We start from the raw sequence: 57,296 nt of genomic DNA on the forward strand, positions 1-57,296 counted from the left end.
CAGGACTTTATCATGCCATTGCCTCATATGAGTATGGTACAAGGGGAACAAAATGTAACGTTTTTAAAGAAACGTTTTGAAGCGCTGTCAAACAATCCCCTATTCCAAGGGATGGAATTTTCCGATGATCCGGAAAAACTGATGGAATGGATTCCGCTTATTATGCAAGGCCGCGCATCGAATGAACCTATAGCGGCAACAAAAATCGACTCTGGAACTGATGTCAACTTTGGCGCTTTAACGCGCATGTTGTTTGACCACTTAGAGAGTAAAAATGTCGATATAAACTACAAACATAGTGTTAATGATATTAAACGTACTAGTGACGGCTTGTGGGAATTGAAAGTGCGGAATCTCGATAGCGGTACTGTCGAACGCCATACTGCAAAATTCGTCTTTATCGGAGGCGGGGGAGGAAGCCTGCATTTACTGCAAAAATCCGGTATTCCTGAAGGAAAACATATTGGAGGATTCCCGGTAAGCGGAATATTTATGGTGTGTAATAATCCGGATGTTGTAGCGCAGCATCATGCAAAAGTATACGGCAAAGCTAAGGTTGGTGCTCCTCCAATGTCTGTTCCGCATCTTGACACACGATTTATCGACAATAAAAAATCGTTGCTATTTGGACCGTTTGCCGGCTTCTCACCAAAGTTTTTAAAAACCGGTTCAATGTTTGATTTGGTAACTTCCATAAAACCGGATAATCTCTTAACTATGTTGTCTGCAGGTGCAAAAAACATGTCATTGACAAAATACCTGATCGAGCAAGTTATGTTATCGAAAGAAAAGCGCATGGAAGAGATACGTGAGTTTATCCCGAACGCCAAAAGCGAGGATTGGGATTTAGTAGTAGCGGGCCAACGTGTGCAAATTATCAAAGATACTGAAGCTGGCAAAGGAACGCTTCAATTTGGTACGGAAGTTGTTAGTGCCGCTGATGGTTCGATAGCAGCATTGCTCGGCGCTTCTCCGGGTGCTTCTACCGCCGTTCACGTCATGCTTGAAGTAATAACAAAATGCTTCCCGGAACATATGAAAGAGTGGGAACCGAAAATTAAAGAAATGATTCCTTCTTATGGCGTGTCACTAATGGAAAACCCAGAGCTTCTGCACGAAATTCATACTTCAACAGCGCAGACACTTGGTCTAAGCGAAAAAAAGCCGGTCTGTAGTTAATTCTTTGGATGTAGAAACAAAGGAGGTCCATGTGGCAAATTCTTGAGCCACATGGACTTTTATTATGGAGGAAACTCAGGATTTTCAGGTTGTTTTTTACCTATTAATCGAACTGATGTTGAATGTTGAACGGGCAACATAGGATCAAGCTCGAAAGACAGCATAATCCTCACTTTTTTGTGTCCAACTTATTGACTAAAATCCAACCATTCCAAATTATATGGAGTGTTGAAGCGCACAGTTAAGAATATAGGGAGTGGCGGTGGAGATCCGCTTTCATGTTTTTAGCCCTAACGTCTCTGATTTCAGTACATACTTAAAAAATATTTAAAGGGCGCCATCTTTGTGTGGAAAGGGTATAATAAATTGGCAGAAGTAGACATTAAAAAGGGGCTGCCTTGTGTTGATATAGAAAGTAGATAACTAAAAATATCATAGAATTCCTACGATTTTTGTTTTATGTAAAAGAAAAAACTAGGATACAAAAAGACAAAGGAAAAAAGGGGATACCATGACAAAGAGAAAAGACATAATAGAAACAGGATGGAACTTAGACAACAGTTATGCCCGTCTGCCGAAAGCACTTTTTACCAGCCATAGTCCAACCCCTGTACGCTCACCGAAGTTGATTATTCTCAATGATCCGTTGGCAACATCCCTGGGGTTGAACGCCGAGGCGCTGCAAAGCGAAGATGGCGTAGCGGTGTTTGCTGGCAACCGGATTCCTGAAGGTGCTTTGCCGCTTGCTCAAGCTTATGCGGGGCATCAATTTGGGAATTTTACAAGATTAGGGGACGGCCGGGCTCTGCTGCTTAGCGAGCAGATCACTCCTTTGGGTGAACGGTTTGATATTCAGCTCAAGGGTTCAGGTAGAACGCCATACTCCCGCGGGGGAGATGGTCGGGCGGCACTTGGACCGATGCTGCGCGAATACATCATCAGCGAAGCAATGCATGCGCTTGGTATTCCTACCACCCGTAGTCTAGCAGTGGTAACAACTGGTGAGTCAATAATCCGCGAAACCGATCTGCCTGGTGCAATTCTGACCCGCGTGGCCGCCAGTCATCTGCGCGTTGGCACCTTTCAATACGTTGCAAAATGGGGCACAGCCCAAGAACTCCGGGTCCTGGCTGACTATACACTTAAGCGCCATTTTCCAGGCGTTGGAGCTGACGAGAATCGATATCTTTCGCTGCTTCAGGAAGTGATCAAGCGTCAGGCGCTGCTGATTGCCAAATGGCAGCTGGTTGGCTTTATTCACGGGGTGATGAACACCGACAACATGACCATTAGCGGAGAAACCATCGATTATGGTCCTTGCGCCTTTATGGATGAGTATGACCCGGCAACGGTATTCAGTTCCATCGACATTCATGGCCGCTATGCCTATGGCAATCAGCCGTATATTGGCGGATGGAATCTCGCGCGATTTGCTGAAACCCTATTGCCGCTGCTGCATGCCGATCAGGAGCAGGCTGTCAAACTGGCCCAGGATGCGATTTCAGAATTTATGGAATTGTATCACCATAACTGGCTCGCGGGAATGAGAGCAAAACTGGGAATATTTAATGAAGAGATGCAGGATAAATCCCTTATTGAAGATCTCCTCAGTATGATGCAGAAGTATCGTGCGGATTATACCAATACCTTCCGTGCATTAACTTTTGATACAACGGAGGATACGGTTCTGTTTGGGACCCCAGAATTTGCTCAGTGGCATGAGCTGTGGCAGGCGAGACTAGGCAGGCAGGAGGAATCGAAAGCCTCCTCGCATCAGTTGATGCGGAACAGCAATCCTGCGCTAATCCCTCGGAACCACCGGGTAGAAGCGGCACTAGAAGCCGCAGTGAAACAAGGAGACTACAGCGTGATGGAACGGCTTCTTGGTGTTCTTTCAAGCCCCTACGCGCACTCCCACGAACAGGTTGATTATTGCACACTGCCTGCGCCATCAACCCGTCCTTACCGAACCTTTTGCGGTACCTGAGAAGCATTAGGGATGGTTCTTTCTGCTTTTTTCAATCAACTTGACGCCTTGTCATGGTTTACTATTAGTACAAGATAATGCTACCCCTTTACTTGAGGTAGCATTATTAATAATTGTGCGTATAACCAAATTATGACCAGCAGGACGTTCTTAAAGAAGAACTGATTTTAGACAGTTTCAGATAAAAAAGAAAAAACCTTGATTTATCAAGGTTTCTCCCATTCACAGCTTCTTTTAGCATTTCGTAAAAGAATTATCTCTTTGAAAAACTAAATTTCCACCTAAATAAGTTTCTTTAACTAGAACTGTATCAATCTTGTCCATACTCATTTCAAGTATATCCTGGTCAAGCACAATAAAGTCAGCATGATAGCCTACAGCAAGCTGTCCAACATAAGGAATTCGTGTGATCTCCTGCGCTGCTTTTGTGTAAAGCATGATGGCGGTTGGTACATCTACCCTTTGTTCTTGTCCAGTATCCGCACCATCATATGCCAAGCGTGTGACAGCAGACTTGATTCCAACAAATGGATTTACGGGATCAGCCCAAGCGGTCGCAGGTGCATCGGAAGAAAACGCTACTTTTATCCCTGCTTGCAGCATGGATTGAATAGGATAGGTTTGCTTTGTACGCTCAGATCCGAGGTTATTATGGTAGCTCTCAATTTCTGCAAACAAAAAGATTGGTTGGGTAACAAAGGCAATACCCGTTTCAGCAGCACGCTGGATGGCCTGAGGTGTAGGCATTGCCGCATGCTCAATCCGAATGGAAGGTGCATCTGCAAGCCAGCCTTTTTTGCCATAGAAAGTATCAATGATTAAGTCAATCGCCTGCTCGCCCATCGCGTGGACAACCAATTGAATCTGGTTCTGTTCGGCTGCTTTTGCAGCAGCTAATAACTCTTCCTTAGTTGTCGTTTGAATACCGTAATTTTCTTCTTCCCCTAAGAATGGCGGATTGACCCATGCTGTTTTTCCAGAGACGCTTCCGTCTGAGAATAACTTGATACCGCCAATGTGAATTTGATTTTCACTTTTGATTTTATCTGGTCCTAATATAGGCTGCTCCTTCAAATCCTCCCACAGATAATATAGAACAGTACGTTGTTTTAGCCCTTTTTTGCCAGCGGTTTTATACATTTCTAAGTAATCAGTTGACCCAGTTCTACTCGAAAGGTCTGTAATGGCTGTGATTCCATGTGACAGCAGGAAAGGGCTTAATTCGGCAAGTGATGTAGCATCTTCTTCAAGAGATTTAGCTGGCATAATACGACGGACGAGATCTGTTGCATTTTCACGTAATACTCCTGTTGGTTCACCATTTGAATCCCGATCAATCTTTCCGCCTTGTGGATCTGGTGTATCCTTCGTAATGCCTGCTAGTTCCAATGCTTTACTGTTTACAACCGCAATATGGGTACATGTCCGGGTAATGAAAATTGGAATGTCTGATGTGGCTTTATCTAAGTCCCAGCGTGTTGGCGCTCTTCTTTCTGACAATTTCCCTTCATCATACCCCCAGCCTGCAATCCAATTACCCATTTCATTGGATTTACATACATTCCGAATTTGTTCAATTAAATCTGCTATTGAATTAACAAGTGGAGGGGTGCAGGCGATTTGGGTGGATGCATTTGCAAGCCACAAAGGGTGTAAATGGGCATCGATAAGACCTGGAAGCACTCTATGGCCTTTAAGATCAACACAATCTCCTTCTATATTTTCTAAATCTGATTGCTCACCAATCCACACTATCTTGCCATCACGCACGATCATGGTGCTTGCATAGGGTTGTTCCAGATTTGAAGTGAAAATTTTCCCGTTGATAAAAGTTTGCACAGATTGTTTACGAATCGTCATTTGATTTTCCCTCCTCTGTATAAGTTTAGGAAAATAGGGAATGAGTTAGACTGACTTTTTTAACAGTATTCCAATCATTTCATTATCTTGCTTTTGAAAAGTATTTTATGAAAGTGGTGGGGGACTGACTTTTTTCCAAACCCTAGATAACTCCTATTGAAGTAATCTAGGGTTTAAAAGTTTATATCAAAGATTCGAATTTCTTCGTCAATCTTAGTCGAACCGCCGTATACGGAACTGTGCGTAAGGTGGTGTGGGGGACATCAATCTTGCTTTGGAAAGTGAAAAGCATATAAGAAGTACAGAAAATCGTCAAAAGGAAGGGACGACTCGCCCTCTTGTTCACCATTTTCAGAAACGCTTGTTCTGATGGAGTTTCCCCATATTTGCAGGCTGTCGTTATTTGGATTGTAAAAATAAACGCGAATGCAGCCGCTAGGGTCATGGCATACTCTTTGAATAAGTACTGCATGGGCTCCAAGAACTTGACCAGACTGGTTGTAAATGGTGATGCCGGCAGGCTGGGGGAGCCATTCATTGACATTTGGATTCTCCGAAGGGTGATAGTGCCGATAGAATCGGGCTGTAAAGTCGGGGTCACTATAGATATCTGAAAACTCGGTCCATATTCCTTTTATATGAAAAGCCGGGTTGATCCATTTATGGGGATCCTGCCCGCGTCCTCTCACTGATTTCAGCATTTCCAAATATATAGAATCAAGGTGCGGAATCAAGAGTAGTGATATGGTATCAATATTGACTTCATCGTCAAGCGGGGTATGAGGAAGCGTATCGGAAGAAATGGATTTCCCTTCAAAATCAATGGTGAATTTACCGTGTTCTAGAAAGTGATTATACATTTTGAGTAGCATGACCGGCTTCTTTTGTGACCAATAGCTAAGTGCTCTTGTTGATTGGCATGTTGGGTTAAATCCTTGGCCAATACCTAGTGGCTGCCCTAAAACGCTGATCATTCCTGAAACTGCAAGAGAACGAAGGGCAGCTGTATCTGATATTTTATGAACGGCTGAAATTCTATTCTTAATCTTATCATGAATGGGAACCTTTATAAGTTTCTCGATTTCATTGATGAATTCAATCGTAAATACATCTCGCTGCAGAAGGCGCATCATACCATAAATACTTTCCCTTGTATGAACAGTAACGGCTGAAGAGATTAGAGAAGAAACTAAATGCAGATTCAAATGCAAGTTTTCCCTAGCGATTTCGTCCACGGCCAGCAGGTTCTGCAGCAAGTCTGGCTTTTCTTTATTTATATAGTTTAAAAATAATGCATGGAACGGTGAAACAAGTCCGGTATGATGCATGGATGTACGCAGCTGATTAGCTTCCCGAATTAGTAATAAATCATCACTAGCTTTCAAGTTATTTTCATAACTTTCCCCAGCAGCGGCAGCTATATCTGATGGAGAATAAACCGCATTTTCGTAATGCATCAAGCCTGAATCCGCCTCTTCCAGACCGCCGGCTAATCTTTTTGCACTAGCAATCAATTTCAGGATTTTGTTTGTTACAATTGGCCTTTGGACAGCGAGATTATCTACTTCCTGATATAGACTTTGAAAAACAAGTGGAGAAAAACAATGGTCTGAGATAAATCCTAGAATCTCTGACGCCTCTTTGTCGTTGTAAAGCTGCTTTACTCGATTTTCTTCCGTTCCCTTCATGAGCAGCAGATCTAGGTTCAAAGCCATAACTCTCGTCAAAAATTCAGTTGCTTCATACGCCGACATTTCTGGATGTACATAATCACCTCTGGCAATGGCGAGAATTCTCAGATTGCTCAATGCCTCGGCTGCTGCCATGATGCCGCCAGCATGAAAAGTGCCTCTAACAAGAACAGGATTGAGCTTGCGAACATTCTCCCATGGCTTCCCCGCAAAGACCCCAGTTTCATCAAAGAGATGTGCATATTTAAAAAGTTTTTCCAATCCATTCGCTTCCTTGAGAAGGGCAGCAGTTTCTTCAAGAACTGCTTGCTGAAATAAACTTTTATTTGGTGTGGAAGCTCGCTGTAACTGATTAAAGGCTCTTTGAAACGAATCCTCTAAAGTAAATAGAAAAAGTCCCATATGTCCATTCTCCCTTCTAGCGTCATATTGGTCAAATGGGTTGCTGGTTTACCTAACCACATCAAGGTTTACCTGCCTGAGTTAGTGGACGAAAATTGAGCGATGAGAAGAAAAACAAATGCTTCGTTCAGATCGAGAAGTGATGGCGGTTTAGCTGGTAAAGGTGTTCTTCAACTTCAACAGTTGAACCGAAGCGAGTTGTAGGAGTATGCTCGTTTAGTTTATTTTTTGAATATTCTTAAGGTTCTATATTGTTTAATTAATGTAACATTAAATGGGAGATATTTCAAATGATAATTCATCCTTTTCACTCTGTTGGGCAGACTCCTAGGAGTTTGGTCTATATAGAACGAACTAAAGAGTTATAGTTTAAGACATAGCCGATCGATGGCCGTCTGCGGCTGTTTGTTCACTTCGTGAATGAACTCCTTGACACGCGTTCGGATCGCTTCAACAGATGCGTAAAACACATTCTAGACAATATATGTTTAGAAAAACCTAAAGAGGACCACGAAATTACATTCCGGGTCCTCAGGATCTTTTGGTCTATAAATAATTTAGATAAGTACTGGGACTGCTTCTTCATCCCACACATAATTCTTGCCCCAGCTGTCTTTTGCCAGTGCTTCCACTTTTTCAACAAGGCTGTCCTCAACCATGTAGGTGTCTCCCTGTTGGTATGGGTTATAATGAAAAGCGTACATTCTGGATAAAAGCTCATGAAACGGCAGGGACGATTCACCTTCAAGTTCACCAAAACCTGAAACGCTTGGCTTGATGTCTTGGCCCCAGTTTTGACCGCTGTCATTGTTAGGATTGTAAAAATAAATCCGGCAATCCCCGTTTTGGTCTTTTTCAATCCTTTGAATCGATACAGCGTGAAGACCGAGCAGATCTCCATGTACGTCTGTCGTAAAAATGCCAATTGGATTTGGATAAATCAATTCATACCCTTCATTATAGTCCGGATGGTGGGTGGCATAGAACAGTCTGGCGAAAGTCGGATAATTTGTGACATTCAGTGTGGATGGATCGATAGCATTTATAAAGCCATTCGGAATCCACTTACCGTAAAATTCCGGGTTTACCCACTTATGGCCATCCTCTGCGAAAAGAAGGGTTCGTTTCATCATTTCGAAATAAATTTTATCGAGATGAGGGACAAGAACATTTGAGACCGGATCCAAATCCGGATGGATTTCTTCGGCAACTCCTCCGGAAAGGAGGAATGAATGGATTGTCTCTCCTTCAAATGCCATTTCAATATCATTGTTATGCGCGGCATGGGCAATGTATTCAAGCAACTGGTCGATTCCATACTGGGACCAGAGGGATATCGCTCTTGCAGATTGACAAGTTGGATTGAGACCTTGTCCAACCCCAAGCGGCTGACCTAGAACACTTATAACTCCGGCAACGAGCACACCATTTGGGCTAATGCCTCCCTGTTTATATTCATTCTTTAAAAGTGTTTGTTTCACCTGAGCGTGGAGAGGAAGCTCAAACAGGCGTCGAATGGCAGGCGCGACCGTATCTTGTGTCATCACCCCACGGTCAAGCATCCTTGAAAGGCCGTATATTGCTTGGCGTGTTTCAGGGAAAATGGCAAGCTGGATGATGTCGTGAATCAGTTCTTTATTGGCATGGAAACTTGTAGTCCCAATTTCCGATAAACCAAGAGAAGCTGGAATCAAGTCAGGGTTCTTTCGGTTAAGAAATCGTAGCAGCACGGCATGATAAGGGGAAACAAGCCCAGTATCTTTCATAGCGTCTGCGAATGCCTTAGCTTCAGCCTCAAGCTTTGAAGCGGATTTCTTCCGTCCTCTCTTTTTAGACTCTTCGACAGTGTTAGATTCTGCTGCACGTTCTTCATCATAGGCAGCCTCTAGCATGATTCCGTAGTCCCTTTGATTGGAAGCCTTCTTGCTTAGCTGTGTTGGAGCATTGGCAGAACGTGAGTACTTTTCAAGAGCTTTCGCAGTTTTTTCATCAATTCCATTTTTAATTAATTGTTCAGACATGCTGATCATGTTTAAAATTCTTCCGACCATGATCGGACGCTGAACCGTTAGGCGATCGATCTCTTGGACAATTTTATCCGCGATCTCTCTAAAGGAAAGCTCCTGGCCAAGGTAGCGGAACAAACGCTGCCCCCGTAAAATATGGTCTTCAAATTGAATACTGCCTTCCTCGGTTTTCGGCGGCAACAAAAGGTCGAGATTAAGAGCCAGGACTTCATTTAAAAAAGCTTCTGCCTCATTCGCCTTCAAGCTCTCATGAATGTAATCTCCTTTTGCGATTGCAAGCATTCTCATTTCACTTAACAATTCAATAATGGAGTTGGCTCCTCCTTTAAGCTTCAGTGAACCGCCGACTAGAGGCGGCTGCATTTTAGTCGGGTCTTCCCATGGACCTCCATAGAAGACACCGGCTTTTTCAAACCGATGTGCATTTCCGTAGATTATCGCCAGTCCGTCATCCGAACCAGCAAGCTCGATTGCCAGTTGGAAGACTTCCGTTTGGTACATGCATTTAGCGAATGGTTTTGCCTGCTCAAGTCTGCCTAGAGCAGTTTCAAATTTATCTTTTAAAACTCCTGTATAATTACTCATCCTTCTCTTCGCTCCTTAAAGGTAGAAATTATATTTTACATATTTTTTCATGAGGGTTCTCATTTTCTCGCTATCATCCCCAAAGAAGAAAATCGTACCGTAATGGTTCCCGAATCCTACACGTTCTGCTACTTTGGATGTGACAGGAATGAACATATCATGTTTGGTAAAATAAGGATCTTGTTTGAGCTCCTCAGGTATATTCAGCTTGTCGATGATTTTTACATTCGGATATACCATCAGACTGCCGGCATGTCCTTTTGCTGAGACCACTTCTTCAGGGAAGAAGGCTTCCAGTTCTTCTTCGGTTGTATCCGGGTCACTACAAAGCACTTGAGCCTGAAACGCGCTAAAGCCATAGGCCTTTTCAATTAACTCAAAAATATGGCCGCCAGGAACGCGAGCAGCCACTTCGCCGAAATGCAAGGATCCATCTGAGGCAAGGAAATATTCAGGATGAATGATGCCGTATTTAATATCGAAAGCATCCACAAGCTTCTCAATCTCTGCCTTGATCTGTGGCCGCCACTTTTCAAGTGAAGGAGAAGCAGGCACGAAGTTGGTGTGGCCAAGCTGTATGTATTCGGTAATATTCAGGAATCTTAGTTTGCCGTCATGGATAAATGCCTCGCAGGAGAATTCCTGACCCTCGAGGTGGCTTTCCATTAGAAGCGGAAGTTCCGAATCAGGAATTAGGTCAATCTCGTGTGGATCCCGAATCATCCGATGACCGACCGTACCTGCTTTATCAAATGGTTTAACATGGATAGGGTCATTGCTCTCTCCTTCTAGCTTAAGCAATGTCTCATTGACTCTCTTTAAGAAACGATGGATATCTTCCTTGGTGTACGCCTCTTCAAAGACTCCCACCCGGATGCCCGCCATTTGTGCTCTACGCTTCATCAATCCTTTGTCTCTTAATAGAAGAGAGTGTTTGAAAATTCGCGGGTTATTTCTAAGCTTTGCATTTAAAATGCCAGCCCATTCAACGGTTTCTTCATATATCGGTACAGTAATTTTTGTATTAAGATCCTTCAATTTTTCGTAGAGTTCATCTGCTCTCTCATTTAAACCCTCAAAGTTCCACGGGATAAACTGGATACTGTGGGTGTCTGCAAAATCCTGAAATTCAGGTGGACCAACAACTACATATGGTCGATCCATTTTGTCAATCGCTTCTATTGCAGGAAGGCTCCAGCCCAACAATGCTGTTATTTTCCCCTTATTCTCTACCATGCCCATAACTATCCCTACCTTTTGAAGTATGTAATATGAATTGTAATCTCCTATATTCTATCAAAAAACTATTTTGCAAAAAATATAAAATTTTCTCTATATTTCGACAGAAAACCTATTTTTCATCCTAAAATATAGAATAAAAGGGTTAATATAGGTGGTGAAATTCATGCTGATTCGACAAAAAAACCCTGTTTAAAAGTTTTATTCCAGGATATAGAATAGATGATGTAATTATTATACATATCCTAAATGAATTTTTGACATCTATGCCGAGCTCATAAGTTGTTTTTATATGGATTATTTTTTCTTTTTATCCAAAATATAAAACTTTTAAATTATTCATCTTTAAACAAAGGGGAGCAAAAGTGATGGGCGACTGGTATACTAGGTTAATTGATTATTTTCCAGAAATAGAAATGAAATCTAAAAAGCATTTTGAAAGCCTTTTTCATGAAAAAGAAGGAATCTATCAATTAGAGGAAGGCCGAGATCACGTACTTGTATATTTCGAACAGCCTGATTATATCTTCATTGATTATATTCTAGTATCCGGGAGCAGTCGCGGAAAAGGAACAGGCAGTATGATTCTGGATCGGCTGAAACAAAAGGGGAAAGCAATTATACTGGAGGTTGAGCCAATTACTTTTAATGATGCCAATTCGGAAAAAAGAGTACGATTTTATGAAAAGAATGGTTTCCTCAAGATGAATTCCATTCAGTATGAAAGGATACATATGGTCACAAATGAGTTGAATAAAATGGATGTTTTTGCTTGGGCGCCAGTCCACAGAACGGAACTATGGGTGTATGACCGAATGCAGGACATATATGGTGAGGTACATGCTTTTAAAGCTATGGAACTGTATGGGTGCAATCCTCAGCCGGTATCAGATGTCCTCTGTCTGAGAGAGTTAGCGTTTAGTAAGCTTGGCTGATGTTATACAAGTCTCTAGAGTCAGCAGGGGGGATCTATATTCTTCCAGGTGAAAAGCGCAGACTTCCCCTGTTGTTGAGAAACCAATGAATTTCAGCATGTACTTCTACTGGTAATGTACGATGGATCAATCTGCGGGAGCAGTACAGAAATATTTCCAGTCTATTAAATCATTGTCGATGAGCTTCAGGAACGGGGAATCGAATTGAAAAGCCTGAAAGAGAACATTGATATGGTGGGGATTCATTATGAAAGTAAGAGGTAGAATAGTTATATTGCTTCTTTCCTGCGTATTAGCTTTATCGGCATGCGGAACAAAACAAGAAGTAACAACAGGATAGGATAGTAAAGCAAAAACAGATGAAACGAAAACAGCGGAAAAGGGAACTACTCAAACAACAACTCAAAACAAGCCTAAAGAGGATGGTACTAATACTAATCAATCAACACAGAAACCGCAGTCCGATACCAACACTACTACTAATCCACCAGCACAGCAGCCAAAGTCCAATTCTTCCGATTACAGTACATATAACGGAACTTGGACTGACTCTGATGATTATTGCGGAAATGGTTACTATCTTACGCTTCAATTTACTGACAAAAACAAAGCTAACGTTGGTTTAGCAGCTGCTATGTATGGAACTAAAGCACAAAAATGTGGGAATACAAAACCGGATAATATAGAAGATGCTGTTGTTACATTTGATCAAACTGGTGTAGGAACGTATACCTTCGTTGATGGAAGAGATGGTGAAACACAAATCCAAGCAACAATAAAGCTTGCCAATAACAAAGTAACGTTAACGACAAAGCATCTCAATCATCCGCAATCCAGCGATACTCTTTTTGGGGATAATCGCACTACGGAATTACCGTATCATAATAAAAAATAGCAAAATGTAACAAAAAGGCTAATCGATTGAGGTTAGCTTTTTCTATTGCGGTCGGCCGTTATTCTTTCGCTGATCCGCTGCTAACGAAGGGCGAGGGGGGCAACCCTATCACAAGAGGAAGGGGGGCATTGTGAGCGCAATACGCCTGATGATAGACGAACATGAATGCCAAATCCTCAATCAATTGCTTTCTTGCGTTTTGCATAAACGACCATCTCCTTTAGTAGTCAGTTTAGCCATTTACACAAAACTTTTTACATTCTCGATGACTGTGCCATGTGAGGTACTAAGTCTATAGGAACAACGTAAAAAAGACGGTGGGATAAGCCCGTCGTCTTGCTTATTCAAATCCAATTTCTGTTTTATCGTCTGATGTGAAGTATCTTATGGCTGTTTCGTCGTATCCTTGCAAACCACTATTCGCAACGGCGTCTTTTAATTTTGTTCTCGTTCTATAACCGAAATTCTTCCGTAGGCCTTCGTCTGCATTTGACAATGCTGTTTTGTCAACGAAAACATATACGACATACAAGTTATTCTCTTTTTTTAATTCAATCGCTGTAACAGTACCGCCGAAATACTCTTTAATTTCTTTCGTTCTACGTTCAAAACTTTTCATCATTCGTGTTTGTTCATCTTCTGGTTGTTCTGTCTTCGCCGTTGTTTGTTGTGCTTTCGGCTTCTCCTCTTGAACCGCTTCTTTTTCGCCGCAAGCCGCTAACATTACAACCGATAAACCAACTGCTAATACTGATTTCCTCATCAGTTTAATCCTCCCAATATAAATTCCTAAATATTAGTATACTATGGAATTTCTTACTGAATAAATAAAAAAAGACGTCCATTAGGACACCTTCAATCCAAATTCATACTCGATAGGAACAAAGCGATAAATAATATACTCCATCCAATGATATTTCGTTTTGTTTCCGCTTCCATTCTCCGTCATCTCCTATGGTTGGATTTTAATCTACTATATACTCTGTATAGAGTGGATTATTCGCCACGTCCTTTTTCAATAAATTTCAAAGCATATTCAAATTCTTGCTCTAGATACTGTTTCAAATTTCTTTCATGTTCAACACGAGCTTTCTCATTCATCTGAGGCATAGGACGGTCCTCGCTCCAATAATAATCTTTGGCTTGAGATTTTGCTTGTGTGTTATCACCGATGAAAAATAATAAAACAATAGCCACTGCTGGCAATATTAGTTCTTTCAGCCATTCCTTTTTCAAAATAAACAACTCCTACGATGGATTATTCGCTTTCCCATGGACGATACTTCTTCCTAAGTTCCGTCATTTCCTCTTTTTTTTCGACTAAATCTTCACGAAGGAATAAACTAATCGCTCCAGATTTCTTAATTGGCGTGATCTTCCCGCTTTTTATCATGGTACTCATTCTTGCTCTTGAAATGCCCAACAGTTCCTGTGCTTCTGGAGTGGTTAATACTTCATCACGAATGAATTGTCTTTTATCAAAAGCTTGTAACATATAAAAATCACTCCCAGTTTATATTTTTCTTTAATATGTTCAAATTCCTGTCGATTTTGGAAACCAAGATGTGCAGGTTCTTATTTTCCAGAGTTGAAAAATCTTCTCCTTTTTCCTTGCTAAAGTTAATAGTTTGATTGATTAAGCGAAGGCACGACTTGATTTACGCCAAGTCCATTTGAATTGCTTCCTTTGAGAGAATGTCGATTTTTTCTTGGTTCACTGAAATGCCTCCTTTGTAATTTCCTAAGGAGGTAATGTGTTTACCGCCTTAGTTCTTCAAGGTAGTAACGTGATTACTACCTCCATCCACGCAAACGCTGCTCAATCTGTTCTGCACTCACAACATCGAAAAGCTTAATTTTCGTCAGTAATGAGGATGACCGTATTTCCTCGATTGCTTCCGCAACATATCTTACATCTTTCAGTAAACCCAACTCGATATACAGTTCCAGTGTTCGCATAGCAAGATATTCATTCGCATTTTCTCCATGAAACAACTGGGAAAGCGTATCAACAGCGCTATCAACAGTCAATTTATCCATATTATCACTCCTTAAACTTTTATCTCTCCAAGCAATTGAAAGTGCTCATGTAACCATTCACTTTTTTCAAAGAAATAGTGTCTCGTACCTCTGTCAGAGATGAAGTAAAGGCATCCTGTTTCTTCTTCTTGCGCCACATCGTATACCTTGCCCGCAGTAGCCGCTTTTCCTATTACTAAGTTCAATCTTAAATCTTTTAAATGGACGTCTTTTAAACAAACCATAATCATGTTATTGACCTCCGTTTTCCCTTACCCAATGATAAGATAAGCCATTTTTAGTGTATAGATTTAATTCCTTTATAATGAAGAAATTCCTCTAATGATGTTGCGACAATATTCTTAAGTAAAAACCACACTTTATTTGCTTTTTGCAATAAAAAGCATTGTCGTTATTTATCGAAAGATATTTATGTAGCTCCTCCTTAAAAAACGAATCTGAACTTTTGGCTTTTCGTCAAAATAACCGAATGAAGACATGAAAAAAGCACTTCGCTAATTCTGGATTCCAGAATTAGCGAAGTGCTTAAGTCAAATTATGACCGTAATCAACATGTTTTTTAATGGAGCTAAGGAGAATCGAACTCCTGATTCCACAATGCCATTGTGGTGTATTCCCGCTATACTATAGCCCCAAGATATGATTTCCTGACGAGACGCTGCCAGCAAAGCGCTCTCCCAGATGAGCTAATGCCCCGAAATATGACTCTATTTGTATTATAAAGAATTTTAAGGAAATGTAAACCCTTTTATATAAGTTTTCATGACCTTCATTTAAAAAATCGCCTTAGAATGTTCACGGATTAGAATAATAAAGTCATTTCATTTTTCTTGAACTAACAGATAATCAAGTAAAAGACAGGCGTTGACATACAACCAAAAGGTTTCGTATAATGAAAACGAAACCTTTTGGTTACATATTGAATCAATCCGGAGGTACAACATGCAAAACAATAACCAAGCTACAGTGTCAGATATCAAAAAAATTATTGTCTTTAATGCTCCAATCCAAAAAGTATGGGATGCAGTCTCCACTTCAGAGGGCATCGCCGCATGGTTCATGCCGAATGATTTTCAGCCGGAGACAGGTTATGAATTCCACTTGCAATCACCATTCGGCCCTTCGCCTTGTAAAGTGCTGGAACTTGATCCTCCTAATCGTCTTTCTTTTTCTTGGGATGTATCAGGCTGGGTTGTTTCGTTTGAATTGAAGGAGCTGGACGGAAAAACAGAGTTTACGCTTATCCATTCCGGTTGGAAGGAAGCTGACGAGATTGTTCCAAAAGCGGGACAAAAGAATTCCGAAGTTCGCGACAGAATGAATATGGGCTGGGAGATGCTTGTTAAGGAAAATCTCCGAAAGGCAGTCGAGGGCTAATGTCCACAGCGCCAAAGCATGACGTGTTTCAAGCAATAGCCGATCCTACCCGGCGGCAGCTGCTTCGGCTGCTTGCGGAAAATGAGCTGCCGATTACGGAGATAAGCAGTCATTTTCCGATGAGCCGTACGGCTGTTTCTAAGCATCTTGGCATTTTGTCAGAGGCAGAGCTTGTGAGCGGGCGGAAGGTTGGGCGGGAGAAGCGGTACAAACTCAATCCGGCGCCATTGGCCGAGTTGAAGCAATGGCTTTCCTTTTATGAGCAATTTTGGGATAACAAGCTCGCTATGCTGAAGCATTATGTGGAGAACGAGGAGATAGGTGATTTGAAACTCGCGGAATTGAAACGTGATGAGCGGGAACCGGAATAACAGCTTCATGCTGATGAAAAATTGCAGAATGGCTTTTCAAGCATGTAATAAAAAACAGGCGGAGTGTCCGACACTCCGCCTGTTTTTTATTGAAATTACAGCTTTTTTACTCAAACTTAAATCCTTGCTTCTCCAGCATCGCTCTTACTTCAGGATAGTACACGCGATTATAAATACCGGAGACAGTTTGCGACCAAGTTCGCTCTTCTTTACCGCCAGTACGTTCTTTCATATACGCAGATACTTGTGCATCATATTCTTTTACTAAGTCTGTTAAATTCGTGTTGTACGCTTCTTTATGATAAACGGCCTCCTGCGGGAAACGCGGTTTTAATGCAGACGGATCTGCTGGGTGCCCCACTACAAGGCCGCATACAGGGAATACATATTCAGGAATGTTCAGAAGTTCAATTAATTCTTGTGGGCGTTTTCTTGCTCCGCCAATCGGCACGATGCCAAGTCCCATCGCTTCTGCAGCTGCGATTGCGTTGCCCATCGCAAGACCGACATCTGTTGCGCCGACAAGCATGGATTCTACGCTGTCTGTAATGACTAGTTTTTCATTGTTTAATTCTGCGGCAATTTTGGCACGGTAGAAATCTGCGCAGAATAAAAGGAACACGGGTGCCTGTGCAATCCAAGGCTGGCCGCCGGCAAGCTCGGCGATTTTCGCTTTTTTCTCAGGGTTTTGCACGCTGATGATCGTCACTTGCTGACCGTTGATGGAAGACGGCGCTGCTTGTGCGGCTGTTACGATTTGGTTGAGCTGCTCCTCGGTTACCGGTTCGTTCGTGTAGCTGCGGATGGAGCGGTGGTTCGTTAATGTTTGCATTACTTTGTTCATGTTTATCTATCCTTTCTGGCTGTATGGTTTATAGACTTATATACGTTTTGCGTTTAACGGCTCAATGAGAACGCCTTGTGCGAATTTCACGAATTTCATGAAATGAGGGGTTTTGTTATGAGCTTCAATTGCAGCTTCGTCTGCCCATTCTTCTAGCATCACAAAACGGTTGCGTTGTTCCACGTCTTCATATAGGCGATAGCTAATATTGCCTTCTTCAGCTTGCGTAGCTGCGGTAAGAACTTTCGCTTTTTCTAAAAATTCTTCGCAATGCTCAGGGTTGATTGTCATATAAACTTGGAGAGTGATCATGTTCGTTGCCTCCATATTTAAGTTTTTGTTTTAAAGTTCTAAGGTTATCGAACATTGATACTTTAACATAAGATAAAAGTTTTCGCAAAGAATATGATTCGATATTTTCTGGAAGGTTATGTAAAGTTTTATAAGGGAATAGCTGCCAATTCGTTATATAATAGATCTAATCAACGGATAAAGGGGATTGGCCATGAAGAAAGATACGTGTGTTGTACAGGAGCTCGAGGAGTTGAAGGAAAAAGTCGTGCGTCTGGAAAAGCTGCTTGAGAAGGAGAAACGCGCGGGTTCTATTCTTGTATTATGATATACCGAATCTTGATTATCTTGTCATCTTTTTCATGTAAAGATGCAGGAAGCACATATATATTTTTTAGGAAAAGTTAGCTCTAAGTGAAAATACGAAAAACGCAGAACATTGATACATAAACAGGTTTATGATACATTTTTTATATGAGAACACCATATCAACCGCCTATTTCAGAAATTAAATTAACATCCGTTTTGCATGCATTAAGCGATCCGACGCGTTTGCGCATCGCGAAGTGCTTGACTAAAACGAAGGAACAGCATTGCGCTTCTTATTTAAACTTGAACGTTTCTAAATCTACTTTGTCCCATCATATCAAGGTGCTGCGGGAAGCAGGCGTGATTCAAGTGCGCATAGAAGGAACGCAGCATTTTTATTCTCTGCGGACGGAGGATCTGGAAGCATTGTTTCCGGGGCTCATGCCGTCGATTTTGCAGGCGGAAGAGCATATGATGTAACTTAAAAATACCCCTTCTAATAGACGTGTGTCTGCTTAGGAGGGGTATTTTTATAGGCTCTTTTTTTAATGTCTTCAAGAGAGACGTTGATTTTTTCTGGCACCGTGCATAAATCACAGCTTCCTAAAAACAATAACAGTAGAAAAATTCATCACGTTTTAAAGGAGCGTACTCAATATGAACATAGACGGAAACGATAAAGCGATCATTGAGCAGGCATTAAAAGCGGCGGCCGCCAACACGACGGATTATCAGGAAATTTGTCAATATGAGAGCGTGCTTGAAAAGCTGGGAACTAAGTCTGTCGGGGCGAACGCAAAAGAAGACGGCTTCCGTTACGATTATGATGACTCTTCGGATGTATAACATAAAAGAGCTGCGGCTTTCTTAGAGAAGCGAAGGGGAAAAAACATACCTTATAAGAAGGGAAATTCATGCATATTCAGGTTGAATATAGAAATTTCGATAATAAAATTATCATAAAAAATTTCTTTCCCTTTATCTTCCAAGTGCTATATAATCAATAGTGGGAACAGCGATGCATCGGCTTCTTCAGACTCCCAAACGTGAGAAAAGGGGAGAAGAAGTATGGAAAAGAAGGTTTTAATCTTAGCAGGAGATGCAGTGGAAGCGTTAGAAGTGTATTATCCGTACTATCGTTTGCTTGAGGAAGGCTATGAGGCGACGCTGGCGGCGCCAAAGCAGAAGAAGCTTCACACGGTTGTTCACGACTTTGAGGATTGGGATACATACACGGAGAAGCCGGGATACGGCATTGAAGCGACTGCTTCGTTTGCGGATGTGGATCCAACAGAATATGCGGGGCTCATTATTCCAGGCGGACGCGCGCCGGAGTATATTCGCATGAACGAGCATGTGCCGGCGATTGTTCGTCATTTTATAGAGACGGATAAGCCAATCTTGGCGTTTTGCCATGGCGCGCTGCTATTTACGGTTGTTCGCGATGCGTTGCAAAACCGCAGGCTGACTGCTTATACGGCATGCAAGCCGGAGGTAGAGGCACTCGGAGCTGAATACGTAACGGCAGGCTGCTACGTGGATAGAAATTTGATAACGGGACATGCGTGGAACAACTTGCCTGATTTGATGCGTGAGTTCATGAAACAAATGAAAGCCGTTATGCACGTTTGAGATATAGAAGCTTTCGATTAAAGTGAAAAGAGGAGCGCTGTGTGCGCTCCTTTTCAGCTTGTCGCCTTTTTCGTTTTTTTGTGCGGCGGCTTTCCTTTCGTATGCTCGATGCTGGCGGTTAAGGCTTCCATGATGTTCAATATGCTTTCTTTGTTCGTATGGACAATTGGCTTTATTTGCAGGTCTTCTTCTTTTTCAATTTTCCCCTCGATTAAATCAAGAAGCGCAGTCCGATACTCGTCCTTATAATCCTCCGGTGCGAACGGTTCGGTAAGCTGGTTGATAAGGGTAATAGCAGCGACGAGTTCCTTCATGTGAATGGTAATTTGGTCGTCGGCGGGAAGATTTGGCACACGGTCTGCGGTTCGGACTTCATCTGGATAGTGAATGGTTTCTAAAATGAGCGCATGCTCGTGCACGCGAATGACTGCGAGATGCTGGCGGCTGCGCAGCGTGATTTTGACGATGCCGATTTTGCCTGTGCGCTCTAATGCTTGCCGGAGGAGAATATACGGTTTTTCAGAGCCTTCTGTCGGACTGATAAAGTAAGAACGTTCAAAGTAAATCGGATCGATTTCTTCAAGCTGCACGAAGGAAATGAGATCGACTGCTTTTACTTCATATTCTTTTTTGAGTGCGCTCAGCTCTTCATCGCTGAGCAAAACGTATTTGTTCGGACCGTATTCGTACGCCTTCACGATATCCTCAGGGTCCACGCTGCCATCCTCGCAGCCCGGCGCGATTTTTTCATATTGAATAGGAATGAGACAGTCCTTATGAATGCTGATGAGCTTCACATCTTTATCCTCAACGGCGCTGTGGAGCTTGACGCCGATATTGACGAGGCCGAATGTTAAATTTCCTTTCCATACTGTGTGCATCATATCACCTGCGCGTATAGTTTTTTGTTACTTTTCCCAAATGTAAAGAAATTCATAAAAAAAGCATTGTTCTTAATAAAGAACAATGCCGCGCGACAGTAATTCCGTATTGAGCTGCAACTGCTTTGTACGAAGATTTGGAGCTTGTGACGATAGCCGTTGTGTTGACGTTTACTTGGTCATACAGCCAGCGCACGTCGTTGTTATGCATGCGAATGCAGCCGAGGGTTGTTGATTTTCCGATGGCGCTTGGGTTGTTGTTGCCGTGAATGGCATACGTTGTACCCTGCGTGCCGCCCATGTTCAAACCGAGCCAGCGGTCGCCGAGCGGATTTCTCGGATCTCCTCCTGGGATATTTCGCGTGAAAAAAGAAGCTGCATCTTATGATACAGCTTCTTGCATTTCTTGCCGCGGTTTCTTTTGTACTTGCAAAAGCCGGAACGACAGGAAGAGGGCGCCGAAAGCGAGACCGGAAATGAGTCCGACCCAATATCCTTTTGCGGCAAGCGCCGTTTTGGCTGCGAGAATATAGCCGAGCGGCAAGCCGATTACCCAATATGCAATCAGCGTCATGATCAGAGCCGCGTTCACATCTTTATAGCCGCGCAGGGCGCCTTGAACAGGGGTGGCGATAGCATCGGAAATCTGGAACAAAATCGCATACACAAGAAATTGCTGTGTAAGCTCGCGAACGATTGGATCAGTTGTATAGATGGAGGCGACCTGTTCGTTGAATACGAAAATGACAACCGAATATACAAGCGCAAACACAAGGGCGATGCCGATGCCGAGCCAGCTGTAAATTTTCGCATCGTGATAGCGTCCCGCACCTACTTCGAAGCCGACTGCAATGGTCATGGCCATGGAAATGCTGAGCGGTGTCATATACAGCATAGAGGCAAAGTTGATGGCCGCTTGGTGGGCAGCGATTGTATTTGTATCGAAGCTGCTCATAAGTAACGTAACCGCTGCAAAGATACTTGTTTCAAAGAAAATGGCAAAGCCGATCGGCACGCCAAGCTTTAATAATTCCTTCCATACGGAGAAGGAAACGCGATAGAGGCGATGAAAAATTTGAAACGAAGCAAACGGGCGTTTCGTGTGAATGATATATACGGCAATCAGCAAAATGCACCAATACGTTACTGCAGACGCAACGCCTGCGCCGATTCCACCAAGGCGCGGCATACCGAAGCTGCCGAAAATAAGCAAATAGTTTAATAAAATATTAATAGGTAAAGATAATAACGTAATCAGCATCGTCACGCGTGTTTGGCCGAGTGCATCGATGAAGCAGCGAAGGACAGTGTACACAAACAGAGGAATGATACCGAAGGAAAGCATTGCTAAAAAGCCGTGTGCAATTTCTCTTACCTTCGGCTCAAGATTCATTGTATGTAAGATAGGAGAAACCGTAAAATATCCTGCTGCAATGACAATGATGCCTGCCGCGATTGCAAGGTAAATGGCCTGAATGACAAACGGCGCCACATCTTTGTCTTTTTGAGCACCTTTCAGCTGTGCTGCTGTCGGAGTAACCGCAAGCAAAATGCCGCTTAAACCAGTACTGACGGGAAGCCAAATGCTTGTGCCAATCGCAACGCCGGCCAAGTCCGCGGAGCTTGCATGTCCGGACATTATTGTGTCAAAGAAGTTCATAGAAAATAAAGCAAGCTGCGTAACGAAAACAGGGATAAACAACACAAAAAATTGTCGGAGCTTCTGTCCAAGAGTTGTAGTTTCTTTCATAGGGCATCCTTCCTTGCAACAAAATACAGTTATTATATCACAACTTCTCTGCTTTTTTCACCCGCCGTCCGTTTTTTGGAAAAAGGATCTTTTCTCTATATATAGTCAGCTTACAAGTATTGCTGTTGGAACGTTTGACATCTTCTTTCTATATATAACTGATTTATAATTTCGACTTTTTCATTTGCTATTTCGAACAAAACGGCATTGGCACTTACTTCCTCCCTCTGGTTTACCCTTGCATGGACCAAGGGTTTGACCGCTTCTGCACGTCGCCGGATGCTCTCGCCCCACTATAAAAAGACGATTTTTTTATTCAGTTTTATATATTTCGTGTTGTACTAGCTTACAATTATCATAGCAAAGAGTTGAATCCATTTGAGCGATGTTATAAAACTTATCGTTGTAACGTCCTTATGAAATGAATGGATTTATATTACAAATGTCTCATGAATTTGAAGAAAGTAAGCGTTATAAGGAAAAAAGTCATGCAAATTTTGTCAAAATACGGTATTATGTTAAAGTGTGTATTGGCTTTATATAAGGAGGTTTCAAGCTTGGCAGAGTGGTTAATTGGGTTAATATTAGGTGTCGTTGAAGGACTTACAGAGTTTTTACCTGTATCCTCGACAGGGCATATGATTTTAGTAGGAAGCTTACTTGGATTTGAAGGAGACAAAGCAAAAACTTTTGAGGTTATCGTGCAGCTCGGCTCTATTATGGCGGTTGTTGTGGTGTTCTGGAAACGTCTGTGGACGTTGGTAGGAATAGGCCGTAACAAGAGCGCAGCATCCTTGAATTTGATTCATATTCTTTTAGGAATGCTGCCAGCCGGCATACTGGGCTTTTTGTTTCATGATAAAATCAAGGGAATTTTGTTCGGACCTGGTCCGGTAGTCATCAGCTTAATCGCCGGCGGTATCTTAATGATTGTGGCAGAGAAGTTTTCTAAAAAAAGCACGGCGCAAACATTGGATGAAGTAACGTATAAGCAAGCTTTCATCATCGGCTTGTTTCAATGCTTAGCGCTTTGGCCGGGCTTTTCCCGCTCGGGTTCTACCATCAGCGGCGGTATTTTGGCCCGCGTTTCTCACAAAGCGGCGGCGGAATTTACGTTTATTTTAGCCGTGCCGATGATGTTTGCGGCATCTGGTCTTGATTTAATCAAAAGCCGGGATTTATTATCTGCATCTGACATTCCATTATTTGCGGTAGGCTTTATTGCAGCGTTTCTAGTGGCAATGCTTGCTATTGTATCGTTCTTAAAGCTTCTGTCCCGCGTAAAGCTGACGCCGTTCGCATACTATCGCTTCGCGGTGGCAATTTTATTCTACATATTTGTAATCATGTAAAAGGAAGGGAGCTGACATCAGCTCCTTTTTTGTTTGTCTGAACGAGCCAGTTTCGCTTTTTTATGAAAAAAATGTAAAAAAAGCAAGGGAAAGCGCTGAATTTTTGGAACGGTTGCCTCCCCTTTTTTCAAACCGTCCCGGTACAATTACAGTACGAGAAAAAGAAAAGGGTGAGGGGAAACTGTGGAGGACGTTCCAAAGAAGGCGAGAAGGATAAAGGTCATGATTTGGGGGATTTTTGTTGGGTTGTTTGTATTTGGTGGCAGTGTTACATACGCAAAGGCTTCTCAACCGATGGAAATTCAAGTTCACTCCGTTGCGGCTATGACGACGCAGTACAAATTGCAAGAGGATGAAACCGCATTAAAAAAATACTTAACGGATGTTCCGAGGCAGCTCATTATCATTAACAGAGAAAGAAATGAGCTGGCATTTTTTCAAGATGGAAAGCTCGTACATGTGTATCCGATTTCGACTGGAAAAAGCGGTTCTCCGACACTGGAAGGCGTTTTTCCAATCGTGAACAAAATTAAAAACCGCCCATTTTATAAGTTCAATATTCCGGGAGGAGACCCGCGAAATCCGCTTGGCGACCGCTGGATGGGTCTTGATATATTCGGAACAGAAGGTACGACATATGCGATTCACGGCAACAGCAATCCCTCCACGATCGGCTATCATGTATCAAACGGCTGTATCCGCATGTATAATGACGATGTGCGCAGCTTGTTTGAGCTTGTGCAGGTCGGAACGCTCGTTATCATTGAAGATTTTACCGCACCGTGGGATGTGATTGCGTTGCAGCACGGCTTTAAAGTGTATATTTAGTCAGGCATCGGTGTAGGAGTCGGTTTGGCGTACGAATTGGTGTACTTCGCATCAATGTGGCGCCGGATGGCAAGCTTCGTTTTTCCTTGCTCCGCAAGCAGCGATGCTTCCCGTGCAATTTCGAGGCAGTTGATGCAGTGCGCAGCATGAGTATCCCACACGACTTCGCCTGTTGCTTTGATTTCCCGGATAAAACAGTCTTTATTATTTTGATGATTTTCTCTCTGCCCGCAGCCGCAGTAGCAAGGAATCCACTGCAAAAGCTCCGTGTGAGAAGCTGCTAGTTTGTATACTTGCTTTACTTCCGGTTCGTAGTTCTGCAAAAACGAAGGAAGAACAGAGAGGCTTGCCGTTGTTTCTGTATAGTTGCCGGGAAAGCAGTATTGTTCGGAAGCGGCATCTGCCGTATTGCTGATACCGGCGCCGAACAGCAGCAGAGGAGATAGAGCTATAATCAGACATTTATATAACATATTGTGCAGCTCCTTTCTATATTGGGATGTCCAAAAAAGGGCAACTGCATACACTAAGAAAAGCGGAGCCGGCTCGTTCAGGCGCAGCTAGACATGATCCTGGAATTTTATATTTTTCTATACACAAATAAAGAAGCCTGCAAGAGGCTTCTTTTGCTTATGATAAAACCGGACGCAAGCGCTCTGTTACGCTCTTTACAACGCTGTCCCAAATGGAAGCATCCGTCGCAAGCTGTTTTCGGAAGGATGTGTACATAGCTTGCTGCTTTTCTTCAAACGCCGGGTCGTCTTTTGCCGGCAGCTCGGCGCGCAAAGATGTAATCATATCCTGTACCTCTTGAGAACGCGGCCCCCATATTGCTTTTTCCTCGCCTTGCTCATCAATGAAAATGAAAATCGGGATTGCGCGGGATGTACCGTTCGTTAAATATTGGTCCATCAGCTCCAGGCTTTCATCGCGGATGAGGAAGCGCATATCGAAGTTTGCCGCTTCGCACAAGCGTTTTATGATGGGAACGCAAAGCATCGCATCGCCGCACCAGTCCGCTGTTAATACGACAGCCTTCCATCCTTTGTCTTCTCCTTGCTTCAGCAAAGAAACAGCTTCATCAGGAAGAGACACTTCATTGTAAATATGTAACAATTCCTCTTGATTCACTTTCATGCTTTGTACGTATTCATCAAACGGCGAACCTTTTACAAACCAATCTATCAGCTTCATGTATATGCCTCCGTATATCAATATATCGCTTTCATTGTAACAGGTATCGCTGTGAAAATCTTCCGGGATGCTTCTGCTGGGAGGATGTAAAGACTACAGATAAATAAAAAAAAGAAGAGCGCCACGCATGCACCCTTCTTTTGGCAGAACGCCAATGAAAGCAACTGTTATCTTGTATTGCCAATTTTTTAATTGTTCATGCTGGGATGCAGGATAATTTTTTGTAAAAGTAGTGACAAAATTGTGAATATCATATATATTTAATTTTGTTTTTAATTAATATGATTAAATAATTAGGAGGAGATACAAATGAACAGCGCAAAAGAAGACCTCCTGCAAGAGCTGTCCACACAGATGTTTGCAGCTTTTCGTACGCTTCGAAGCGAGATAGCAAAAACATTTGATTCGTTTATTCCTATGAATGAATTCGTGGTGCTGCGCGTTCTGAATCGGAATAAAAAAGAAATGGTTTCTCGCGTCGCGAATGAACTGCATGTGTCAAACAGCCATATTACAGCTGTTTCTGAAAAGCTCATTCAAAAAGGATTGCTGACACGTTCTCGCTGCGAATCAGACCGCCGCGTCGTATTTTTGGAAATCACTGAACAGGGAAACAAGCTTGTACAGGAAATGGAAGCGAGAAAACAGGAGTATATAAAAGAGAAGTTTTCTTTTTTAACAGAAGACGAGATAAAGTTGATGATTCATGTGTATCGTCAGCTTATATAAATATGAATTGAATCAGGAAAGGGTGGAGATGTATGGAACATCTGGATATGAGGAGAAAGGTCATTATTATGATCTCCATAATGGCAGCGCTGTTTTTTGCATCGGTAAATCAAACGATTGTAGGAAACGCGCTGCCGCCGCAGATGCAGGACATTTTCACGCAAATTGTCGTACATTTACGCGATGCGATGAGCTATTCCTTATCCGGTGTATTCTTTACAGGCGTTATTATTATGGCGCTGTCCGTTTTATTGACGGTTTTCCTAAAAGAAGTTCCGCTTCGTACATCTGTACAAAAACATGATAATGACGAACAAAAGCAGCCAAAAGCGGAACCGGCTCGTTCAGGCGCAGAACATAAAGAAAAGCGGAATCGGCTCGTTCAGCTCCGGAAGGCAGAGGTTCTCTCCCAAAAAAGGCGCTTTTTGCCTTTATGGGGGGAGGTTCTCTGACAGGAGGAGCTAGCCGATGGAGCTGGACATCACGAAAAGCGGAGCCGGCTCGTTCAGGCGCAGAACCAGAGGCTCTCCGCCCTAAAAAGCGCTTTTGGCTCTTTTTTACATAATGAAAGATCTAAAACGGGAGAAACTAACGATACTCCAAAGTGAAAGGAAGAATGAGCATGACAAGTCGTAATGGAAGCAAAGGAAGCCAAAACCAAGGTTCCCCACAATCCGGCCATTATCAGATGGAATTCGGTGCGGAGTTCGCGAGCGGAGACGATAACAAAGGAAAAGAGTATCGCTCTCAAAAAGGCAGCAAATCCAACCTAAAACATGAAGATTGAAAAGAGCGGGGGATTCCCGCTCTTTTTGTATAGGCTTTGTTGAATAATAATGTTAGTTTCAGTCAAAACTTCTTTTTTCCTCTGAAATATTCTTCAATTTAATTTAAGCACTCTATTAAAACTGTTGGTGCAGCTTGGTCTAATGGATACTTGCCTTCACGAAATTATGCTGTCTTCGCATAAAAAAGACTCCTTGCCATAATCGGCAAGGAGCAAGGGAAGGGGGGCCAGTATATGAAAATAGGGTTTGGACGTTCACGTTTAGTTTGGGGTTCAATGTGAACGTTCCTTGCTTTAAAATATACAAGCCCTCTGTGAATTCGATGTGAACTCAATGTGAAAGGCAAAAGGAGTTTTTCTTCGATTGACGGCAGGCGTGAAGAACGGTAAAATTTGGACAGGTACAACAGGGAGGGCAATGATATGACACAAAGAGTAGCACTTATTACAGGCGGTACAAGAGGTATCGGAAAGGCGATCGCAAAACGCTTAGCGAAGGAAGGTTATCATTTGGTTTTGAACTACATGCGCAAAAAAAATGATGCGGAGCAGGCGAAGCGTGAAATTGAAGAAGAATTCGGTGTAAAGGTTCTTATCGTGAAAGCGAATGTGAAAGAGCTTGATCAAATTCAGCACTTGTTCCAAGAGGTGAAAGAGCAGTTCGGACGATTGGACGTATTCATCAACAATGCAGCTTCCGGTGTGCTCCGTCCATTGATGGAGGTAGAAGAGCAGCATTGGCAGTGGACGCAGGACATCAATACGAAGGCGTACTTGTTCGCGTCGCAGGAAGCGGCGAAGCTGATGGAGAATGGCGGTTCGATTGTCGCGCTCTCAAGCCTTGGTTCCATCCGAGCGCTGCCTAACTACGTAACGGTCGGCGTATCCAAAGCTGCGGTCGAGGCTCTTACCCGCTATTTGGCTGTAGAGCTGGCTCCGAAAGGAATCGTGGTGAACGCAGTATCCGGCGGCGCCGTGGATACGGATGCCCTGAAGCATTTCCCAAATCGGGAGGAGCTGCTAGAAGCTGCGGCGTCTCGCAATCCGGCCGGCCGTATCGTGGAGCCTGAGGATTTAGCGGAGACAGTATATTTCCTATGTACACCGGCAGCCAGCATGATTCGCGGGCAAACGATTATAGTGGACGGAGGACTTTCCCTTCTATGTTAAAAGCAACAGCCTTGTGCTGTTGCTTTTTTCATTTTTTGGGTTGCAAAGCAGGGGGAACCTAGTATGTTCGAATATGTTGGAAAATACGCATGTATTAAGGAGTCAAGGGAAATGAGGAAGCGTAGTAGAACCCGATTGGAAAAATACATGTATTCATTTGAATCCGCCGCATTAGCGTTTTGCTTTTATCATAAATTAGGCGAGAATACCCCCGAATTAAGCGTGTGGATGGTTCATCAGAATATTTAATAGTTAGGAATGCGGTCGAGAGTATAAGAACTGTTTAAGAGTATTTTAGCCCTTGCAATAAGAAAACCAGGAAGATTGCTCTTCCTGGTTTGTGCTATATGCTAAAAAGCATATAGTTTTGGGACGTGCCGAGCTTTATCGGCCAGACCCTGCCACCTAAGAACCTTCCCCCTGCATTGGCAAAGAGTGCCTTTCTTGGGGGAAGAATCTTTCTGCACCTGAACGAGTTGAATCCGCTGTTCTAAGTGAAAAGTCTTAAAAAGTAGCTTAAAATCGCAACTCGGAAAAACAATGCCATAATAGCGGCAACTGCTCCCAAGATGATTGCGATGCGTCCTGTTGTTCGCGCGCCTTTGCTGGCTGCGTAAAAACCTACGAGCACAGCTGCAATACCGAAGAACACAGGGTACGTAAAGAAAGATAAAATTCCAAGCGCCAAAGCGACGAATCCGAAAATCGCACCGCCTGTAGTCGGCTCGGTTCCTGCTTTATCATGATTGATGCGGGCAGGAGCAACTTCTGCAGCATACTCTTCGTCTCCCCGGTTGGGATATAGGCGATTTTGATCTCTATCTGCCATATGAATTCCTCCTTCGATTGTTAGCTCCACAATGGTGAAGCTAATTATAGTATGACCTTTGTGCAGTCATTTCATTTGAAAAAATGTCATTTGAAAAAAGTTGGTATGCTTATATTGTTTTTGGAAAACATAGGAGAGAAAATGAATGAAAGTGAGAGGATTTCCATGGCACAACATCCAATCGAAGACCTCATGAAAACGGCAATGCAAAATTTAAAGGAAATGGTGGATGTAAACACCATAGTCGGTAAGCCGGTTTCCACGCATGACGGAAATGTGATTTTAACGGTTTCTAAGGTTGCATTTGGGTTTGGAGCAGGCGGCAGCGACTTCGGGTCGAGCGCTCAAAAGCATGTAAGTCGTCCGCATAACGGGCATCGGGCGCCTGGTGATAAAGAAGAGGAGCATTCTGATTATCCGTTTGGAGGAGGAAGCGGAGCAGGCGTTTCTATCGACCCTGTAGCTTTCCTTGTAGTCGGCTCTAAAGGCGTTCAAGTTATGCACTTGCAAAGCAACACGCATCTTATTGAAAAAGCTATGGACGTAGCACCGCAAGCGATACAGTCTGTGCAAAATATGATGACGAATAATAACAGAATTACTAATATGTAAGCGAGACAGTAAAAAACGACGTGCCGGCACGTCGTTTTTGTATTAAGAAACAACTATATTTTCTTTTGGCTGACCTTGTGTTTGTTTCTGTTTTGTTTTATAGCTGAGAGCTTGTCGCCCAAGCTGTATCCATGCTTGTTCAAAATCTTTTCTCTTGATGCGGCGATTCGGTGTTTCGTGCAGCGGGTCGTTGATATATACATAATTTTGACTGTAGCCCGTGAGGAGAACGCTATGTAAGGCGTATGTAACATGCATCGGACCGTCGCTTGTAAACCATATTTCAAATCTTTCTTCAGGAAGCATTGCAAATGTATCATTTACAATGCTCCAAACGGGAGCCCCTCGGTCAATCATGTGGTACAAGTCCTGAGGCTCTCCCCCTGTTAAGTTAACAAGCTGATCCTTCAAATATGAAAACCCAAGCTTGTAGATAGGATTAACATACACGCCTAAGCCGGGGCGGCTGAACGAATACATGTCTCCTGCGAAGCCTTCTTGCATATTACCCTGCAAGCCGTTTTCTTCAAATGGCACCTTGTCCAGCTTATTTGCAAGCTCCATTTTATCAGCTGCTATTCCCGCATGACGAAGAAGCATCGCTAAGCTTGTTACCTCACAGCCGCGCGGAAGCTCGGGATTTTGTTGCATATGAGGAGCATTCACGATTGTTTTTTTGTTGCTGTTATACAATTTTCTTGCACCGTAATAGGACAGCACTGCCACAAGCGGCAAAGAAACCAGTGCCTTTTTCTTATGCTGCTTTACTAAATTCAACACGAAGAACACGCTCCTTTTTCTTATTTTCTTTTGTTTTGCGATATGGTATAGTGAAAAAAGTGCACTTAAAAGAACACATATGTATAGTTCGTTGCAAAACTTGCGGTTTCCTGTTGCGTTAATAAGTTGTAACATAATTATTGCGTTAGGTAGGATGGAAAAACTTACAAATATGTAAGATTTCTGTAAGCCGGTTCTATGGAAAATACTCGATTGACTTTATACAATAAAGCCGTAAGGAAAGAAGGGAGGATAAAAAATGATTAATATGAAGAAGTTTGCGGCAGGTCTGTTCCTGTTGACGAGTGCATTTGTTATTTATTTTCTAAAGGAAAAGACGCATCTTTTGCCTGACAAAAATCAATACGTGTAAGCGGTATGAAGAGCATGCCGCTTTTTTACACATCCTTGTATGTTTGGATACGTAGCTCTTCATTGGCTTTCCATTCTGCATAACATATTCCGTTCAGCTTTTCCCCCGTGCTTTTTCAGCTGCTTTACACTAAACGATCCTGTTTTAAATGGAAGGCCGCCCTTCACGCAGCTTTCTTGATTTTTAGGTGATGACTTCCGCGACATAAATCAGCAATGTCCAGCTGAATACCCCAAAAAGAATTTCAGTTAACCAGGTTCATGAAGATATATCGCATATATGTAACAAATTTACATATTGACAAGTGTTGATTTAATGTATATAATTTTAATTCGTGTCTCAGTTCAATTTACTTTACTTGGAATATTGCCGATGCAAATAATCAGCGCTTGAACAGTATGTGGAATAGGTGAAAGATCGGGCAGTAGTAACCGTCAGCAACTTTTACGATTTCATGAAAAAACTGATTCGAGACAGCAAGTGCCGGCTAGGAGCGGTCAGAGGAACCGCAACGGTGGAAGAGAGGAAGGGCTTTCATCCGAAGAGTACAGAAGAATGTTACTTTCCCGTTAATTATAAACCAAAGGGTCTCTTTTGAATGCAAAAGAGACCCTTTTTACATATAGAGTAAATGTAAGTTTTTGGGGGCTGGACGAATTGGTTCTTCGGGTGATGTCTAACCCCGCCGGCTCCGCCTGCAGCCTCCGTTTTTCTTTATTGCAGTCTGCTTTCCACTTGTTGACAAATTTCTTCTGCAGTTAAGCCGCTTGCTTCCACTACCGGTCCGTCAATGGAAATAGTGCTCATGCCCATGACATTGGAATCTTGACCTGTGACTACGCAACAATCACAGCCTTGTACATCGCTTTCAGAACGCAGTTGTACAACTTCATGGCCTTTTTGCTCAAGTGCTTGCCGTACATTGCTTAAAGAATGTTCTACGCCGATTCGAGCCATTTTTCTCACCTCCTGCTATATAGTAATGTGTTACAATTTCTTGGAAATTATTCACACTACTATTTGCAAGGGCATGTTAGTCGTTGTAAACGCCTGTAAGCATTTGGCTCATGAATTGGTCATTTAATACATCGTCCATTTCTGTTTCCCTGGAGCGAACGCCGATGGATGCAACAAATACACTTTTCCATTCTTCCTCCTGTGCATAAGGAGACAGTTTTGCATCATCGTCCAGCTTGCAAAGTCCTTGTGTGTTCATAAAATTAAATAATTCTAACATCTCCATCACTTCTTGTCTTGTGCCTTTGATTTGTAAACTCGCCATTTTTATATCCCCCTTTAGTTGTTACTGCTTTTTGAAAATAGAATTATGAGTGTTTCAAATTGAATATACCTGTAATTTTTATTCGTAAATCCCTGCCTTTCATTCCTCTATATGGAATTTATAGTGTTGGTATAACAGCATTTTACATCATTTGACGTTTTTTTTAGTTGACGAAATACATTCGTAAATGATTCGCGAACTCCTCCTTCTAAAAAAATATTTTTTGTTAAAAAATTTGTCGAAAAATATTTTTTTGAATTTTGTAAACGTTAACAATGTTGATGTGACAATGTTTATGGGCTCGTTCACATATTGTAAAATTTAAAATTTTCTAAAAAATGTTTTGATTATTTTAAAAAGGCGGAGTAAACTAAGGAACAACAAAAATAAACATAAGCAAATGGGGGATTTCAAGTGAACGAGCAATCAATCTATTTAAACGGAGAATTCGTTCCAAAGCATGAAGCCAAGGTTTCAGTGTACGATCACGGCTATTTATATGGAGACGGCATATTTGAAGGAATTCGCGTATACAGCGGCAACGTCTTCCGTCTAAAAGAGCATCTTGTCCGATTGTACGAGTCAGCGAAATCTATTATGCTGGAAATTCCGCACACATTAGAAGAGATGACAGAGATTGTGGCAGAAACGATTCGTCGCAACAAGCTGTCTGATGGATATATTCGACTTGTCGTATCAAGAGGGGAAGGGAATCTCGGTTTAGACCCGGCATCTTGTGTGAGACCGAATGTCGTAGTCATCGCCGAGCAGCTCGCTTTGTTTCCAGCAGAATATTACGAAACAGGCATCCCGATCATTACTGTGGCAACGCGCCGAAACCGTCCGGATGTATTGAGTCCGCAGGTGAAATCCCTAAATTACTTAAATAACATCCTTGTTAGACTAGAAGCGAAGCTCGCGGGAGTGCCAGAAGCTCTTATGCTCAACGAACAAGGATATGTAGCGGAGGGATCCGGCGATAACGTATTTATTATAAAAGGCAACAAGCTTATTACGCCGCCAAGTTCTGCAGGCGCATTGGAAGGGATTACGCGCAATGCTATTATGGAAATCGGCGAGAAGCTTGGATATGACGTAAGAGAAGAGCTATTTACGCGTCACGATGTATATGTGGCAGACGAGGTGTTTTTAACAGGAACAGCGGCAGAGGTTATTGCGGTTACGAAAGTAGACGGCCGTGTAATCGGTGACGGAAAGCCCGGCACGCATACAAACCGCCTGCTTGAAGAATTCCGAACGCTCGTTGTTAAAGATGGAGAAAAAATCTACGAAACAGATAAAGTCAGTTAATGGGGGAGATATCGTTGCGAAGCAATATGATTAAAAAAGGAGTCGATCGGGCTCCGCATCGCAGCCTGCTTCATGCAGCCGGTGTAAAAGACGAAGATTTTGATAAGCCGTTCATTGCGATCTGCAATTCCTATATTGATATCGTTCCTGGACATATTCATTTACGCGAACTTGCAGATGTGGCAAAAGCGGCAATCCGGGAAGCGGGAGGCGTTCCATTCGAATTCAATACAATTGGTGTAGACGATGGAATCGCGATGGGACACATCGGCATGCGTTACTCGCTGCCAAGCCGGGAAATTATCGCGGATGCGGCAGAGACAGTAATCAACGCGCATTGGTTTGACGGCGTCTTCTATATGCCGAACTGTGACAAGATTACGCCGGGAATGCTGATGGCGGCTGTTCGCACAAATGTGCCGGGTGTATTCGTATCAGGCGGACCGATGGAAGCGGGCGTGTCAAAAGACGGAAAACCGCTCAACCTCGTATCTATGTTTGAAGGGGTTGGAGCAGTTAAAGCCGGGAAAATGAGTGTAGAAGACTTAATTGCGATGGAACAGGCTGCTTGTCCGACATGCGGTTCTTGCTCGGGAATGTTCACGGCGAACTCCATGAACACCATTATGGAAATGTTAGGGGTAGCCCTTCCAGGAAACGGCACTCTCGTTGCAACAAGCAAAGAAAGACACGATTTAATTTATAAGGCGGCATTCCATCTTATGGATTTAATTAAAAAGGACATTAAGCCTCGTGATATCATCACAGAGCAAGCAATCGATGATGCATTTGCCCTTGATATGGCAATGGGCGGATCTACAAATACTGTATTGCATATGTTAGCCATTGCTAGCGAAGCCGGTATCGAATACGACCTCAATCGTATCAATGAGGTTGCGAAACGAGTGCCGTATTTAGCAAAAATCAGTCCAGCTTCCGATTACTCAATGCATGATGTGCATTTAGCTGGAGGGGTAGCATCCATTATTAAGGAATTAGCTTCTATTCCAGGTGCGATTCACTCTGACCGTATTACGATTACAGGGAAATCGCTTCTGGAAAATGTGGAACACGCCTCTATTACGAATAAAGAAGTCATTCGTTCTAAAGAGAATCCATACAGTCCTACAGGCGGATTATCCATGCTGTTTGGTAATATTGCACCAAATGGCAGCGTAATTAAAGTAGGGGGAGTAGACCCTTCCATTGAAACGTTTGTTGGTGAAGCAATTTGTTTCAATTCCCATGATGAAGCAGTCGCAGCGATTCACAGCGGCATCGTGAAAGAAGGTCACGTAGTTGTTATTCGCTACGAAGGACCAAAGGGCGGTCCGGGCATGCCGGAAATGCTTGCTCCGACATCTGCTATTGTCGGAAGAGGACTCGGCAAAAAGGTTGCCTTGTTGACGGATGGACGTTTCTCAGGTGCAACTCGGGGAATCGCAATCGGTCACGTATCGCCAGAAGCAGCAGAGGGCGGTCCTATTGCCCACGTAGAAGATGGAGATACAATTACCATTGATTTACGAGAACGAACGATGGATTGGGGCGTTTCTCAAGAAGAGATGGAAAATCGAAAGCAAAATTGGGTTCTTCCTGAACCTAAGGTGAAAAGCGGCTATCTAGCACGCTATGCAAAACTCGTTACATCTGCGAATACAGGCGGAGTTCTAAAAGTGTAAAGCGATGACGGGGAGGAGTAGTTGATTGTGAAGCCTTACAGAGAGTCGGTGGTTGGTGCAAACCGATGGTTCACGTCAATGAACATCGCCCCTGAGTGCCGGGCTAAATAAGTAGGTCCGGACGGCTGGCTGCGTTATAGGCTTGGCTCATTAAAGAGTCACTGAGGCAAGGAAATTCCTTGCGAAGAAGGGTGGTACCACGAAAATCTTTCGTCCCTTTAGCACAGCATTTTGCTGTTGCTAGACGGAAGATTTTTTTGTTGGAAATTTTTTCAAAAAAAGGAGGTACACGAGTTATGTCTTGGCAAACTAAGGAAAAAACTGCGACAGGTGCGGAGCTTTTGTTAGAAGCTCTGAGACAAGAGGGAGTAGAAATTATTTTTGGGTACCCGGGTGGAGCTGTTTTACCTTTATATGATGCTTTATATGATTTTGAGATTCCGCACATTCTTACACGCCATGAACAAGGTGCCATCCATGCAGCAGAAGGATATGCTCGTATTACAGGAAAGCCAGGCGTAGTAATTGCTACAAGCGGTCCTGGTGCAACAAATATCGTTACTGGACTTACAGACGCCATGATGGATTCTTTGCCGCTTGTTGTATTTACAGGTCAGGTAGCTAGTTCATTTATCGGCACTGATGCGTTTCAGGAAGCGGATGTAATTGGAATCACGATGCCGATAACAAAACATAATTATCAGGTTCGAAATGTATCGGATTTACCTCGTATTGTGAAGGAAGCCTTTCATATTGCATCAACTGGGCGACCGGGTCCGGTTGTCATTGATTTACCTAAAAATATGGTTACAGAATCGGGAGAAAGGAAGGACAATGTAGAGATTGATCTTCCTGGGTACCAGCCGCATTATGAACCAAACCGTTTACAAATCGCTAAGCTGTTAAGCGCCATTGGAGAATCGAAAAAGCCTGTTATTTTAGCAGGTGCCGGAGTACTTCATGCAAAAGCTTCCGAGGAACTGGCGAAATTTGCTCGCACGTATCAAATTCCGGTCGTCCATACACTGCTTGGATTGGGAGGGTTCCCACCAGAGGATCCGCTTTTCCTTGGAATGGGTGGGATGCATGGCTCGTATACGGCAAACATGGCGCTGTATGAGTGTGATTTGCTTATCAATATCGGAGCACGGTTCGATGACCGGCTTACGGGAAACTTGGAACACTTTGCAAAACAAGCAGTAGTTGCTCATATCGATATTGACCCAGCTGAAATTGGTAAAAATATTCCGACTGAAATTCCAATTGTAGCCTGTGCGAAAAGGGCGCTTCAAGTACTTCTTGAGAAGAATGGAGAGAAGGTCAATCATCAAGACTGGCTCCGTTTGTTACAGGAAAGAAAAGAGAAGTATCCACTTGTGTATAAGCCGGAAACTTCTGCAATTAAACCGCAAGCTGCTATTGAAATGGTGTATGAAGTAACGGAAGGTAACGCGATCATTACGACAGATGTCGGACAGCATCAAATGTGGGCTGCTCAATACTATCCATTAAAGTCTCCAAATCGCTGGGTTACTTCCGGAGGATTGGGAACGATGGGATTTGGGTTTCCGGCAGCCATTGGTGCTCAATTCGCAAAACCAGAGGATGTAGTAGTAGCTATTGTTGGAGATGCAGGATTTCAAATGACGCTGCAAGAGTTAAGCGTATTAAAGGAGCATAACTTACCTGTCAAGGTGCTTATCGTCAACAACGAAGCGCTCGGTATGGTTCGACAATGGCAAGAATCCTTTTACAATGAACGCTATTCACATTCTTTATTGCACTGTCAACCGAACTTTGTGGCACTTGCAGAAGCATACGGTATAAAGGGAATAAGAATTGAAGATCCGAATACAGCGAAACAGCAGCTGAAAGAAGCAATTAAATACACCGGTCCGGTAGTAATTGATTGTCGTGTCTTACAATCTGAAAAGGTTATGCCGATGGTCGCGCCTGGCAAGGGCATTCATCAAATGGAAGGGGTGGAATTATGAAGCGCATTGTGACGGCAACAGTCCGCAACCAAAGCGGTGTACTGAACCGGATTACAGGCGTTATGTCCCGCAGACAGTTCAACATTGAAAGCATTTCAGTCGGACACATGGAATCTTCAAACGAATCTCGTATGACATTCGTTGTGCATGTGGATAACTTACAGCAGATCGAACAGCTGATAAAGCAGCTTCATAAGCAAATCGATGTGCTGAAGGTTTCTGACATCACTGATGAAGCAATGATTGCCCGTGAGCTCGCCTTAATTAAAGTAGCCACAGTTCAGGCGACGCGGGCGGAAATCTACAGTTTAATTGAGCCGTTCCGTGCTTCAGTAATCGATGTTGGCAAGGATTCCATCATTGTGCAGGTTACGGGAACGCAGGATAAGGTCGAAGCTTTAATTGAATTGCTTCGTCCATACGGGCTCAAGGAAATTGCCCGTACAGGCGTTACAGCATTTACACGCAGCACGAAAAAGCAAGAAAAACAACAAATGATGATTATTCATTAATTTAGAGGAGGAAACAAAAATGGCAAACGTATATTACAAGGACGCAGTACAAAACAACGTATTAGAAGGAAAGAAAATCGCAATCATCGGGTATGGTTCTCAAGGTCATGCTCATGCACAAAATCTTCGCGACAACGGTTTTGATGTAGTGATCGGGTTACGTCAAGGTAAATCATGGGAGCAAGCGAAAGCAGACGGATTTGATGTAAAAACAGTTGCAGAAGCAGCGAAGGAAGCAGAAGCTGTTATGATCCTTCTTCCAGATGAGCGTCAACCAGAAGTATATGAACAAGAAATTGCGCCGAATTTACAAGCAGGAAATGCATTAGTATTTGCACATGGCTTTAACGTTCACTTCGGGCAAATTACACCTCCGGAAGATGTAGACGTATTCCTTGTAGCACCAAAAGGTCCTGGTCATCTTGTACGTCGTACATTTACAGAAGGCGCGGCTGTACCAGCATTGTTTGCAGTATATCAAGATGCAACAGGAACAGCTCGTGAAAAGGCATTGTCTTATGCGGATGGCATTGGTTCTACACGTGCCGGTGTATTAGAAACAACATTCAAAGAAGAAACAGAAACTGATTTGTTTGGTGAGCAAGCGGTGCTTTGCGGCGGTGCGACAGCTCTTGTAAAGGCTGGTTTTGAAACATTGGTAGAGGCAGGCTATCAGCCAGAAGTTGCATACTTTGAATGTTTACACGAATTGAAGTTAATCGTTGACTTAATGTACGAAGGCGGTTTATCAACTATGCGCTATTCTATCTCTGATACAGCGCAATGGGGTGACTTTGTTGCAGGGCCTCAAGTTGTAACAGATGAAACGAAAAAAGCAATGAAGAAAGTATTAACTGACATTCAAGAGGGAGCGTTCGCAAAAGGCTGGATTGAAGAGCATAAAGCGGGACGTCCAAACTTTAATGCTATTAATGAAGCAGAAAATAAACATGAAATTGAGGTAGTTGGCCGTAAACTGCGTGAGATGATGCCATTTGTGAAGCCTAAGGTAAAAGTGGGGGTTTAAGCATGCGACAAATTCTTTTCATGGACACAACGCTTCGGGACGGAGAACAATCAGCTGGTGTAAACTTAAATCCGCAAGAAAAGCTGCAAATTGCGCGGCAGTTGGAAAGATTTGGAGTCAATATTATGGAAGCGGGCTTTGCAGCCGCTTCCGAAGGTGACTTTCAGTCCGTACGCGATATTGCGAAAGTGGTTAAAAATGTTTCCGTTATGAGCTTAGCCCGAGCGAAAGAATCGGATATTCGAACAGCCTATGAAGCTTTGAAAGAGGCGGTTGCGCCTCGATTGCACGTGTTTATCGCTACGAGTGATATTCACATGAAATATAAGCTCCGTATGTCGCGGGAAGAAGTGCTGTCCACTATTCGTGAGTCTGTGAAGTTGTCTAAGTCTCTGTTTCCAGTGGTGCAGTTTTCGGCTGAAGACGCGACAAGGACAGACTATGCGTTTTTAGCGCAGGCAATTGAAGAAGCTATCCGCTCTGGGGCGGATGTTGTGAATATTCCGGATACAGTCGGTTATACGAATCCGCAAGAGTACTATCAGCTATTTCAATATTTGAAACAACATGTTCCTTCCTTTGACAAAGCCATTTTCTCTTGCCATTGCCATGATGATTTAGGGATGGCGACAGCAAACTCGCTTGCTGCAATTGAAGGAGGCGCCGGTCAAATAGAAGGAACGATTAATGGGATTGGGGAGCGTGCCGGAAACGCGGCATTAGAGGAAATCGCAGTAGCCCTTCACATTCGGAAGGATTATTACAATGCAGCCTCCTCTATTGTGCTGAAAGAAACGAAAGCGACAAGCTCGCTAGTGAGCCGATTAACTGGCATGATTGTACCGAAGAATAAAGCGATTGTCGGTGCAAATGCATTTGCTCATGAATCAGGCATTCATCAAGACGGAGTGTTAAAAGAAGCATCTACGTATGAAATCATTTCTCCGGAGCTTGTAGGGGAAGAACAAAATAAGCTTGTGCTTGGGAAGCATTCCGGCCGCCATGCATTTACAGACCGAATGGCGGAACTAGGGTACGAATTGGCAGAGGATGAAAGAGATCGCGCATTCCGTGCCTTCAAGCAGTTGGCTGATCGAAAGAAGGAAATCACAGAAGAAGACTTGCATGCGCTGATTTTGGGAGAAACATCTCTATTAGATCAGCAGTACGAAGTAAAGCATTTACAGGCTCATTTCGTCTCCAACGGCACGCAATCTGCGACAGTCGTGCTTGAGGATCAGGAAGGAAATACGCTGGAAGATGCAGCTACTGGTGCAGGAAGTATTGAAGCGATCTATAACGCAATTGAAAGAATTTTAAAGTTAGACTGTCGTCTCGTAGACTATCGCATTCAATCGATTACGCAGGGACAGGACGCTCTTGCACACGTTCATGTGGAGCTGGAGCAAGCTGGTAAGCGCGTATCTGGATTTGGGGTAGCGCAGGATGTACTAGAAGCCTCCGCTCGTGCATATGTGCATGCGGGAGGAAAGTTAAAAAGATTAGCAGTATCAAAACGGTGAGGAGTGAGGCTGATGGAGAAGAGGATCGTTTGTTTAGCCGGTGATGGGATTGGTCCCGAAGTGATGGAAAGTGCAAAACGCGTCCTGCAGCTGGTCGGACGATTGTACGGTCATAAGTTTCACCTGCAGGATGAGCGATTTGGCGGTGCGGCAATTGATGAGTGTGGTCAGCCGCTTCCGGCCCGTACATTAGCTGCTTGCTTGGCAAGCGATGCAGTCTTGTTGGGAGCTGTTGGCGGTCCGAGATGGGATGAAGCACCGGAAAGACCGGAAAAGGGATTGCTTGCATTAAGAAAATCGCTGGGCTTATATGCGAATGTCCGCCCTGTTGAGGTCGATAAGGCGGTTGCTCATTTATCACCGTTAAAATCTGAAGTGGCAAGTGAAGTGCAGTTCGTTGTTGTACGCGAGCTGACAGGCGGAATTTATTTTTCATTCCCGAAAGAGCGTACAGCAGAACAAGCGACAGACACGCTTACTTATACTAGAAGAGAAATTGAACGAATTGTTGAGTACGCATTTCAATTAGCAAAAACGAGAAGAAAAAAGGTAACGTCTATCGACAAAGCAAACGTTTTGGAATCCAGCAAACTTTGGAGAGAAATAGCGAAGGAAGTAGCGGTGCGCTATCCGGATGTAGAGCTGGAGCATATCTTAGTAGACGCTGCAGCGATGGAAATGATCCGCAACCCTGGTCGATTTGATGTCATTGTAACAGAAAATTTATTTGGTGACATTTTGAGTGACGAAGCTTCTGTGTTAGCTGGATCTCTTGGCATGCTGCCGTCAGCAAGTCATTCTGAAAACGGGCTTTCCTTATACGAACCGATTCATGGATCTGCACCGGATATCGCGGGTAAAAACAAAGCGAATCCGATTGCGATGATTCGTTCCGTTGCGATGATGCTCGAACAATCCTTTGAGCTCAGGAAAGAAGCAAAGGCAATTGAAGAAGCAATTGCTGCTGTATTAAAAGTTGGAAGATTTACAGGAGATTTAGGCGGAAAAGAAACAACATCTTCTTTCACAGATTATGTATTGCGGGCGATGGAGGAACAGGTGTTAGTGGGGAGAGGAAAAGCATGAAACAAACATTGTTTGATAAATTGTGGGAGCGTCATGTCGTAGCGAGTGCGAAAACTGGCTCTGATCTCTTATATATCGATCTTCACCTTGTCCATGAGGTAACATCGCCGCAAGCATTCGAAGGAATTCGCCTTGCAGGAAGAAAGGTGCGGAGACCTGATTTAACGTTTGCGACGATGGATCATAACGTACCGACGAAAGATGTATGGAACATAACGGATGAAATTGCGAAAAAGCAAATGGATACGCTGCAGGCCAATTGTAAGGAGTTTGGCATTACGCTTGCGGACATGGCAGATGAACGACAAGGAATCGTACACGTAATCGGTCCAGAGCTTGGTTTAACACAGCCTGGGAAAACGATTGTGTGCGGAGACAGTCATACATCTACACACGGAGCGTTTGGGGCTTTGGCGTTTGGAATTGGTACGAGCGAGGTTGAGCACGTACTTGCAACGCAAACGCTGTGGCAAAAGAAGCCGAAGTCTATGGGTGTGGAGTTAAAAGGCGTATTGCCAAAGGGTGTATATGCAAAGGACATCATTTTGCATTTATTAGCTTCCTACGGCGTATCAATGGGAACAGGGCATGTGATGGAGTTTTACGGTGAGACGATTCAGCACTTATCTATGGAAGAGCGTATGACGATTTGCAATATGGCAATTGAAGGCGGCGCGAAAGCAGGATTAATCGCCCCGGATGAAACGACATTTGCATACTTAAAGAATCGCCCATATGCTCCGAAAGAATTTGAAAAAGCAGTGGAAGATTGGAAAACGCTCTACACGGATGAAGGAGCTGTATATGATCGCCAAATTACGGTTGATGTAGCAGCTCTTGCGCCTTACGTAACTTGGGGAACAAATCCGGGGATGGGTGTACGTGTCGATGAATTGCTTCCGGATATTCAAAATGCAAACGATGCACGTGCTTATGAATATATGGAATTGGAGCCAGGCCAAAAGGTAGAGGATATACCAGTTCAGCACGTATTTATCGGATCCTGCACGAATTCGCGTTTATCTGATTTAGAAGAAGCCGCTTCTTTTATAAAAGGCAAGAAGGTAAAAGAAGGTGTGCGCGCGCTCGTTGTACCGGGTTCCAAGAAAGTGCGGGACGAAGCAATGAAAAAAGGATTGGATAAAGTTTTTACAGAGGCAGGATTTGAATGGCGTGAAGCAGGCTGCTCCATGTGCTTAGGAATGAATCCCGATCAAGTGCCGCAAGGAGAGCATTGTGCTTCCACCTCAAACCGCAACTTTGAAGGACGGCAGGGAAAAGGCGCACGTACGCATCTTGTCAGCCCGGCGATGGCTGCTGCCGCTGCCGTTTATGGAAAATTTGTAGATATCAGAAAGGAGGAGTATCGTGAAGCCGTTTCGTACGCATAAAGGAACTGTTGTTGCACTCATGAACGATAACATCGATACCGATCAAATCATACCAAAGCAATACTTGAAGCGGATTGAGCGGACTGGATTCGGACAATTTTTGTTTGATGAATGGCGCTATTTGGATGACCGTACGGACAATCCAGATTTTCCGCTTAATGCTCGAAAAACCGCGACTATTTTAGTGGCTGGCGATAATTTCGGCTGCGGCTCCTCCCGTGAGCATGCACCGTGGGCACTCGATGATTATGGTTTTCGCGCAATCATTGCCGGAAGCTTTGCTGATATTTTCTATATGAATTGCACAAAGAATGGTATTCTTCCTGTCGTTTTGGATGAGAGCGCACGCAATGCTCTTGCATCTTTAGGATCTGATGAAGAAATAGTGGTAGATTTAGAAAAGCAGATCGTTCAAACAGCGCATGAAGAGTTTTCTTTTTCCATTGATCCTGTATGGAAAGAAAAGCTTCTTGGCGGATTGGATGATATTGCAATCACGCTTCAATACGAACAAGATATCGTTTTATACGAAAATCGCGCATAAAAATATAAAAACCTTCAATTCTTGCTACAGCAGATTGAAGGTTTTTATATGCATGAAATTAATTTTTATGCAAAAGAAGCAGGGGAATGAAAAGGTTTTCGGTGAAATAAGGACATGAATATTAATATTTATGCAGAAATACCATCCGAAATTATTTGACATAATTCATGTTCCTTTGTATCGTGTTAGTAACAACTTTCGTTTCGAAAGACAAGGGGTGTTACAGATGACAAAATGGAAACGAGCGAACCCAACTGGGACGAGGGATCTTTTATTTGAGGATAGTACCTTGCAGGAAGAGGTGGAGCAGCGGCTGCGCCGCGTATTTACCGCCCGCGGCTATGAAGAGATTCGAACTCCGACCATCGAATTTTATGACGTATTTGCCTTTCAAGATCGTCCGATTGATGAAGAGAAAATGTATAAATTTTTCGACCATCAAGGACGTATTTTAGTACTGCGCCCTGATATGACAATTCCGATTGCGCGCGTTGTCGGTTCGAGCATGATGAAGCCGCCGCTCAAGCTCACATACAGCGGTAATATTTTCCGTGCTAATAAAAGCATGACAGGAAAATACAATGAGCTGACGCAAGCAGGAATCGAAATCATCGGCATTGATAATTTGCGTGCCGAGGTAGAGTGCATTGTGAGTGCGATTACAGCGCTGCAGGCTGTCGGGGTAGCGCAGTTTAAAATTGAAATCGGACAAGTGGAGCTCTATAAATCTATCATTAAAAAGCTATCTTTAACAGAAGCGGATGAAATAATTCTTCGCGATTATATTGAAAATAAGAGCTACACTGGACTGTCTGAATTTTTAAAGAAAAAGAATTTTGATGAAACAGACGCGACCATCCGTCTTTTGCAGCGATTGCCGAGACTATTTGGCGGAATTGAAATTATCGACGAAGCGGAGCGCTTGGCAGCCAACAAAGAAATGAAGCAAGCGATAGCCCGCGTCCGCAAAATTTATGAAACAATCGAGCGATTAGGCTATGGTCATTACATTTCAGTCGATTTGGGCATGATTCAAAACCTTCAATATTATACTGGTGTAATCTTCCGCGGCTATGCGAATGATATCGGTGAAGAAATTTTAAGCGGCGGACGTTATGACGACCTTATGGGGCATTTTGGCGAACCGCTTCCTGCAGTCGGCTTGGCGCTAGAGGTTGATCAAATCGTTCGCGTATTAAAGGAACAAGCACCGCCCGCAAAGCTGGAGACTGCGGATATCCTTATTCACTATGCGCTTGAAACGATCGAAGAAGCAGAGCGTCTGCGTTCTTTACTTCTAAAAGACGGTATGAAGGCAGAATTGTCCATGTGCGAGACGCTGCAAGATTCCTTCAATTTTGCACGAAAGCATCATATCTCAAAAGTAATTGATACATCTGGCGATAAGCTTGCAGAATATGGGTGGAAAGAGAAATGGATGCTTGAGAAAGAGGGGGAAACTTCATGCGTAACGTTCAAATTGCGTTAACGAAGGGCCGGCTCGAGAAGCAGATTATCCCGGTATTAGAAAGAATCGGTATTGATTGTTCGGAGCTGAAGGAAAAAGGAAGAAAGCTCGTTTTTAAAAGTCATAATGCCAATATCAGTTTTATTCTTGTAAAGGCAGTCGATGTGCTTACGTACGTGGAGCACGGCGTGGCCGATATCGGCATCGTCGGAAAAGACGTACTGCTTGAAAACGAGAAGGAACTGTATGAAATGATTGATCTTGGCATCGGGCGCTGCAAGTTTTGTGTGGCATCGATTCCGTCATACAATCCGGACAGTTATAAAAAGAAAACGATTGCCACAAAATATCCGAACGTTGCCTCAGCGTACTTCCGTCAAAAGGGAGAAGATGTTGAGATTATTAAAATAGAAGGATCTGTTGAAATTGCGCCGCTGCTTGGATTGGCAGACGCGATCGTCGATATTGTGGAAACAGGTCAAACACTGAAGGAGAACGGTCTTATCGTGTTTGAGGAAATGCATGATATTTCCGCTCGCTTAATCGCAAACAAAGCATCTTTAAAAATGAAAAAAGACGAAATGTTCTCCATTATCGACCAGATGGAGCAAGCGCTGACGCAAAGGGGGTAATGTCATGAAGCTCTTGTACGGAAAACAGGATGTAATTTTGGCAAGCATTGAAGCGCTTCGCGAAGCGGCGAAAATTACAGAAAAAGAAGCGGCTGCCGCTGTAGAAAACATTGTGCTCGATGTAAAAGCGCACGGGGACGAGGCGCTTCGGGCATATACCGAAAAATTCGATAAGGTAACGCTGGAATCGTTTCGCGTTTCTGAGGATGCTTTTGCGCAGGCATTAGCTGTTGTGGAATCAGAATTTTTACAAGCGTTAGAGGGAGCAAAGGCAAACATCGTTTCCTATCATGAAAAGCAAAAGCGCCAAGGGTTTGTTGAAGCTGAGCAGATCGGCATTATCCGAGGCCAGCTTATTAGGCCTTTAGAAACGGTAGGGGTGTACGTACCAGGAGGAACCGCCGCATATCCGTCTTCCGTGTTAATGAATGTGCTGCCTGCCAAAATCGCCGGCGTAAAACGAATCGTGATGGTGACGCCGCCTCATAAAGACGGCGTGAATCCTTACATTTTGGCTGCTGCAAAGATTGCCGGGGTAGACGAGGTATACAGCATTGGCGGAGCGCAGGCTGTCGCTGCTCTTGCATACGGAACGGAAACGATTCCGCGCGTCGATAAAATTGTTGGGCCGGGAAATATGTATGTCGCTTTGGCAAAACGAGCTGTATTCGGCGATGTAAACATCGATATGATTGCAGGACCTTCAGATATATTGGTGATTGCCGATGAAACAGGAAACGCTAAATACATCGCGGCAGATCTTCTTTCCCAGGCGGAGCATGATGTAAATTCTGCGGCCATTCTTGTTACAACAGACGAGGCATTGGCGAAGGAAGTACAACGCGAAGTAGAAAGACAGGCGGAGGAGCTTCCGCGCAAGGACATTGCGAAAGCATCCATCGAGCGAAACGGCGCCATTATTGTCGTTGACACACTAGATGAAGCGTTCGAAGCGGCCAACGCCATCGCACCTGAACACATGGAGCTTCATGTGAAAGAACCGATGATGGCGCTCGCAAATGTAAAGAACGCAGGCTCCATTTTCTTGGGACCGTATGCGCCAGAGCCGCTCGGCGATTATTTTGCCGGTCCGAATCACGTGCTGCCGACAAGCGGGACGGCACGCTTTTTCTCTCCGCTGTCGGTTGATGATTTTATTAAAAAATCAAGCTTTCTTTCATATACAAGAGAAGCGCTGTATGCGGTGAAAGATCAAATTGTAGTATTGGCAGAAAAGGAAGGCTTGCATGCGCATGCCAAATCCATTCAAATCCGGTTTGAAGAAAGTGAGGAAAAATAATGGCCCGTACAGCAGAATTGTCACGCACAACGACGGAAACGGATATTCAAGTGTGGGTGGATTTAGATAATCAAGAAGAAGTGAGCATAGAGACAGGGGTCGGCTTTTTCGATCATATGCTTACCTTATTCGCTAGGCACGGACGCATCGGATTGAAGGTGAAAGCAAACGGCGATTTACACATTGACTCTCACCATACGGTAGAGGACGTCGGGATCGCCATTGGCGCTTGCATAAAAGAAGCGCTGGGCGACAAAAAGCAAATCAACCGATATGGAACTTCTTATGTACCGATGGATGAAGCGCTCGGATTTGTATCGCTTGATATAAGCGGACGTCCGTTTTTAGTGTTTGACGCAGAGCTCAAAAACGATAAGCTCGGCAATTATGATACGGAGCTGACGGAGGAATTTTTCCGTGCAATCAGCTTTAACGCAGGTATCACGCTTCATGCCCGTGTTTTATATGGAAGAAATACGCATCACAAAATTGAAGCGCTGTTTAAAGCATTCGGGCGCGCTATGCGGGAAGCGGTAGAAATCAATGAAAAAATTACGGGCGTAAATTCCACGAAAGGACTGCTGTAAGATGATTGCGATTATCGATTATGGAATGGGCAACCTGCGCAGCGTATCCAAAGCGCTGGAGCATGTCGGTGTGGAATATGTGATTACAGATAATCCCGAAATCATCAGGAGCAGCGAAGCGATCGTGCTGCCGGGTGTGGGCGCTTTTCCGAAAGCGATGAAGGAATTGGAGGAACGCGGTCTCATCTCCCTGATTCGCAAGGAAGCCGAAACGGGAAAGCTGATTTTAGGGATATGCCTAGGCATGCAGCTTTTATTTGAAGCAAGTGAAGAAATAGAGTTTACAAAAGGTTTAGGTCTGCTGCCTGGAACTGTACGTAAAATTCCGGCAGGGCGCAAAATTCCGCATATGGGCTGGAACAATTTGCAGCAGAAAAAAGAGGCCGCGCTGCTGAACGGTTTACAGGACGAATCCTATGTGTATTACGTTCACTCCTTCTATGCGGATTGTCCTGCAGATGTTGTGGATGCCGGCAGCGACTACGGTGTGTTCGTACCTGGTGTCGTATCGAAAGGAAATATTTTCGGCGCGCAATTTCATCCGGAAAAAAGCAGTGAAGTCGGTTTAAAAATGTTAGAAAACTTTAAGGAGTTGGTCATATGCTCATCTTCCCGGCAATCGATTTAAAGAACGGCCGCTGTGTCCGTTTATATCAAGGACAATTTCAGCAAGAAACAGTCGTGAACGAAAATCCTCTTGAGCAAGCTGTTGTATTCGAAAAACTGGGGGCAAAGGTCCTTCACTTAGTGGATTTGGACGGTGCGCTCGAAGGGAAGCCGACAAATCTTCCTGTAATTGAACAAATCGCAAAAACGTTAAGCATTCCTGTTCAAGTAGGGGGCGGAATCCGTTCTATTGAGACGATCGAGACGCTTCTTTCTGTTGGCGTTGCCCGTGTCATTATCGGTACGGCTGCCCTGTTGAACCCTGCATTCCTGCAAGAAGCGCTCGAAAAATACGGCGAACGTATTGTTGTCGGTATTGACGCGAAAGACGAGCATGTTGCGACACGCGGCTGGCTTGATGTATCAGATGTTCATTATATTGCGCTTGCGAAGCAAATGGAGAAGATGGGCGTCAAAACGATTGTGTTTACGGATATTTCCCGGGACGGCACGCTGGCCGGGCCGAACTTCGAGCAATTGCAAGCATTGCAAGAGGCTGTTTCTGTACAAATCGTTGCATCCGGCGGCGTAAGCTCCATGGATGATATTAAACAATTGAATGAAATGAACCTATACGGCGTCATTACCGGAAAGGCATTATATGAAGGCAAAATTGCGCTCGAAGAAGCTCTGCAGGCGGTGGAAGTATGTTAACGAAGCGCATCGTTCCTTGTTTGGACGTAAAGAACGGCCGCGTCGTAAAGGGAATTAACTTTGTCGGTCTTACAGATGTAGGAGATCCCGTTGCGATTGCAGCTGCCTATAATAAAGCAGGCGCGGATGAGCTTGTATTTTTGGATATTACCGCAACGCATGAAGGGCGCAAAACGATGGTTGATGTAGTGGAGCGCACAGCTGCTGAGGTGTTTATTCCTTTGACGGTCGGCGGCGGTATCGGCACAGTTGAAGAAATGTACAATTTGCTTCGCGCCGGTGCAGATAAAATTTCCGTAAACTCCGCAGCGGTCCGTAATCCGCAGCTTATCGCTGACGGAGCAGAGCGTTTCGGGGCGCAATGTATCGTTTTGGCAATCGATGCAAAAAAAGTGGCGGACAAAAAGTGGAACGTATTTGTGAACGGCGGCCGCATCGATACAGGGCTGGACGCAGTGGAATGGGCAAAGAAAGCGGAGCAGCTTGGCGCCGGTGAAATCCTGTTAACAAGCATGGATGCAGACGGCACGAAGGCAGGCTATGATTTAGAATTGACAGAGGCTGTATCGCAAGCCGTTACCATTCCCGTTATTGCGTCCGGAGGCTGCGGCAATAACGCGCATATTGTGGAAGTGTTCCAAAAAACAACAGCGGATGCGGCGCTGGCTGCGTCCATTTACCACTACGGGGAAACGACGATTGCCGAAACGAAGCAGGAACTGAAGGAAGCGAATATCGAGGTGAGACTATGAAGCCGGATTTTGCAAAGGGAGACGGTTTAATTCCTGCAGTTATCATTGATGATAAGACAAACGATGTGCTGATGCTTGGATATATGAATGAAGAGTCTTATGCTAAAACGCTGGAAACAAAAACGACGTGGTATTTTTCTCGCTCCCGCAATCGTCTGTGGAATAAGGGAGAAACGTCCGGTCACTTTCAGCACGTGAAGGAAATGTATTTGGATTGCGACCAGGATACGATTTTGGTGCGCGTGGATCAAATCGGACCGGCGTGCCATACAGGAAGCCGTACGTGCTTTTTCACAAAAGTATTGTAGGAGGAGAAGCCATGACAAATATATTGCGTGAACTCTATGAGGACATACAAGACCGCAAAGCAAATCCCACTGAAGGCTCTTATACAAACTATTTGTTTTCCAAAGGAGAAGACAAGATTTTGAAAAAAATCGGTGAAGAGTGTACGGAAGTCGTAATCGCGGCAAAGGGCACGAACCGAGAAGAGCTTATCAGCGAGCTGATGGATTTAACGTATCACTGTTTAGTATTAATGGCGGAAAAGAATGTTTCATTAGAAGAGCTTGAAGAGGAAGCGAAACGCCGCCGCGGCAAGCTGTCAAAAGTCGGAGACCGAAAAGAAATCGATACGCTGTAGGGGGAGAGACCGTGAGAGTAGACTATCACCTTCACTTAGAAGAGGGACCGTATTCACTGCGCTGGCTGGACCGAACGAATCGAGCGCTGCAGCATTTTATGCCTGTTGATGCGCCTAAGCATTCCTTAGAGTGGCTGAAGCAGTCTAAAGAGCTGCTTGCAGAACGTTTGGAAAAAGGCGCATTTTCTCCGTTTTGGATTGACTTATATTTGGAAGAGGCGCTGCGCAAAGGCTTAAAAGAAGTCGGCATCGTTGATCATTTGTACCGTTTTACAGAAGCAAGAGAGTACTATTACCGCTATGTCGATATTAGCGATACAGATCTCGGCCGCTTGCAAAAGGAATGGCTCGATCAAGTGATGATGGAATCCATTGAAAATTTTACGGCGGCGATTGAAGAAGCAAAAGAACGCTGGGCAAAACGCGGCATTACACTGCGTCTTGGTCTGGAAGCGGATTATTTTGCGGGCGGAGAGGAAGAGCTGGCAGAGCTCTTAAAGCTTGGGAACTGGGATTATGTAATCGGCTCCGTGCACTTTACAAGTACTGGCTGGGGCTTTGATAATCCGGACACGCAAGAGCGTTTTAAAGGACAAGATCTTCCTAGTTTATATGAAAAGCACTTTGCTTTAGTGGAACGTGCAATACGCTCCCAGTTATTTGATTTCGTGGCTCATTTGGACAATATGAAGGTATTCAATCATCGTCCAGATGAAAATACGCTTCTAGGCAATTATGAGCAAATTGCCAAAGCCTTGCTTGAAAGCAACGTGGCGACAGAAATCAATGCCGGGTTATATTACCGCTATCCTGTTAAAGAAATGTGCCCGAGTCCGCTGTTTTTGAGCGTTCTTGCCAAATATCGTGTTCCTGTCACAGTTTCTTCTGATTCGCATTATCCGGATGATATCGGCAGTTATGTAGCACAAAACGTTGAGACATTGATTCGTCACGGCTTTACAGAGGTGGCAACATTCGAAAAACGAAAACGTATCATGAAGCCGCTAGAGCAGCCGGTGCTGACAAACGGATAATATTTCCAATAGTGAAATGCCACGTTTTGCCCACACTATGACTGAAGCGTCATAAAGTGAAACTTCCATCAGTGGGGGACTTTTATCCCTCGCTGATGGTTAGTTGAACCAATCAGGACTTTACGGGCAGTTATCTCCCGCTTAAACTTCTTCGAATAGTCTAAGTTTTGAAGTGGAGGATTTTACTGCGCGTTAAGGCGTGATAAAGGAGGCATTTCCATGAACAAAGACCAATATAAAGATCCCGATAAATTGACGAATTTCCATTACGGTTCCGAAAAAGATCATGAAACAGCTCAGGCATCTTCTTATGAAGATCAGTCTGTTATACAAGAGCAAATAAGCGATACGGTCGCAGAAGGCACAATCGATGTAAAGTTAAAGCAAAAAAATCGTAAATAATCCCCTTGCATGGGGATTATTTTTTATGCGATTTATAATTTCATGTCATGTATTGGAAGCAGATTACTTGTCATCACATTAAAAAATTTCTTACAATAATTAAAAAACGTTTATAAAGGGCGAAGACAGAAAGGATGCAGATGTATGGCGAAAATTTTAGTAGCAGGAAACATACCAGAGATCGGATTAGAGCTGCTGGAGCATCACGAAGTGGAAGTGTATGAAGGAGAAGGCCTGATTAGCGAGCAGGAGCTTCAGGAGCGTTTGCAGGGTAAAGATGCATTGCTCAGTCTGCTTTCCACAAAGGTGACAAAGGAAACGATTGAGCGTGCCTCAAATTTAAAAATCATCGCAAACTATGGCGCCGGGTTCGATAATATCGACTATAAATATGCTGCTGAAAAAGAAATTCCGGTTACAAACACCCCCCAAGTATCGACAGAGGCAACGGCAGAGCTGACTTTTGCGATTTTGTTGGCAGCTGCCCGCCGCATTCCAGAAGGAGATGAATTATGCCGCACAACCGGGTTCCAAGGATGGGCGCCGTTATTTTTTTTAGGACGCGAAGTGTACGGCAAAACAATCGGAATCATCGGGCTTGGAGAAATCGGAAAAGCAGTTGCAAAACGGGCGAAAGCATTCGGTATGCACGTTGTATACACAGGACCGAACCGAAAGATGGAAGCAGAACAAGAACTGGACGCATGGTACGTGTCTCTTGAAGAATTGCTGCAAATGTCTGATTTTATCGCGATCAACTGTGCTTATAAACCTGCGCTGCATCATATGATTAGCACGGAGCAATTTCACATGATGAAAAAGACAGCTTATTTGATCAATGCAGCACGAGGGCCGATTGTAGACGAGAAAGCGCTTGTGGACGCACTTACAAACGGAATCATTGAGGGGGCGGCGCTTGATGTGTTCGAATTTGAACCGAGCATTACAAAAGAGCTGAAATCTCTGCGCAATGTTGTGCTGACGCCGCATATTGGAAATGCCACAATTGAAACGCGCGATGCAATGGCAGAGCTGGCAGTACGCAATATTTTAAGCGTTTTAAAAGGTGAAAATCCGCTGACGCCTGTAAATACGCCAAAAGCAGCCGTTTTTAAATAATACAAAACCCCCGCATCGACGGGGGTTTTGTATTATTCGTTTTTTTCGTTCTTTTTGTCAAAATGGCGCTGACGCAAAAATTGAGACAGCATATAGACAACGTACAGCGGAATTGCAATGAATAAAAATTCAGGAATGTTACCGAATTTTCTTTGATACATTGTCAAAATGACTGCAATCAAGAATAGTGTAACGATAATGCTATACTTCGGAAGCGGCACATCTTTTAGACTTGGAATTTGAATGCGGCTGACCATCAGAAACGAAAATCCCACGAACAGCGTAATGAGCACAATGTGCGGAATGTGCGGAAACAGCGTCAAGAACGCCATAATGCCGCCTGCTGCTGTAATCGGAACGCCTGTGAAGTATTTTAAAGACGCAGATGTCGGAGTTACATTAAAGCGTGCCAATCTGTAGGCGCCGAATAATGGAAACAATGCCGCTATGTATAAGCCGATAAGGCCGTATTTTGAAAATGAAGTGTAGTACATTAAGAGTGCAGGCGCCGCTCCGAAGGTTACAACATCAGCCAGAGAATCCAGTTCTTTGCCGAGCGGAGAGTCCACTCGCAGCAAACGGGCGATACGTCCGTCCAAGCTGTCTAGCATCATGCCGATCAATACTAAAATGGCAGCAGATTTGTAATGCCCCATCGAAGCATAGCCGATAGATAAAAATCCGCTGTATAAGTTTCCGAGAGTAAATAAGTTCGGAATAGCTGCTCTGTACAAAATAGGATCCCTTGCTTTCTTTTTTAAATTCTTCCTTAGTGTATGAAAGTGCGTCTTTTTTATCATACCATAAAATGCTAATAATTGTGGCGGAAAATTTCCTTTTCTAAAGGAGAAGCGAACAAAAAAGCAGCCCTCTTTCGGTAAAAGAGGACTGCTTTTTATTCGAAGACAGTGGTCATAGTGCCTGTTTTATGTTTATTATTTGCAGCAAAACGAAGCAAATCTCCATAGATAAGTTTATCCGAATAATTCAGCTCCGCTTTTGCTTTTTCTGCATACGGTTTGCATATTGCTTCATCCGTCGGCAGACTGGTATTTTTGTCATAGCAAATGCTTTTCGTATAAATATAATCTTTCGTGATGAAGCTGCCGTCACGCATGACTGTCATCGGATCTTTTTCTTCCGCGAACAAATCCGTTCCGAATTCTGTATGGTTCTTTGTTTTTACGCCGAGAAGGTGAAGAAGAGTCGGCTTTACATCAAGCTGTCCGGATACTTTCGAAATGGTTTTTCCCGTTTGTCCCGGAATGTGAATGATGAACGGCACACGCTGCAGTTGAATTGTATCGAATGGTGTGATTTCTTCTTTCCCCAAAAATTGCGCCATTGCGAGATTATGGTTTTCGGAGATGCCGTAATGATCGCCGTAAATGACAATTATAGTATTTTCGTACAGGCCTTCTTCTTTTAAACGTTTTACAAAATATTTAATGGCCTCATCCGTGTAGCGTACCGTCGGAAAATAGCGGTTTACAATGGGACTTTGTGAGTTATATTCATCAATATAACGATCCTTTGGTTCAAGCGTAAATGGAAAATGGTTTGTCAGTGTAATGAACTTTGTATAAAAAGGCTGCGGCAAAGATTTTAAATGTTCAATGGATTGCTCGAAAAAGTCTTTATCCTTTAAGCCCCAGCCGACAGAGTTTTGTTCTGTGCCGGTAAAGTCGATTTGGCTGAAAAAGCGGTCATAGCCAAGGGACGGGTACATCAAATCGCGATTCCAAAACGTTTTGTCATTGGAATGGAACACGGCTGAATAGTAGCCGTAATCCTTCAGAAGCTCTGGAGTTGCCGTGTATTCATTATTCGGATGCGTAAAGAATACAGATCCGCGGTCGAGCGGATAAAGTGAGTTTTCAATAATAAACTCCGCATCTGACGTTTTTCCTTGCCCTGTTTGATGATAAAAATTGTCGAAATAATAGCTTTCTTTTACGAATTGATTTAAAAACGGCGTAATTTCTTTTCCGTTCACTTTTCGGTTCAAAACAAAGCTTTGCGTAGACTCCATGGAGATGACCACGACGTTTTTTCCTTTTGCGCTGCCAAACAGTTGATTGTTAACGTGTTTATCCTTTGATTTCACATAGTTTTCGATTTCTACGAACTTGTTGCTGCTTGCAAATGCGCGCTGTGCAGAAGATTTTGATTGCAGCGCTATATCATATAGATGGTAGTTGTATAAGCCGAGATTTTTCACTACCATTTCTCTATCAAAAGAACGCGTGAATAGAGAAGGCTTATGAAGCTCCGCTACTGTCAGATTAACAAGGAAAATGGAGGCAACAACTAAATAAAAAGCCGATTTTTCCGTACGTGTCAAAGCAGCGGTCGAAAAATGCTTCGGAAGCATACGAAGCAGCACCCATAGGATGATAACGTCTCCAAACATGAGAAAAGTCTTGTATGTTAAAAGCTCGCGGATGCTCGTTCCGAGGTCTGCCATATTATTTGTCTGAAATAATACCGGAAGCGTTACAAAGTCATTAAAAAAGCCGTAAAACACAGCATTGCTGAACAAGATGACAGATAAAAGAATGCTGATGCCGAAAACGAGACGATTGCGGTGCTTTTCAGTAAACAAAGCAAGACCGATGAAAAATAAAAGCGAGCTCACAGGACTTATAAATAAAATGATTTCATCCATGGTATTTTCGATTTTTATATCAAAAGCGAGCTTATATACAATGTATGTCTTTAACCATAAAAGAACGACTGCCAAAAGTACGAATCTGATTTTTGGAAATAGGCTGTTCATTGCTATCTTCTCCCCCTGCACGGCTTGTCTCTAAAAAGGTAGTCCTTTTAATATATGTAAGGTAAGAAACAGGATATTCTTCCCTATTCAGTATAGTAGAGAACGCTATCCGTTGCATCTATTTTCTTCACTGTATGTACTATTATATAAAAAGAATTTTATGCCTGAGGTTTCATTCGTTAGAGTGAAAAACATTGGGCAGGGTACAATAGGGGGAGATGCGGAGGGATCCTATGAAGACAATTTTATGTGCGATTTTATTCAGTGCTAGTTTGTTTTTTCATCCGGCTGCAGCGCAGCAGTCTCCCGTTTTGCTTGAAGACGCGCTGTATTCCGTGCTGTTTCCGCAAATCAACAAAGCCATCGAGAAGCAGTACGGCGAGGAAAAAAAGTATGATTGTCCGAAAATTATAAGCATGAAGAAGGTATATAGCGGTACATACGTTTTTCGAACAACGATTGAAATCATTAAATTCGAGCAGCGGCCGGGGGAGAAGCCGCGGCCGCCTTTTGACCGAGTGATGATTACCTTTAATAATGAAGACGGGGAATGGACAGTTCAAGCAATCAAGGTGCAGCGTCTTCCTGACAGTACGAAACTCAATTGCAGAAAGCCTGTATAGCGTAGCGGGAATTTCGCTGCGCTTATATCATGGCGTACTGAAGCATATATTAGGAAATGGTTTTATAAAAAATCAATCTTTTAAATAAATATACAACAAAAACACAAAAAATTGTTTGACAAACCCGTTTTTCATCTGTTATCGTTAAAAACAACATGAAACATTTGAAAACCGAATACGATAGCCTCATCTTATCTCAGTATAGAGGTTGCGACATTTAAGAGTAGTTTGTGTGAGATCTTGTGGGATCGAAGACCGCAGCACGAAAGGAAAGGTCGCCGAAGTGAAGGAGCCGCCGCAAAGCTGTTTTACTGGGCTTGCATTGAATAAATGCAAGACTGTCACAAGCGAACCTTGTGGAGTACTATTGGAGATGTTGATGCGGTTTCTTAAGAAAAGATTATGAATATCTATTCTGACGTTTTGTCATTTTCTCAAGAAACGCGTGTGAACATTGTTCCGCGCGTTTTTTTTGTTTAGATATGTTTAAATCCGCCGGCTAGTTTCTGCAACTGAACAAGCCGGCTCCGTTTTTCGGTGATGTCTAACTCCGCCGGCTAGGTGCTGCCACCTAAGAACCTCCGCCACAAAAAAGCAAAAAGCGCTTTTTAGGGCAGAGAACCTTAGGTTCTGCACCTGAGCAAGCCGGCTCCGTTTTTCTTATTTAAAAAGGAGGAATTGAAATGTATTTACATGGAACGAGCCGTATTAATGAACAAGGACACTTAGAAATTGGAGGCTGTGACACAACTGAGCTGGCGAAAACATACGGAACGCCGCTTTATGTATACGATGAAACACTGATGAGAGAGAAATGCCGCGCTTACAACCAAGCATTTCAGGAAAGCGGCTTTTCTTATCAAGTTGCATATGCAAGCAAAGCATTCTTGTGCCTGGAAATGAGCCGTTTGGCTGCAGAAGAAAATATGTCGCTGGATGTTGTTTCAGGCGGAGAGCTGTACACGGCGCTACAAGCAGAGTTTCCGGCAGAGCGCATTCACTTTCATGGCAATAACAAAACAGAAGCAGAACTGATTATGGCGCTGCAAGCGGATATCGGCTGCTTTGTTGTAGATAACTTCTTTGAACTTGAAATACTTCATGATTTGGCAAAGGAATACGGAAAAATCGTTAATGTGCTGCTTCGCGTTACGCCAGGAGTAGAAGCTCACACACACGAGTACATTACAACAGGACAAGATGATTCCAAATTCGGCTTTGGCATTTCCAGCGGCCAAGCGCTGCAGGCGATGAAAATAGCGCTTTTAAAGCCGCACTATAATGTGCTGGGCGTTCATTCCCATATTGGTTCGCAAATTTTTGAAACGGACGGCTT

At 43.5% G+C, this 57,296-nt stretch carries 62 protein-coding genes, 1 tRNA gene, 1 riboswitch and 1 other annotated feature (1 of these 65 running past the window's edge); of the genes, 40 read left to right on the forward strand and 23 right to left on the reverse strand.

Features of this window, described 5'->3' with window-relative positions; all coding sequences use genetic code 11:
* Both mqo and H540_RS0108915 read left to right on the forward strand, forming a co-directional pair.
* On the forward strand, positions 1–1,179 hold a 1,179-nt coding region (mqo, locus tag H540_RS0108910), incomplete at its 5' end, for a malate dehydrogenase (quinone) (protein ID WP_028400341.1).
* 511 nt (positions 1,180–1,690) lie between these two features.
* On the forward strand, positions 1,691–3,166 hold the full coding sequence (locus H540_RS0108915) for a protein adenylyltransferase SelO (protein WP_028400342.1): 1,476 nt from the start codon (positions 1,691–1,693) through the stop codon (positions 3,164–3,166).
* A 234-nt stretch (positions 3,167–3,400) separates the two neighbouring features.
* Here the strand turns inward: H540_RS0108915 and H540_RS0108920 are convergent, their stop codons facing one another.
* From H540_RS0108920 to H540_RS0108935, 4 genes are all read right to left on the reverse strand, one after another.
* Entirely contained in the window at positions 3,401–5,026 is a 1,626-nt protein-coding gene (locus tag H540_RS0108920) for an amidohydrolase (protein ID WP_034670653.1), read from the reverse strand.
* A 263-nt stretch (positions 5,027–5,289) separates the two neighbouring features.
* Complete coding sequence (locus H540_RS0108925) at positions 5,290–7,119, reverse strand: hypothetical protein (protein ID WP_028400344.1); 1,830 nt, start codon at positions 7,117–7,119, stop codon at positions 5,290–5,292.
* Between the two features lie 557 nt (positions 7,120–7,676).
* Positions 7,677–9,731: a hypothetical protein gene (locus H540_RS0108930; RefSeq protein ID WP_028400345.1), complete on the reverse strand. Its 2,055-nt coding sequence runs from the start codon at positions 9,729–9,731 to the stop codon at positions 7,677–7,679.
* A 15-nt stretch (positions 9,732–9,746) separates the two neighbouring features.
* Entirely contained in the window at positions 9,747–10,973 is a 1,227-nt protein-coding gene (locus tag H540_RS0108935; protein ID WP_028400346.1) for an ATP-grasp domain-containing protein, read from the reverse strand.
* Between the two features lie 365 nt (positions 10,974–11,338).
* Here H540_RS0108935 and H540_RS0108940 point away from each other — a divergent pair, with 365 nt between their 5' ends.
* Together H540_RS0108940 and H540_RS29305 are read left to right on the forward strand one after the other, a co-directional pair.
* A complete protein-coding gene (locus H540_RS0108940; protein ID WP_034670655.1) occupies positions 11,339–11,905 on the forward strand; it encodes a GNAT family N-acetyltransferase in 567 nt (188 codons plus the stop codon).
* Positions 11,906–12,539: 634 nt separating this feature from the next.
* Positions 12,540–12,800, forward strand: a complete 261-nt coding sequence (locus H540_RS29305; protein ID WP_051317041.1) for a hypothetical protein — start codon at positions 12,540–12,542, stop codon at positions 12,798–12,800.
* Positions 12,801–13,140: 340 nt separating this feature from the next.
* On the opposite strand, the gene H540_RS0108955 is transcribed toward H540_RS29305, so the two are convergent.
* The 6 genes from H540_RS0108955 to H540_RS0108985 form a co-directional block, all read right to left on the reverse strand.
* Positions 13,141–13,566: a hypothetical protein gene (locus tag H540_RS0108955; RefSeq protein WP_028400348.1), complete on the reverse strand. Its 426-nt coding sequence runs from the start codon at positions 13,564–13,566 to the stop codon at positions 13,141–13,143.
* A 230-nt stretch (positions 13,567–13,796) separates the two neighbouring features.
* Positions 13,797–14,036 (reverse strand): hypothetical protein, encoded by a 240-nt coding sequence (locus H540_RS0108965; protein WP_028400349.1) that lies wholly within the window; start codon positions 14,034–14,036, stop codon positions 13,797–13,799.
* 22 nt (positions 14,037–14,058) lie between these two features.
* Entirely contained in the window at positions 14,059–14,295 is a 237-nt protein-coding gene (locus H540_RS0108970; protein WP_028400350.1) for a helix-turn-helix domain-containing protein, read from the reverse strand.
* A 299-nt stretch (positions 14,296–14,594) separates the two neighbouring features.
* Positions 14,595–14,840, reverse strand: coding sequence for a hypothetical protein (locus H540_RS29310; RefSeq protein WP_034670658.1), 246 nt, complete (start codon positions 14,838–14,840; stop codon positions 14,595–14,597).
* 11 nt (positions 14,841–14,851) lie between these two features.
* Positions 14,852–15,070, reverse strand: a complete 219-nt coding sequence (locus H540_RS0108980) for a hypothetical protein (protein ID WP_028400351.1) — start codon at positions 15,068–15,070, stop codon at positions 14,852–14,854.
* Between the two features lie 333 nt (positions 15,071–15,403).
* A tRNA-Ala gene (locus tag H540_RS0108985) sits at positions 15,404–15,474 on the reverse strand.
* A gap of 308 nt (positions 15,475–15,782) precedes the next feature.
* Here H540_RS0108985 and H540_RS0108990 point away from each other — a divergent pair.
* Positions 15,783–16,217, forward strand: a complete 435-nt coding sequence (locus H540_RS0108990) for an SRPBCC family protein (RefSeq protein ID WP_028400352.1) — start codon at positions 15,783–15,785, stop codon at positions 16,215–16,217.
* Positions 16,217–16,588, forward strand: a complete 372-nt coding sequence (locus H540_RS0108995; protein ID WP_028400353.1) for an ArsR/SmtB family transcription factor — start codon at positions 16,217–16,219, stop codon at positions 16,586–16,588. Before H540_RS0108990 ends, H540_RS0108995 begins: the two co-directional genes overlap by 1 nt.
* 106 nt (positions 16,589–16,694) lie before the next feature.
* Here the strand turns inward: H540_RS0108995 and H540_RS0109000 are convergent, their stop codons facing one another.
* Together H540_RS0109000 and H540_RS0109005 are read right to left on the reverse strand one after the other, a co-directional pair.
* Positions 16,695–17,432, reverse strand: a complete 738-nt coding sequence (locus tag H540_RS0109000) for an NADPH-dependent oxidoreductase (protein WP_028400354.1) — start codon at positions 17,430–17,432, stop codon at positions 16,695–16,697.
* Between the two features lie 36 nt (positions 17,433–17,468).
* Positions 17,469–17,744, reverse strand: coding sequence for a putative quinol monooxygenase (locus tag H540_RS0109005; RefSeq protein ID WP_028400355.1), 276 nt, complete (start codon positions 17,742–17,744; stop codon positions 17,469–17,471).
* 453 nt (positions 17,745–18,197) lie between these two features.
* Between H540_RS0109005 and H540_RS0109015 the strand changes: the two genes are divergently transcribed.
* From H540_RS0109015 to H540_RS0109025, 3 genes are all read left to right on the forward strand, one after another.
* Entirely contained in the window at positions 18,198–18,512 is a 315-nt protein-coding gene (locus tag H540_RS0109015; RefSeq protein WP_028400356.1) for an ArsR/SmtB family transcription factor, read from the forward strand.
* A 177-nt stretch (positions 18,513–18,689) separates the two neighbouring features.
* A complete protein-coding gene (locus H540_RS0109020; protein ID WP_028400357.1) occupies positions 18,690–18,878 on the forward strand; it encodes a hypothetical protein in 189 nt (62 codons plus the stop codon).
* A 222-nt stretch (positions 18,879–19,100) separates the two neighbouring features.
* Positions 19,101–19,664, forward strand: a complete 564-nt coding sequence (locus H540_RS0109025; protein WP_028400358.1) for a DJ-1/PfpI family protein — start codon at positions 19,101–19,103, stop codon at positions 19,662–19,664.
* 53 nt (positions 19,665–19,717) lie between these two features.
* Here H540_RS0109025 and ku read toward each other — a convergent pair whose 3' ends face one another.
* The 3 genes from ku to H540_RS0109040 are packed head-to-tail and all read right to left on the reverse strand — an operon-like array spanning position 19,718 to position 22,295.
* Positions 19,718–20,545 (reverse strand): non-homologous end joining protein Ku, encoded by an 828-nt coding sequence (gene ku, locus H540_RS0109030; protein ID WP_028400359.1) that lies wholly within the window; start codon positions 20,543–20,545, stop codon positions 19,718–19,720.
* Positions 20,546–20,597: 52 nt separating this feature from the next.
* A complete protein-coding gene (locus H540_RS31980) occupies positions 20,598–20,900 on the reverse strand; it encodes a L,D-transpeptidase (protein WP_342666036.1) in 303 nt (100 codons plus the stop codon).
* Between the two features lie 27 nt (positions 20,901–20,927).
* On the reverse strand, positions 20,928–22,295 hold the full coding sequence (locus H540_RS0109040; protein WP_028400361.1) for an MATE family efflux transporter: 1,368 nt from the start codon (positions 22,293–22,295) through the stop codon (positions 20,928–20,930).
* Between the two features lie 557 nt (positions 22,296–22,852).
* On the opposite strand from H540_RS0109040, the gene bacA reads away from it, so the two are divergent.
* Positions 22,853–23,647 (forward strand): undecaprenyl-diphosphate phosphatase, encoded by a 795-nt coding sequence (gene bacA, locus H540_RS0109045; RefSeq protein ID WP_028400362.1) that lies wholly within the window; start codon positions 22,853–22,855, stop codon positions 23,645–23,647.
* A 222-nt stretch (positions 23,648–23,869) separates the two neighbouring features.
* Positions 23,870–24,475 carry a L,D-transpeptidase gene (locus H540_RS29320; protein ID WP_051317042.1) on the forward strand — a complete coding sequence of 202 codons (606 nt, stop codon included), beginning with the start codon at positions 23,870–23,872 and terminating at the stop codon, positions 24,473–24,475.
* Here H540_RS29320 and H540_RS0109055 read toward each other — a convergent pair.
* A complete protein-coding gene (locus tag H540_RS0109055; protein WP_034670661.1) occupies positions 24,472–24,948 on the reverse strand; it encodes a PCYCGC motif-containing (lipo)protein in 477 nt (158 codons plus the stop codon). The genes H540_RS29320 and H540_RS0109055 overlap by 4 nt on opposite strands.
* A 157-nt stretch (positions 24,949–25,105) precedes the next feature.
* Positions 25,106–25,669: a thioredoxin family protein gene (locus tag H540_RS0109060; protein WP_028400364.1), complete on the reverse strand. Its 564-nt coding sequence runs from the start codon at positions 25,667–25,669 to the stop codon at positions 25,106–25,108.
* 309 nt (positions 25,670–25,978) lie between these two features.
* On the opposite strand from H540_RS0109060, the gene H540_RS0109065 reads away from it, so the two are divergent.
* From H540_RS0109065 to fabL, 4 genes are all read left to right on the forward strand, one after another.
* Positions 25,979–26,398, forward strand: coding sequence for a MarR family winged helix-turn-helix transcriptional regulator (locus H540_RS0109065; RefSeq protein ID WP_028400365.1), 420 nt, complete (start codon positions 25,979–25,981; stop codon positions 26,396–26,398).
* 32 nt (positions 26,399–26,430) lie between these two features.
* Positions 26,431–26,850 carry a hypothetical protein gene (locus tag H540_RS0109070; RefSeq protein ID WP_028400366.1) on the forward strand — a complete coding sequence of 140 codons (420 nt, stop codon included), beginning with the start codon at positions 26,431–26,433 and terminating at the stop codon, positions 26,848–26,850.
* A gap of 170 nt (positions 26,851–27,020) precedes the next feature.
* The gene (locus H540_RS0109075; RefSeq protein ID WP_028400367.1) at positions 27,021–27,185 is read left to right on the forward strand and encodes a hypothetical protein; all 165 of its coding nucleotides are present in this window, start codon (positions 27,021–27,023) and stop codon (positions 27,183–27,185) included.
* Positions 27,186–27,608: 423 nt separating this feature from the next.
* Positions 27,609–28,355 (forward strand): enoyl-[acyl-carrier-protein] reductase FabL, encoded by a 747-nt coding sequence (fabL, locus tag H540_RS0109080; RefSeq protein WP_028400368.1) that lies wholly within the window; start codon positions 27,609–27,611, stop codon positions 28,353–28,355.
* Between the two features lie 490 nt (positions 28,356–28,845).
* On the opposite strand, the gene H540_RS0109090 is transcribed toward fabL, so the two are convergent.
* Positions 28,846–29,184 (reverse strand): hypothetical protein, encoded by a 339-nt coding sequence (locus tag H540_RS0109090; RefSeq protein ID WP_028400370.1) that lies wholly within the window; start codon positions 29,182–29,184, stop codon positions 28,846–28,848.
* A 165-nt stretch (positions 29,185–29,349) separates the two neighbouring features.
* Between H540_RS0109090 and ytfJ the strand changes: the two genes are divergently transcribed.
* The gene (ytfJ, locus tag H540_RS29325) at positions 29,350–29,796 is read left to right on the forward strand and encodes a GerW family sporulation protein (protein ID WP_034670683.1); all 447 of its coding nucleotides are present in this window, start codon (positions 29,350–29,352) and stop codon (positions 29,794–29,796) included.
* A 42-nt stretch (positions 29,797–29,838) separates the two neighbouring features.
* Here the strand turns inward: ytfJ and H540_RS29330 are convergent, their stop codons facing one another.
* On the reverse strand, positions 29,839–30,576 hold the full coding sequence (locus tag H540_RS29330; RefSeq protein WP_245592202.1) for a C39 family peptidase: 738 nt from the start codon (positions 30,574–30,576) through the stop codon (positions 29,839–29,841).
* A gap of 259 nt (positions 30,577–30,835) precedes the next feature.
* Here H540_RS29330 and H540_RS33085 point away from each other — a divergent pair, with 259 nt between their 5' ends.
* The gene (locus H540_RS33085; RefSeq protein ID WP_155890988.1) at positions 30,836–30,949 is read left to right on the forward strand and encodes a phosphoribosyl-ATP pyrophosphatase; all 114 of its coding nucleotides are present in this window, start codon (positions 30,836–30,838) and stop codon (positions 30,947–30,949) included.
* A 714-nt stretch (positions 30,950–31,663) separates the two neighbouring features.
* On the opposite strand, the gene H540_RS0109110 is transcribed toward H540_RS33085, so the two are convergent.
* Positions 31,664–31,906 (reverse strand): YkuS family protein, encoded by a 243-nt coding sequence (locus H540_RS0109110; RefSeq protein ID WP_028400371.1) that lies wholly within the window; start codon positions 31,904–31,906, stop codon positions 31,664–31,666.
* A gap of 76 nt (positions 31,907–31,982) precedes the next feature.
* A complete protein-coding gene (locus tag H540_RS0109115) occupies positions 31,983–32,231 on the reverse strand; it encodes a DUF3911 family protein (protein ID WP_028400372.1) in 249 nt (82 codons plus the stop codon).
* Positions 32,232–32,645: 414 nt separating this feature from the next.
* Between H540_RS0109115 and ilvE the strand changes: the two genes are divergently transcribed.
* From ilvE to H540_RS0109220, 21 genes are all read left to right on the forward strand, one after another.
* Entirely contained in the window at positions 32,646–33,542 is an 897-nt protein-coding gene (gene ilvE, locus H540_RS0109120) for a branched-chain-amino-acid transaminase (RefSeq protein ID WP_028400373.1), read from the forward strand.
* A 14-nt stretch (positions 33,543–33,556) separates the two neighbouring features.
* A complete protein-coding gene (gene ilvD, locus H540_RS0109125) occupies positions 33,557–35,224 on the forward strand; it encodes a dihydroxy-acid dehydratase (protein WP_028400374.1) in 1,668 nt (555 codons plus the stop codon).
* Positions 35,220–35,445 (forward strand) — a binding site (T-box leader). It overlaps the preceding gene by 5 nt.
* A gap of 75 nt (positions 35,446–35,520) precedes the next feature.
* Positions 35,521–37,218: an acetolactate synthase large subunit gene (ilvB, locus tag H540_RS0109130; protein WP_028400375.1), complete on the forward strand. Its 1,698-nt coding sequence runs from the start codon at positions 35,521–35,523 to the stop codon at positions 37,216–37,218.
* Positions 37,215–37,730 (forward strand): acetolactate synthase small subunit, encoded by a 516-nt coding sequence (gene ilvN, locus H540_RS0109135; RefSeq protein WP_028400376.1) that lies wholly within the window; start codon positions 37,215–37,217, stop codon positions 37,728–37,730. Before ilvB ends, ilvN begins: the two co-directional genes overlap by 4 nt.
* A gap of 19 nt (positions 37,731–37,749) precedes the next feature.
* On the forward strand, positions 37,750–38,757 hold the full coding sequence (gene ilvC, locus H540_RS0109140) for a ketol-acid reductoisomerase (RefSeq protein WP_028400377.1): 1,008 nt from the start codon (positions 37,750–37,752) through the stop codon (positions 38,755–38,757).
* A gap of 2 nt (positions 38,758–38,759) precedes the next feature.
* A complete protein-coding gene (locus H540_RS0109145) occupies positions 38,760–40,280 on the forward strand; it encodes a 2-isopropylmalate synthase (protein WP_028400378.1) in 1,521 nt (506 codons plus the stop codon).
* Between the two features lie 12 nt (positions 40,281–40,292).
* A complete protein-coding gene (gene leuB, locus H540_RS0109150) occupies positions 40,293–41,366 on the forward strand; it encodes a 3-isopropylmalate dehydrogenase (RefSeq protein WP_028400379.1) in 1,074 nt (357 codons plus the stop codon).
* Positions 41,363–42,757, forward strand: coding sequence for a 3-isopropylmalate dehydratase large subunit (leuC, locus tag H540_RS0109155; RefSeq protein WP_028400380.1), 1,395 nt, complete (start codon positions 41,363–41,365; stop codon positions 42,755–42,757). The genes leuB and leuC overlap by 4 nt, the downstream gene beginning before the upstream one ends.
* Positions 42,735–43,301, forward strand: coding sequence for a 3-isopropylmalate dehydratase small subunit (leuD, locus tag H540_RS0109160; protein WP_028400381.1), 567 nt, complete (start codon positions 42,735–42,737; stop codon positions 43,299–43,301). The genes leuC and leuD overlap by 23 nt, the downstream gene beginning before the upstream one ends.
* A 226-nt stretch (positions 43,302–43,527) precedes the next feature.
* Positions 43,528–44,790, forward strand: a complete 1,263-nt coding sequence (locus H540_RS0109165) for an ATP phosphoribosyltransferase regulatory subunit (RefSeq protein WP_028400382.1) — start codon at positions 43,528–43,530, stop codon at positions 44,788–44,790.
* The gene (hisG, locus tag H540_RS0109170; protein ID WP_028400415.1) at positions 44,766–45,401 is read left to right on the forward strand and encodes an ATP phosphoribosyltransferase; all 636 of its coding nucleotides are present in this window, start codon (positions 44,766–44,768) and stop codon (positions 45,399–45,401) included. Before H540_RS0109165 ends, hisG begins: the two co-directional genes overlap by 25 nt.
* 4 nt (positions 45,402–45,405) lie before the next feature.
* Positions 45,406–46,701 (forward strand): histidinol dehydrogenase, encoded by a 1,296-nt coding sequence (hisD, locus tag H540_RS0109175; protein WP_028400383.1) that lies wholly within the window; start codon positions 45,406–45,408, stop codon positions 46,699–46,701.
* Entirely contained in the window at positions 46,701–47,288 is a 588-nt protein-coding gene (gene hisB / locus H540_RS0109180) for an imidazoleglycerol-phosphate dehydratase HisB (RefSeq protein WP_028400384.1), read from the forward strand. Before hisD ends, hisB begins: the two co-directional genes overlap by 1 nt.
* A gap of 1 nt (position 47,289) precedes the next feature.
* On the forward strand, positions 47,290–47,916 hold the full coding sequence (hisH, locus tag H540_RS0109185; protein WP_028400385.1) for an imidazole glycerol phosphate synthase subunit HisH: 627 nt from the start codon (positions 47,290–47,292) through the stop codon (positions 47,914–47,916).
* Positions 47,889–48,608 carry a 1-(5-phosphoribosyl)-5-[(5-phosphoribosylamino)methylideneamino]imidazole-4-carboxamide isomerase gene (gene hisA, locus H540_RS0109190; protein WP_028400386.1) on the forward strand — a complete coding sequence of 240 codons (720 nt, stop codon included), beginning with the start codon at positions 47,889–47,891 and terminating at the stop codon, positions 48,606–48,608. The genes hisH and hisA overlap by 28 nt, the downstream gene beginning before the upstream one ends.
* On the forward strand, positions 48,602–49,360 hold the full coding sequence (gene hisF / locus H540_RS0109195; RefSeq protein WP_028400387.1) for an imidazole glycerol phosphate synthase subunit HisF: 759 nt from the start codon (positions 48,602–48,604) through the stop codon (positions 49,358–49,360). The genes hisA and hisF overlap by 7 nt, the downstream gene beginning before the upstream one ends.
* Positions 49,357–49,668 carry a phosphoribosyl-AMP cyclohydrolase gene (gene hisI, locus H540_RS0109200; protein WP_028400388.1) on the forward strand — a complete coding sequence of 104 codons (312 nt, stop codon included), beginning with the start codon at positions 49,357–49,359 and terminating at the stop codon, positions 49,666–49,668. Before hisF ends, hisI begins: the two co-directional genes overlap by 4 nt.
* Before the next feature lie 11 nt (positions 49,669–49,679).
* Positions 49,680–50,003 carry a phosphoribosyl-ATP diphosphatase gene (gene hisE / locus H540_RS0109205; protein ID WP_028400389.1) on the forward strand — a complete coding sequence of 108 codons (324 nt, stop codon included), beginning with the start codon at positions 49,680–49,682 and terminating at the stop codon, positions 50,001–50,003.
* 11 nt (positions 50,004–50,014) lie between these two features.
* A complete protein-coding gene (locus H540_RS0109210; protein WP_028400390.1) occupies positions 50,015–51,037 on the forward strand; it encodes a histidinol phosphate phosphatase domain-containing protein in 1,023 nt (340 codons plus the stop codon).
* 219 nt (positions 51,038–51,256) lie between these two features.
* Positions 51,257–51,439 (forward strand): DUF4025 domain-containing protein, encoded by a 183-nt coding sequence (locus tag H540_RS29335; RefSeq protein WP_051317043.1) that lies wholly within the window; start codon positions 51,257–51,259, stop codon positions 51,437–51,439.
* A 144-nt stretch (positions 51,440–51,583) separates the two neighbouring features.
* A complete protein-coding gene (locus tag H540_RS0109220; RefSeq protein ID WP_028400391.1) occupies positions 51,584–52,558 on the forward strand; it encodes an NAD(P)-dependent oxidoreductase in 975 nt (324 codons plus the stop codon).
* Positions 52,559–52,590: 32 nt separating this feature from the next.
* Here the strand turns inward: H540_RS0109220 and pssA are convergent, their stop codons facing one another.
* Together pssA and H540_RS0109230 are read right to left on the reverse strand one after the other, a co-directional pair.
* On the reverse strand, positions 52,591–53,292 hold the full coding sequence (pssA, locus tag H540_RS0109225) for a CDP-diacylglycerol--serine O-phosphatidyltransferase (RefSeq protein ID WP_028400392.1): 702 nt from the start codon (positions 53,290–53,292) through the stop codon (positions 52,591–52,593).
* 161 nt (positions 53,293–53,453) lie between these two features.
* Positions 53,454–55,337: an LTA synthase family protein gene (locus H540_RS0109230; RefSeq protein ID WP_034670667.1), complete on the reverse strand. Its 1,884-nt coding sequence runs from the start codon at positions 55,335–55,337 to the stop codon at positions 53,454–53,456.
* 233 nt (positions 55,338–55,570) lie between these two features.
* Between H540_RS0109230 and H540_RS0109235 the strand changes: the two genes are divergently transcribed.
* The gene (locus tag H540_RS0109235; RefSeq protein WP_028400394.1) at positions 55,571–55,960 is read left to right on the forward strand and encodes a DUF3888 domain-containing protein; all 390 of its coding nucleotides are present in this window, start codon (positions 55,571–55,573) and stop codon (positions 55,958–55,960) included.
* A 194-nt stretch (positions 55,961–56,154) separates the two neighbouring features.
* A riboswitch (Lysine riboswitch) is annotated at positions 56,155–56,335 on the forward strand.
* 308 nt (positions 56,336–56,643) lie between these two features.
* A protein-coding gene (lysA, locus tag H540_RS0109240) for a diaminopimelate decarboxylase (RefSeq protein WP_028400395.1) crosses the window boundary here: on the forward strand, positions 56,644–57,296 show its beginning. 664 nt of this gene lie beyond the right edge of the window; the window shows 653 of its 1,317 coding nt (coding positions 1–653); its start codon is at positions 56,644–56,646; the stop codon falls past the right edge of the window.

It is taken from the genome of Ectobacillus panaciterrae DSM 19096, assembly GCF_000430785.1.
Taxonomy (GTDB): Bacteria; Bacillota; Bacilli; order Bacillales; family Bacillaceae_G; genus Ectobacillus; species Ectobacillus panaciterrae.

Bases quoted from the DNA above. Each gene is read 5' to 3' on its own strand.
- hisA (WP_028400386.1), top strand. From the start codon at position 47,889: ATGCTCATCTTCCCGGCAATCGATTTAAAGAACGGCCGCTGTGTCCGT.
- H540_RS0108970 (WP_028400350.1), bottom strand. From the start codon at position 14,295: ATGTTACAAGCTTTTGATAAAAGACAATTCATTCGTGATGAAGTATTA.
- ytfJ (WP_034670683.1), top strand. From the start codon at position 29,350: ATGGCACAACATCCAATCGAAGACCTCATGAAAACGGCAATGCAAAAT.
- H540_RS29310 (WP_034670658.1), bottom strand. From the start codon at position 14,840: ATGGATAAATTGACTGTTGATAGCGCTGTTGATACGCTTTCCCAGTTG.
- hisD (WP_028400383.1), top strand. From the start codon at position 45,406: ATGAAGCTCTTGTACGGAAAACAGGATGTAATTTTGGCAAGCATTGAA.
- hisI (WP_028400388.1), top strand. From the start codon at position 49,357: ATGAAGCCGGATTTTGCAAAGGGAGACGGTTTAATTCCTGCAGTTATC.
- hisE (WP_028400389.1), top strand. From the start codon at position 49,680: ATGACAAATATATTGCGTGAACTCTATGAGGACATACAAGACCGCAAA.
- hisF (WP_028400387.1), top strand. From the start codon at position 48,602: ATGTTAACGAAGCGCATCGTTCCTTGTTTGGACGTAAAGAACGGCCGC.
- H540_RS0109165 (WP_028400382.1), top strand. From the start codon at position 43,528: ATGACAAAATGGAAACGAGCGAACCCAACTGGGACGAGGGATCTTTTA.
- H540_RS0109055 (WP_034670661.1), bottom strand. From the start codon at position 24,948: ATGTTATATAAATGTCTGATTATAGCTCTATCTCCTCTGCTGCTGTTC.
- H540_RS0109090 (WP_028400370.1), bottom strand. From the start codon at position 29,184: ATGGCAGATAGAGATCAAAATCGCCTATATCCCAACCGGGGAGACGAA.
- ilvC (WP_028400377.1), top strand. From the start codon at position 37,750: ATGGCAAACGTATATTACAAGGACGCAGTACAAAACAACGTATTAGAA.
- H540_RS0109115 (WP_028400372.1), bottom strand. From the start codon at position 32,231: ATGGCGAGTTTACAAATCAAAGGCACAAGACAAGAAGTGATGGAGATG.
- H540_RS0108940 (WP_034670655.1), top strand. From the start codon at position 11,339: ATGGGCGACTGGTATACTAGGTTAATTGATTATTTTCCAGAAATAGAA.
- H540_RS0108990 (WP_028400352.1), top strand. From the start codon at position 15,783: ATGCAAAACAATAACCAAGCTACAGTGTCAGATATCAAAAAAATTATT.
- H540_RS0108930 (WP_028400345.1), bottom strand. From the start codon at position 9,731: ATGAGTAATTATACAGGAGTTTTAAAAGATAAATTTGAAACTGCTCTA.
- fabL (WP_028400368.1), top strand. From the start codon at position 27,609: ATGACACAAAGAGTAGCACTTATTACAGGCGGTACAAGAGGTATCGGA.
- ilvB (WP_028400375.1), top strand. From the start codon at position 35,521: ATGTCTTGGCAAACTAAGGAAAAAACTGCGACAGGTGCGGAGCTTTTG.
- H540_RS0109065 (WP_028400365.1), top strand. From the start codon at position 25,979: ATGAACAGCGCAAAAGAAGACCTCCTGCAAGAGCTGTCCACACAGATG.
- H540_RS0109020 (WP_028400357.1), top strand. From the start codon at position 18,690: ATGAACATAGACGGAAACGATAAAGCGATCATTGAGCAGGCATTAAAA.
- H540_RS0109235 (WP_028400394.1), top strand. From the start codon at position 55,571: ATGAAGACAATTTTATGTGCGATTTTATTCAGTGCTAGTTTGTTTTTT.
- H540_RS0109145 (WP_028400378.1), top strand. From the start codon at position 38,760: ATGCGACAAATTCTTTTCATGGACACAACGCTTCGGGACGGAGAACAA.
- ilvN (WP_028400376.1), top strand. From the start codon at position 37,215: ATGAAGCGCATTGTGACGGCAACAGTCCGCAACCAAAGCGGTGTACTG.
- H540_RS0109060 (WP_028400364.1), bottom strand. From the start codon at position 25,669: ATGAAGCTGATAGATTGGTTTGTAAAAGGTTCGCCGTTTGATGAATAC.
- H540_RS0109005 (WP_028400355.1), bottom strand. From the start codon at position 17,744: ATGATCACTCTCCAAGTTTATATGACAATCAACCCTGAGCATTGCGAA.
- H540_RS0109025 (WP_028400358.1), top strand. From the start codon at position 19,101: ATGGAAAAGAAGGTTTTAATCTTAGCAGGAGATGCAGTGGAAGCGTTA.
- H540_RS0108995 (WP_028400353.1), top strand. From the start codon at position 16,217: ATGTCCACAGCGCCAAAGCATGACGTGTTTCAAGCAATAGCCGATCCT.
- H540_RS0109040 (WP_028400361.1), bottom strand. From the start codon at position 22,295: ATGAAAGAAACTACAACTCTTGGACAGAAGCTCCGACAATTTTTTGTG.
- leuB (WP_028400379.1), top strand. From the start codon at position 40,293: ATGGAGAAGAGGATCGTTTGTTTAGCCGGTGATGGGATTGGTCCCGAA.
- H540_RS0109110 (WP_028400371.1), bottom strand. From the start codon at position 31,906: ATGGCTCGAATCGGCGTAGAACATTCTTTAAGCAATGTACGGCAAGCA.
- H540_RS0109220 (WP_028400391.1), top strand. From the start codon at position 51,584: ATGGCGAAAATTTTAGTAGCAGGAAACATACCAGAGATCGGATTAGAG.
- H540_RS0109070 (WP_028400366.1), top strand. From the start codon at position 26,431: ATGGAACATCTGGATATGAGGAGAAAGGTCATTATTATGATCTCCATA.
- H540_RS29335 (WP_051317043.1), top strand. From the start codon at position 51,257: ATGAACAAAGACCAATATAAAGATCCCGATAAATTGACGAATTTCCAT.
- H540_RS0108915 (WP_028400342.1), top strand. From the start codon at position 1,691: ATGACAAAGAGAAAAGACATAATAGAAACAGGATGGAACTTAGACAAC.
- hisH (WP_028400385.1), top strand. From the start codon at position 47,290: ATGATTGCGATTATCGATTATGGAATGGGCAACCTGCGCAGCGTATCC.
- H540_RS0108935 (WP_028400346.1), bottom strand. From the start codon at position 10,973: ATGGGCATGGTAGAGAATAAGGGGAAAATAACAGCATTGTTGGGCTGG.
- H540_RS0109000 (WP_028400354.1), bottom strand. From the start codon at position 17,432: ATGAACAAAGTAATGCAAACATTAACGAACCACCGCTCCATCCGCAGC.
- hisG (WP_028400415.1), top strand. From the start codon at position 44,766: ATGCGTAACGTTCAAATTGCGTTAACGAAGGGCCGGCTCGAGAAGCAG.
- H540_RS0109075 (WP_028400367.1), top strand. From the start codon at position 27,021: ATGACAAGTCGTAATGGAAGCAAAGGAAGCCAAAACCAAGGTTCCCCA.
- H540_RS29305 (WP_051317041.1), top strand. From the start codon at position 12,540: ATGTATGGAACTAAAGCACAAAAATGTGGGAATACAAAACCGGATAAT.
- H540_RS0108925 (WP_028400344.1), bottom strand. From the start codon at position 7,119: ATGGGACTTTTTCTATTTACTTTAGAGGATTCGTTTCAAAGAGCCTTT.
- hisB (WP_028400384.1), top strand. From the start codon at position 46,701: ATGGCCCGTACAGCAGAATTGTCACGCACAACGACGGAAACGGATATT.
- leuC (WP_028400380.1), top strand. From the start codon at position 41,363: ATGAAACAAACATTGTTTGATAAATTGTGGGAGCGTCATGTCGTAGCG.
- ku (WP_028400359.1), bottom strand. From the start codon at position 20,545: ATGCACACAGTATGGAAAGGAAATTTAACATTCGGCCTCGTCAATATC.
- H540_RS0108980 (WP_028400351.1), bottom strand. From the start codon at position 15,070: ATGATTATGGTTTGTTTAAAAGACGTCCATTTAAAAGATTTAAGATTG.
- H540_RS0109015 (WP_028400356.1), top strand. From the start codon at position 18,198: ATGAGAACACCATATCAACCGCCTATTTCAGAAATTAAATTAACATCC.
- H540_RS0109230 (WP_034670667.1), bottom strand. From the start codon at position 55,337: ATGAACAGCCTATTTCCAAAAATCAGATTCGTACTTTTGGCAGTCGTT.
- H540_RS0108920 (WP_034670653.1), bottom strand. From the start codon at position 5,026: ATGACGATTCGTAAACAATCTGTGCAAACTTTTATCAACGGGAAAATT.
- H540_RS29320 (WP_051317042.1), top strand. From the start codon at position 23,870: ATGATTTGGGGGATTTTTGTTGGGTTGTTTGTATTTGGTGGCAGTGTT.
- H540_RS33085 (WP_155890988.1), top strand. From the start codon at position 30,836: ATGATTAATATGAAGAAGTTTGCGGCAGGTCTGTTCCTGTTGACGAGT.